This is a genomic window from Streptomyces sediminimaris (genome assembly GCF_047049295.1).
GTDB lineage: Bacteria > Actinomycetota > Actinomycetes > Streptomycetales > Streptomycetaceae > Streptomyces > Streptomyces sediminimaris.
In genome coordinates this window covers 448528-503915 of the sequence record NZ_JBJWOT010000001.1, presented here as the reverse complement: position 1 = coordinate 503915, position 55388 = coordinate 448528, and the positions used below count along the sequence as shown (strand labels likewise).

At 74.5% G+C, this 55388-nt stretch carries 53 protein-coding genes, 1 tRNA gene and 1 pseudogene; 30 read left to right on the top strand and 25 right to left on the bottom strand.

Annotation, left to right across the window (positions count from 1 at the left end; all coding sequences use genetic code 11):
• Window positions 1–10: 10 nt before the first annotated feature.
• Complete coding sequence (locus tag ACJ9NR_RS02330) at window positions 11–1978, bottom strand: alpha-1,4-glucan--maltose-1-phosphate maltosyltransferase family protein (protein ID WP_412490060.1); 1968 nt, start codon at window positions 1976–1978, stop codon at window positions 11–13.
• A 152-nt stretch (window positions 1979–2130) separates the two neighbouring features.
• Window positions 2131–2430 (bottom strand): DUF5133 domain-containing protein, encoded by a 300-nt coding sequence (locus tag ACJ9NR_RS02325; RefSeq protein ID WP_412490061.1) that lies wholly within the window; start codon window positions 2428–2430, stop codon window positions 2131–2133.
• Window positions 2431–2746: 316 nt separating this feature from the next.
• On the opposite strand from ACJ9NR_RS02325, the gene ACJ9NR_RS02320 reads away from it, so the two are divergent.
• The gene (locus tag ACJ9NR_RS02320; protein WP_412490062.1) at window positions 2747–3259 is read left to right on the top strand and encodes a pep a2; all 513 of its coding nucleotides are present in this window, start codon (window positions 2747–2749) and stop codon (window positions 3257–3259) included.
• On the top strand, window positions 3256–5397 hold the full coding sequence (gene glgX / locus ACJ9NR_RS02315; RefSeq protein ID WP_412490063.1) for a glycogen debranching protein GlgX: 2142 nt from the start codon (window positions 3256–3258) through the stop codon (window positions 5395–5397). Before ACJ9NR_RS02320 ends, glgX begins: the two co-directional genes overlap by 4 nt.
• A gap of 31 nt (window positions 5398–5428) precedes the next feature.
• Here glgX and ACJ9NR_RS02310 read toward each other — a convergent pair whose 3' ends face one another.
• Window positions 5429–6232: a VOC family protein gene (locus tag ACJ9NR_RS02310; protein ID WP_412490532.1), complete on the bottom strand. Its 804-nt coding sequence runs from the start codon at window positions 6230–6232 to the stop codon at window positions 5429–5431.
• 167 nt (window positions 6233–6399) lie between these two features.
• On the opposite strand from ACJ9NR_RS02310, the gene ACJ9NR_RS02305 reads away from it, so the two are divergent.
• The gene (locus tag ACJ9NR_RS02305) at window positions 6400–6735 is read left to right on the top strand and encodes an ANTAR domain-containing protein (RefSeq protein ID WP_412490064.1); all 336 of its coding nucleotides are present in this window, start codon (window positions 6400–6402) and stop codon (window positions 6733–6735) included.
• A gap of 40 nt (window positions 6736–6775) precedes the next feature.
• On the opposite strand, the gene ACJ9NR_RS02300 is transcribed toward ACJ9NR_RS02305, so the two are convergent.
• The gene (locus tag ACJ9NR_RS02300; RefSeq protein ID WP_412490065.1) at window positions 6776–7570 is read right to left on the bottom strand and encodes a SigB/SigF/SigG family RNA polymerase sigma factor; all 795 of its coding nucleotides are present in this window, start codon (window positions 7568–7570) and stop codon (window positions 6776–6778) included.
• 242 nt (window positions 7571–7812) lie between these two features.
• Between ACJ9NR_RS02300 and ACJ9NR_RS02295 the strand changes: the two genes are divergently transcribed.
• The 4 genes from ACJ9NR_RS02295 (at window position 7813) to ACJ9NR_RS02280 (ending at window position 10664) form a co-directional block, all read left to right on the top strand.
• On the top strand, window positions 7813–8265 hold the full coding sequence (locus ACJ9NR_RS02295; RefSeq protein WP_412490066.1) for a MarR family winged helix-turn-helix transcriptional regulator: 453 nt from the start codon (window positions 7813–7815) through the stop codon (window positions 8263–8265).
• Window positions 8262–9137, top strand: coding sequence for an ABC transporter ATP-binding protein (locus ACJ9NR_RS02290; RefSeq protein WP_412490067.1), 876 nt, complete (start codon window positions 8262–8264; stop codon window positions 9135–9137). Before ACJ9NR_RS02295 ends, ACJ9NR_RS02290 begins: the two co-directional genes overlap by 4 nt.
• Complete coding sequence (locus ACJ9NR_RS02285) at window positions 9097–9951, top strand: ABC transporter permease (RefSeq protein ID WP_412490068.1); 855 nt, start codon at window positions 9097–9099, stop codon at window positions 9949–9951. The genes ACJ9NR_RS02290 and ACJ9NR_RS02285 overlap by 41 nt, the downstream gene beginning before the upstream one ends.
• A gap of 191 nt (window positions 9952–10142) precedes the next feature.
• Window positions 10143–10664 (top strand): hypothetical protein, encoded by a 522-nt coding sequence (locus ACJ9NR_RS02280; protein WP_412490069.1) that lies wholly within the window; start codon window positions 10143–10145, stop codon window positions 10662–10664.
• A 31-nt stretch (window positions 10665–10695) separates the two neighbouring features.
• Here ACJ9NR_RS02280 and hemC read toward each other — a convergent pair whose 3' ends face one another.
• Together hemC and ACJ9NR_RS02270 are read right to left on the bottom strand one after the other, a co-directional pair.
• Window positions 10696–11631: a hydroxymethylbilane synthase gene (gene hemC, locus ACJ9NR_RS02275; protein WP_412490070.1), complete on the bottom strand. Its 936-nt coding sequence runs from the start codon at window positions 11629–11631 to the stop codon at window positions 10696–10698.
• 135 nt (window positions 11632–11766) lie between these two features.
• Window positions 11767–12951, bottom strand: a complete 1185-nt coding sequence (locus ACJ9NR_RS02270) for an MFS transporter (RefSeq protein WP_412490071.1) — start codon at window positions 12949–12951, stop codon at window positions 11767–11769.
• 159 nt (window positions 12952–13110) lie between these two features.
• On the opposite strand from ACJ9NR_RS02270, the gene ACJ9NR_RS02265 reads away from it, so the two are divergent.
• The 3 genes from ACJ9NR_RS02265 (at window position 13111) to ACJ9NR_RS02255 (ending at window position 14900) form a co-directional block, all read left to right on the top strand.
• Window positions 13111–14100, top strand: coding sequence for an ArsR/SmtB family transcription factor (locus ACJ9NR_RS02265; RefSeq protein WP_412490072.1), 990 nt, complete (start codon window positions 13111–13113; stop codon window positions 14098–14100).
• Between the two features lie 140 nt (window positions 14101–14240).
• Entirely contained in the window at window positions 14241–14384 is a 144-nt protein-coding gene (locus ACJ9NR_RS02260; RefSeq protein WP_412490073.1) for a hypothetical protein, read from the top strand.
• Between the two features lie 117 nt (window positions 14385–14501).
• Window positions 14502–14900, top strand: coding sequence for an SseB family protein (locus ACJ9NR_RS02255; RefSeq protein ID WP_412490074.1), 399 nt, complete (start codon window positions 14502–14504; stop codon window positions 14898–14900).
• A 27-nt stretch (window positions 14901–14927) separates the two neighbouring features.
• On the opposite strand, the gene ACJ9NR_RS02250 is transcribed toward ACJ9NR_RS02255, so the two are convergent.
• Window positions 14928–15230, bottom strand: a complete 303-nt coding sequence (locus tag ACJ9NR_RS02250; RefSeq protein ID WP_412490075.1) for a thiamine pyrophosphate-binding protein — start codon at window positions 15228–15230, stop codon at window positions 14928–14930.
• Window positions 15231–15558: 328 nt separating this feature from the next.
• Between ACJ9NR_RS02250 and ACJ9NR_RS02245 the strand changes: the two genes are divergently transcribed.
• Window positions 15559–16620 (top strand): 4Fe-4S dicluster domain-containing protein, encoded by a 1062-nt coding sequence (locus ACJ9NR_RS02245; RefSeq protein WP_412490076.1) that lies wholly within the window; start codon window positions 15559–15561, stop codon window positions 16618–16620.
• Window positions 16617–17678: an NrfD/PsrC family molybdoenzyme membrane anchor subunit gene (nrfD, locus tag ACJ9NR_RS02240; protein WP_412490077.1), complete on the top strand. Its 1062-nt coding sequence runs from the start codon at window positions 16617–16619 to the stop codon at window positions 17676–17678. Before ACJ9NR_RS02245 ends, nrfD begins: the two co-directional genes overlap by 4 nt.
• On the opposite strand, the gene ACJ9NR_RS02235 is transcribed toward nrfD, so the two are convergent.
• The gene (locus tag ACJ9NR_RS02235) at window positions 17644–18312 is read right to left on the bottom strand and encodes a haloacid dehalogenase type II (protein WP_412512675.1); all 669 of its coding nucleotides are present in this window, start codon (window positions 18310–18312) and stop codon (window positions 17644–17646) included. The genes nrfD and ACJ9NR_RS02235 overlap by 35 nt on opposite strands.
• A gap of 193 nt (window positions 18313–18505) precedes the next feature.
• Between ACJ9NR_RS02235 and ACJ9NR_RS02230 the strand changes: the two genes are divergently transcribed.
• Window positions 18506–18889 carry a hypothetical protein gene (locus ACJ9NR_RS02230; protein WP_412490078.1) on the top strand — a complete coding sequence of 128 codons (384 nt, stop codon included), beginning with the start codon at window positions 18506–18508 and terminating at the stop codon, window positions 18887–18889.
• Between the two features lie 3 nt (window positions 18890–18892).
• The gene (gene fdh, locus ACJ9NR_RS02225) at window positions 18893–22153 is read left to right on the top strand and encodes a formate dehydrogenase (protein ID WP_412490079.1); all 3261 of its coding nucleotides are present in this window, start codon (window positions 18893–18895) and stop codon (window positions 22151–22153) included.
• 31 nt (window positions 22154–22184) lie between these two features.
• Here the strand turns inward: fdh and selD are convergent, their stop codons facing one another.
• Window positions 22185–23204 (bottom strand): selenide, water dikinase SelD, encoded by a 1020-nt coding sequence (gene selD / locus ACJ9NR_RS02220; RefSeq protein WP_412490080.1) that lies wholly within the window; start codon window positions 23202–23204, stop codon window positions 22185–22187.
• Window positions 23205–23238: 34 nt separating this feature from the next.
• Here selD and ACJ9NR_RS02215 point away from each other — a divergent pair.
• Window positions 23239–23331, top strand: a tRNA-Sec gene (locus ACJ9NR_RS02215).
• A 35-nt stretch (window positions 23332–23366) separates the two neighbouring features.
• On the opposite strand, the pseudogene ACJ9NR_RS02210 reads toward ACJ9NR_RS02215, so the two are convergent.
• Both ACJ9NR_RS02210 and selA read right to left on the bottom strand, forming a co-directional pair.
• Window positions 23367–25109, bottom strand: a pseudogene (locus ACJ9NR_RS02210) (SelB domain-containing protein); the annotation flags it as partial.
• Between the two features lie 12 nt (window positions 25110–25121).
• Window positions 25122–26498 carry an L-seryl-tRNA(Sec) selenium transferase gene (gene selA, locus ACJ9NR_RS02205; protein WP_412490081.1) on the bottom strand — a complete coding sequence of 459 codons (1377 nt, stop codon included), beginning with the start codon at window positions 26496–26498 and terminating at the stop codon, window positions 25122–25124.
• A 255-nt stretch (window positions 26499–26753) separates the two neighbouring features.
• Here selA and ACJ9NR_RS02200 point away from each other — a divergent pair, with 255 nt between their 5' ends.
• Both ACJ9NR_RS02200 and ACJ9NR_RS02195 read left to right on the top strand, forming a co-directional pair.
• Window positions 26754–27119 (top strand): hypothetical protein, encoded by a 366-nt coding sequence (locus ACJ9NR_RS02200; protein ID WP_412490082.1) that lies wholly within the window; start codon window positions 26754–26756, stop codon window positions 27117–27119.
• 49 nt (window positions 27120–27168) lie between these two features.
• Window positions 27169–27690 (top strand): MarR family winged helix-turn-helix transcriptional regulator, encoded by a 522-nt coding sequence (locus ACJ9NR_RS02195; protein ID WP_412490083.1) that lies wholly within the window; start codon window positions 27169–27171, stop codon window positions 27688–27690.
• A 33-nt stretch (window positions 27691–27723) separates the two neighbouring features.
• Here ACJ9NR_RS02195 and ACJ9NR_RS02190 read toward each other — a convergent pair whose 3' ends face one another.
• The 6 genes from ACJ9NR_RS02190 to ACJ9NR_RS02165 form a co-directional block, all read right to left on the bottom strand.
• Window positions 27724–28116 carry a hypothetical protein gene (locus tag ACJ9NR_RS02190; RefSeq protein WP_412490084.1) on the bottom strand — a complete coding sequence of 131 codons (393 nt, stop codon included), beginning with the start codon at window positions 28114–28116 and terminating at the stop codon, window positions 27724–27726.
• A gap of 76 nt (window positions 28117–28192) precedes the next feature.
• The gene (locus tag ACJ9NR_RS02185) at window positions 28193–28906 is read right to left on the bottom strand and encodes a sigma-70 family RNA polymerase sigma factor (RefSeq protein WP_412490085.1); all 714 of its coding nucleotides are present in this window, start codon (window positions 28904–28906) and stop codon (window positions 28193–28195) included.
• 260 nt (window positions 28907–29166) lie between these two features.
• Window positions 29167–30948: a glycoside hydrolase family 15 protein gene (locus ACJ9NR_RS02180; protein WP_412490086.1), complete on the bottom strand. Its 1782-nt coding sequence runs from the start codon at window positions 30946–30948 to the stop codon at window positions 29167–29169.
• Window positions 30949–31339: 391 nt separating this feature from the next.
• Entirely contained in the window at window positions 31340–32104 is a 765-nt protein-coding gene (locus ACJ9NR_RS02175) for a polysaccharide deacetylase family protein (protein ID WP_412490087.1), read from the bottom strand.
• 40 nt (window positions 32105–32144) lie between these two features.
• On the bottom strand, window positions 32145–33056 hold the full coding sequence (locus ACJ9NR_RS02170; protein WP_412490088.1) for a DMT family transporter: 912 nt from the start codon (window positions 33054–33056) through the stop codon (window positions 32145–32147).
• 6 nt (window positions 33057–33062) lie between these two features.
• Window positions 33063–33911: an SDR family NAD(P)-dependent oxidoreductase gene (locus ACJ9NR_RS02165; RefSeq protein ID WP_412490089.1), complete on the bottom strand. Its 849-nt coding sequence runs from the start codon at window positions 33909–33911 to the stop codon at window positions 33063–33065.
• A gap of 156 nt (window positions 33912–34067) precedes the next feature.
• Between ACJ9NR_RS02165 and ACJ9NR_RS02160 the strand changes: the two genes are divergently transcribed.
• Window positions 34068–35243 carry an MGDG synthase family glycosyltransferase gene (locus ACJ9NR_RS02160; RefSeq protein WP_412490090.1) on the top strand — a complete coding sequence of 392 codons (1176 nt, stop codon included), beginning with the start codon at window positions 34068–34070 and terminating at the stop codon, window positions 35241–35243.
• A 123-nt stretch (window positions 35244–35366) separates the two neighbouring features.
• Here ACJ9NR_RS02160 and ACJ9NR_RS02155 read toward each other — a convergent pair whose 3' ends face one another.
• The 8 genes from ACJ9NR_RS02155 to ACJ9NR_RS02120 form a co-directional block, all read right to left on the bottom strand.
• Window positions 35367–36854: an MFS transporter gene (locus tag ACJ9NR_RS02155; RefSeq protein ID WP_412490091.1), complete on the bottom strand. Its 1488-nt coding sequence runs from the start codon at window positions 36852–36854 to the stop codon at window positions 35367–35369.
• 54 nt (window positions 36855–36908) lie between these two features.
• Window positions 36909–38387 carry a hopanoid C-3 methylase HpnR gene (gene hpnR, locus ACJ9NR_RS02150; RefSeq protein ID WP_412490092.1) on the bottom strand — a complete coding sequence of 493 codons (1479 nt, stop codon included), beginning with the start codon at window positions 38385–38387 and terminating at the stop codon, window positions 36909–36911.
• 97 nt (window positions 38388–38484) lie between these two features.
• Window positions 38485–38856 (bottom strand): sensory rhodopsin transducer, encoded by a 372-nt coding sequence (locus ACJ9NR_RS02145; protein WP_412490093.1) that lies wholly within the window; start codon window positions 38854–38856, stop codon window positions 38485–38487.
• Entirely contained in the window at window positions 38741–39958 is a 1218-nt protein-coding gene (locus ACJ9NR_RS02140) for a sigma-70 family RNA polymerase sigma factor (protein ID WP_412490094.1), read from the bottom strand. The genes ACJ9NR_RS02145 and ACJ9NR_RS02140 overlap by 116 nt, the downstream gene beginning before the upstream one ends.
• A gap of 167 nt (window positions 39959–40125) precedes the next feature.
• Window positions 40126–40608, bottom strand: a complete 483-nt coding sequence (locus tag ACJ9NR_RS02135) for a DUF1264 domain-containing protein (RefSeq protein ID WP_412490095.1) — start codon at window positions 40606–40608, stop codon at window positions 40126–40128.
• A 16-nt stretch (window positions 40609–40624) separates the two neighbouring features.
• On the bottom strand, window positions 40625–41356 hold the full coding sequence (locus tag ACJ9NR_RS02130) for a GAF and ANTAR domain-containing protein (protein ID WP_412490096.1): 732 nt from the start codon (window positions 41354–41356) through the stop codon (window positions 40625–40627).
• Complete coding sequence (locus ACJ9NR_RS02125; RefSeq protein WP_412490097.1) at window positions 41356–42195, bottom strand: GAF and ANTAR domain-containing protein; 840 nt, start codon at window positions 42193–42195, stop codon at window positions 41356–41358. Before ACJ9NR_RS02125 ends, ACJ9NR_RS02130 begins: the two co-directional genes overlap by 1 nt.
• 256 nt (window positions 42196–42451) lie before the next feature.
• The gene (locus ACJ9NR_RS02120) at window positions 42452–42628 is read right to left on the bottom strand and encodes a hypothetical protein (protein WP_412490098.1); all 177 of its coding nucleotides are present in this window, start codon (window positions 42626–42628) and stop codon (window positions 42452–42454) included.
• Between the two features lie 436 nt (window positions 42629–43064).
• Here ACJ9NR_RS02120 and ACJ9NR_RS02115 point away from each other — a divergent pair, with 436 nt between their 5' ends.
• Genes ACJ9NR_RS02115 through ACJ9NR_RS02060 form a run of 12 tightly spaced genes read left to right on the top strand, consistent with a single transcriptional unit; the run spans window position 43065 to window position 55380 of the window.
• Window positions 43065–44060: an NAD-dependent epimerase/dehydratase family protein gene (locus ACJ9NR_RS02115; RefSeq protein WP_412490099.1), complete on the top strand. Its 996-nt coding sequence runs from the start codon at window positions 43065–43067 to the stop codon at window positions 44058–44060.
• Between the two features lie 24 nt (window positions 44061–44084).
• Window positions 44085–45719 carry a carbamoyltransferase family protein gene (locus ACJ9NR_RS02110; protein WP_412490100.1) on the top strand — a complete coding sequence of 545 codons (1635 nt, stop codon included), beginning with the start codon at window positions 44085–44087 and terminating at the stop codon, window positions 45717–45719.
• Complete coding sequence (locus ACJ9NR_RS02105) at window positions 45716–46714, top strand: glycosyltransferase family 2 protein (protein WP_412490101.1); 999 nt, start codon at window positions 45716–45718, stop codon at window positions 46712–46714. Before ACJ9NR_RS02110 ends, ACJ9NR_RS02105 begins: the two co-directional genes overlap by 4 nt.
• Window positions 46711–47262, top strand: a complete 552-nt coding sequence (locus ACJ9NR_RS02100; RefSeq protein ID WP_412490102.1) for a D-glycero-alpha-D-manno-heptose-1,7-bisphosphate 7-phosphatase — start codon at window positions 46711–46713, stop codon at window positions 47260–47262. The genes ACJ9NR_RS02105 and ACJ9NR_RS02100 overlap by 4 nt, the downstream gene beginning before the upstream one ends.
• Entirely contained in the window at window positions 47259–48254 is a 996-nt protein-coding gene (locus tag ACJ9NR_RS02095) for a glycosyltransferase family 9 protein (protein WP_412490103.1), read from the top strand. Before ACJ9NR_RS02100 ends, ACJ9NR_RS02095 begins: the two co-directional genes overlap by 4 nt.
• Before the next feature lie 27 nt (window positions 48255–48281).
• Window positions 48282–49244, top strand: coding sequence for a glycosyltransferase (locus ACJ9NR_RS02090; protein WP_412490104.1), 963 nt, complete (start codon window positions 48282–48284; stop codon window positions 49242–49244).
• On the top strand, window positions 49241–50482 hold the full coding sequence (locus tag ACJ9NR_RS02085; RefSeq protein ID WP_412490105.1) for a glycosyltransferase: 1242 nt from the start codon (window positions 49241–49243) through the stop codon (window positions 50480–50482). Before ACJ9NR_RS02090 ends, ACJ9NR_RS02085 begins: the two co-directional genes overlap by 4 nt.
• The gene (locus ACJ9NR_RS02080) at window positions 50479–51114 is read left to right on the top strand and encodes a D-sedoheptulose-7-phosphate isomerase (protein ID WP_412490106.1); all 636 of its coding nucleotides are present in this window, start codon (window positions 50479–50481) and stop codon (window positions 51112–51114) included. Before ACJ9NR_RS02085 ends, ACJ9NR_RS02080 begins: the two co-directional genes overlap by 4 nt.
• Entirely contained in the window at window positions 51111–52541 is a 1431-nt protein-coding gene (locus ACJ9NR_RS02075; protein ID WP_412490107.1) for a PfkB family carbohydrate kinase, read from the top strand. Before ACJ9NR_RS02080 ends, ACJ9NR_RS02075 begins: the two co-directional genes overlap by 4 nt.
• Window positions 52538–53542, top strand: coding sequence for a glycosyltransferase family 9 protein (locus ACJ9NR_RS02070; RefSeq protein ID WP_412490108.1), 1005 nt, complete (start codon window positions 52538–52540; stop codon window positions 53540–53542). Before ACJ9NR_RS02075 ends, ACJ9NR_RS02070 begins: the two co-directional genes overlap by 4 nt.
• On the top strand, window positions 53514–54476 hold the full coding sequence (locus ACJ9NR_RS02065; protein ID WP_412490109.1) for a glycosyltransferase family 2 protein: 963 nt from the start codon (window positions 53514–53516) through the stop codon (window positions 54474–54476). Before ACJ9NR_RS02070 ends, ACJ9NR_RS02065 begins: the two co-directional genes overlap by 29 nt.
• A complete protein-coding gene (locus ACJ9NR_RS02060; protein ID WP_412490110.1) occupies window positions 54466–55380 on the top strand; it encodes a glycosyltransferase family 2 protein in 915 nt (304 codons plus the stop codon). Before ACJ9NR_RS02065 ends, ACJ9NR_RS02060 begins: the two co-directional genes overlap by 11 nt.
• Window positions 55381–55388 lie beyond the last annotated feature (8 nt).

Here is a 55388-nt window from a genome sequence, read left to right as displayed (position 1 = left end):
CTGTCGGTGGCTACGCGGACGACTGCTGGATGTGGAGCACGTGTGCCGGGGTCCGGCCTGGATCCAGGCGTACGTAGTTGGCCCTGCCCCAGTGATAGGTCTCACCCGTCAGTTCGTCGTGTGCGGACATGGATGCGTGCCACTCCAGGCCGAGTTGCGGCATGTCCAACGAGACCGTCGCCTCCTGGGTGTGGTGCGGGTCGAGATTGACGACGACGAGGACCGTGTCCCGGCCCGTGGTCTTGCTGTAGGCGATGACCATGTCGTTGTCGGTGCCGTGGAAGCGGAGGTTGCGCAGCCGCTGGAGCGCCGGATGGCGCCGCCGGATGGTGTTGAGCTGTGTGATCAGGGGGGTGAGGGTGCGGCCCTCGCGTTCGGCGGTGTCCCAGTCGCGCCGGCGCAGCTGGTACTTCTCGGAGTCGAGGTATTCCTCGCTGCCCTCGCGCAGGGGGGTGTTCTCGCACAGTTCGTAGCCGGAGTACACGCCCCAGGTGGGGGAGAGGGTGGCGGCCAGGACGGCGCGGACGGCGAAGGCGGGGCGGCCGCCGTGCTGGAGGTAGGCGTGGAGGATGTCGGGGGTGTTGACGAAGAAGTTGGGCCGCATGTAGGCGGCCGCCTCGCCGGCCAGTTCGGTGCAGTACTCGGTCAGCTCCTGCTTGGTGGTGCGCCAGGTGAAGTAGGTGTAGGACTGCTGGAAGCCGATCTGGGCCAGGGTGTGCATCATGGCCGGGCGGGTGAAGGCCTCGGCGAGGAAGATGACGTCGGGGTCGGTGGCGTTGATGTCGGCGATCACCCGCTGCCAGAACGCGACCGGTTTGGTGTGCGGGTTGTCCACGCGGAAGATCCGCACCCCGTGGTCCATCCACAGCCGCAGCACCCGCAGGGTCTCGGTGAGCAGGCCCTCGCCGTCGGCGTCGAAGGCGAGGGGGTAGATGTCCTGGTACTTCTTGGGCGGGTTCTCGGCGTAGGCGATGGTGCCGTCGGGGCGGTGGTGGAACCAGTCGGGGTGTTTGTGCACCCAGGGGTGGTCGGGGGAGCACTGCAGGGCGAAGTCGAGGGCGATCTCCAGGCCCAGGGCGCGGGCCCGGCGCACGAACCAGGCGAAGTCCTCCGGGGTGCCCAGCCGGGGGTGGACGGCGTCGTGGCCGCCCTCGGGGGAGCCGATCGCCCAGGGCACGCCGACGTCGTCGGGGCCGGCGGAGAGGGTGTTGTTGCGGCCCTTGCGGTAGGTGGTGCCGATGGGGTGGATGGGGGGCAGGTAGACGACGTCGAAGCCCATCGCGGCGATCGCGGGCAGCCGGCGCGCGGCGGTGCGGAAGGTGCCGTGCGGCTGCTCGGCGGTGCCCTCGGAGCGGGGGAAGAACTCGTACCAGGAGCCGTACAGCGCCCGCTCGCGTTCCACCAGCAGCTCCAGCGTCGGCGAGGCGGTGGTGAACTCCCGCAGCGGATGCCGCGCCAGCACCGCGTCCACCTCCGGCGTCAACGCCGCCGCCAGACGCGTGGCCACCGGCAGCGAGTCGTCGCGCAGCGTCCGGACCGCGTCCAGCACCGCGTTGCGCCAGGGGCCCGCGGGGACCCCGGCGGCCAGCCGCTCGTGCAGGTCGCCGCCCTCCTCCAGCACCAGCCCGGTGTCGATGCCGGCCGGGATCTTGATGCGGGCGTGCTGCCGCCAGGTGGCTACCGGGTCGCTCCAGGCCTCGACCCGGAAGGTCCAGCGGCCCTCGGAGGTGGGCGTGACCTCGGCGCCCCAGCGGTCGGAGCCGGGGGCGAGTTCCCGCATCGGGGTCCACGGGCCGTGCCGGCCCTCGGGATCGGTCAGGACCACGTTGGCCGCGACCGCGTCGTGGCCTTCTCGGAACACGGTCGCGGTGACCTGGAACGTCTCGCCCTCGACGGCCTTGGCCGGGTACCTGCCGCACTCCACCGCCGGGCGGACTTCGCGTACCGGGATGCGGCCGATGGCCGGAATGGAACTCATGGGTCTCACCTCCACCGTGCTGGAAGACCGGGCCGTCGGCCCGGCCGGGGATACACATGGGGCCGGAGAAATCATCTCTTCCGGCCTGCGCCGAAAGGATCTCCCCGGCCTGCGCCGAACGGGTCACCTCTGCCCGGGCTGTGCCGGACGGGTCACCTGTCCCCGGCGAGACGCCGATGCGCACGCGGTGGGCCGCGCCGGGCCGAGCCGTCCGTCCGGGGCCTGTCGTCCTGCTCCAGGAGATAGGCGCCGAGGGTCGAGCGCAGATAGCGCTCGGCGGCGTCCGCGGCCTCGCGGGCGCAGCGCTTGCCCATCAGCACGCACAGGGTGTAGCCCGAGTCCTCGAAAGTGGCCCGCACCGTGCGGTCGGCGGGGGACGCGAGCATGACGCGTTCCCACGCCCGGTACCGCCGCAGTTGCCGGGCCACCTCGGCTTTTGCCGGTAGCAGCATGACGCCCTTCACTTTCCGGGGCTCGATCGCACGTCTCCCGACGGTCGGGCGGCGGCCGCGCGTGGGCACGCACGGTCCGTTACGGGCATCGAGGTCTTCACACATGGTGCACGGACGACGACTCAGCGTCTTGTTGGAGCTTCAACTACCCCTGACGGCTCGTCGATCACCGGTTGTGCGCTCGTGTTGCACGAATGGCGTAGTGCTCCCACGCTTGAGGTGACTCAGAAGCGATCACCGCTCACGCTGTGCGTACGGGGCTCGTCCCACCGGGGCGAGGACAGGCGGGAGCTTCGCCGGTGAGGAGCCAACGACGATGAAGACCGCAGCACCCTGCTACTACCACCTCGACGTGGAGGTCGGTCCCGAACGGGTCGGACAGGTCCGGCGCATCCTGGCCGCACACCTCCGGCTCTGGTACCTCGAAACGCTGGTCGAGCCCGTCTGCAGCGCCGCCGAGCTGCTGCTGAGGGCCATCGACGAGCACGCGACGGACAAGCACACCTCGATCGAGATGTGGTGGAACGGACAGCATCTGATCACCGCGGTGGGGGAGAACGACTGTGAGCTGCGCCCCGACCAGGACCTGCGCGCCTGCCTGGAGCGGATCGCCGCCATGAGCGACGGCTGGGGCTGCTGCGCCACGGACACCGGCAGCAAGGTCATCTGGTTCTCCCAGCGGGCCCGGGCCGGCGAACGCGTGCCCCTGGTGCCCACGGCACCCTGGCCGCGCCTGAGCGAGGTGCTCCAGGTGCCGCGCGAGGCGCGGGCCGCGGTGCTGGCGGGCGACGCGGGCGAGTCCGGCGGCCTGCTGGAGGACGCCCGGTGACGGCGAAGCGACGCCGTACGGCAGGGGTGCCCGTCTGGAGCGGGCACCCCTACCCGTTGGGAGCCGCCTTCGACGGCAAGGGCACCAACTTCGCGCTCTTCAGCGAGGTCGCCGAACGCGTCGACCTCGTCCTCGTCGACGACGACGGCCGCCGGCGCACCGTTCCGGTGACCGAGGTCGACGGCTTCGTCTGGCACTGCTACCTGCCGGACGTCGGGCCCGGACAGCGCTACGGCTACCGGGTGCACGGGCCCTGGGACCCGGACCTGGGCCACCGCTGCAATCCGAAGAAGCTCCTGCTCGATCCCTACACCCGGGCGGTCGACGGCCAGGTGGACAACCACGCCTCCCTCTTCGAGCGCTCGGCCGCGGGCCCGTCCCGGTCCGACAGCGCCGGGCACACCATGCTCGGGGTGGTCACCGACCCCGCCTTCGACTGGGGCGACGACAGCCCGCCGCGGCAGGCCTACTCGGACAGCGTCATCTACGAGGCGCACGTACGCGGCCTGACCCGCACCCACCCCGCCGTCCCGCCCCGGCTGCGCGGCACCTACGCCGGCCTGGCGCACCCGGCCGTCGTCGAGCACCTGACCGGCCTCGGCGTGACGGCGGTGGAGCTGATGCCGGTGCACCAGTACGTGCAGGACGGCGTGCTGCAGGGCCGCGGCCTGTCCAACTACTGGGGCTACAACACCATCGGCTTCTTCGCCCCGCACAACGCCTACGCCGCCCGCGGCACCCGCGGCCGGCAGGTGACCGAGTTCAAGTCGATGGTGAAGGCCCTGCACGCGGCGGGGCTCGAGGTGATCCTGGACGTCGTCTACAACCACACGGCCGAGGGCAACGAGAAGGGCCCCACGCTGTCCTTCCGCGGCATCGACAACGCCTCGTACTACCGCCTGGTGGACGGCGACTGGAGCCACTACTACGACACCACCGGCACCGGCAACAGCCTGCTGATGCGGCATCCCTACGTCCTGCAGCTGATCATGGACTCGCTGCGCTACTGGGTCACCGAGATGCACGTCGACGGCTTCCGCTTCGACCTCGCCGCCACGCTGGCCCGGCAGTTCCACGAGGTGGACCGGCTCTCGGCGTTCTTCGACCTGATCCAGCAGGACCCGGTGATCAGCAGGGTGAAACTGATCGCGGAGCCCTGGGACGTGGGGGAGGGCGGCTACCAGGTGGGCAACTTCCCGCCGCTGTGGTCGGAGTGGAACGGCAAGTACCGCGACGCCGTGCGGGACTTCTGGCGGGGCGGCGAGCACGCGCTGGGCGAGTTCGCCTCCCGGCTGACCGGTTCCGCCGACCTGTACCAGCACAGCCGGCGGCGCCCGCGCGCCAGCGTCAACTTCGTCACCGCGCACGACGGTTTCACGCTGCGCGACCTGGTGTCGTACAACGACAAGCACAACGAGGCCAACGGCGAGGGCAACCGGGACGGCGAGAGCTTCAACCGGTCCTGGAACTGCGGCGCCGAGGGGGAGAGCGACGATCCGGCGGTGCTCGAACTGCGCGCCCGCCAGCAGCGCAACTTCCTGGCCACGCTGCTGCTGTCGCAGGGCATCCCGATGCTCAGCCACGGCGACGAACTGGGCCGCACCCAGCGCGGCAACAACAACGCCTACTGCCAGGACGGCGAGGTCTCCTGGATCGACTGGCGGCTGACCGACGAGCAGCGTGACCTCGCGGACTTCGTGCGCTACGTCATCGCCCTGCGCGCCGCCCACCCCGTGCTGCGCCGCCGCCGGTTCTTCCGCGGCGAGACCGCAACCCACCCGGGCCAGCCGCTGCCCGACCTGGTGTGGCTGGCGCCGGACGCCCGGGAGATGACGGAGGAGAAATGGCACCGCGGGCACTCCGTCGCCGCCTTCCTCAACGGCGACGCGATCGCCGAACCGGACCCCTGCGGCCGCCCCGTGGTGGACGACTCGTTCCTGCTGCTGCTCAACAGCTACTGGGAGCCGGTGGAGTTCCGGCTGCCGGACGTCACCTACGGCGAGCGCTGGACGACCCTGATCGACACCGCCGTCCCGCAGGGCGGGCCCGACGAGACGGAGCACAAGGCGGGCAGCGCGATGACCGTCGAGGCGCGCAGCCTGGTCCTGCTCACCCGCCCCGCGCGCACGGCCGGCTGAGCCCGCCGGGAACGGCCGGCCGCGGGCGGGCTCAGCGCTCGCGGACCGAGGTCACCGTGAACTGCGCGCCGTCGGCGTCGCGCAGCACGGCCTCGTCGCTGCCCTTGGACAGGACGCTGCCGCCGTGCAGTTCGGCCGCCCGGACACAGCCCGCCACGTCCTCCACCGCGAAGTGGACCTGCCAGTGGGGCCGGATGGTGGGGTCGGGTGCCGCTCCCAGGGCACCGGACTCGATACGGGCCACGACGTCGCCCTGGCTGCGCAGCACCACCTCGCCCCCCTCGTAGTGGACCTCGCAGCAGCCGGGCCGCTCGGACGCCCAGTCGAGCACCTCGCCGTAGAAGATCGCCGCGTCGAAGGCGTCGCGCGTGTGCAGGCGGATGAAGGTCGGTGCCGCCCGGCGCCACTTCTCCCAGTCGGCGATGAGCGCGCCCTCCCAGACTCCGAAGGTCGCCCCGTCGCGGTCGGCCAGCAGCGCCGCGCGCCCGGGCGGGAAGGAGATCGGCCCGACCGCGGCCGTGCCGCCGCGTTCCTGCGCCCGCGACGCGGCCTCGTCCGCACTGGGCACGGCGAAGTACGGAGTCCACGCCACCGCCATCTGCCACATGGCGGCGACGGCCGCGATGCCCGCGACGGGCACCCCGTCCGCCAGTGCCATCCGGAAGCGGTCGCCCAGCTTGGCCGGGCGCCACTCCCAGCCCAGCACGGCGGCGTAGAACTCCTCCGTGGCGTCGGCGTCGCGGCTGGTCAGGCTCACCCAGCAGGGCGCGCCGAAGACGGAGTGCGAGGAGACGACGCGGGTCGTCGCGCGCGGGCGTGAGGGGTCGTGGTTCATGGCAGTCACGTCCTGGTCCGTTCCGCCGGTGGCCACCGGTCTCCTCCCAGTGTCCGACCGGACCCGCTCCGGGTGCCTGCCGAGTACCCCGGCGATACGGCCGAAACGGGTGCCCGGCTGCCCGCCGCCCGGTGGCAGGAGGCGGGGCGGGTGCCAGTATGGAGGGCGTGGCACAGGTACCTCAGGAACCCGCGGACGAGACCGATCGCGTCTTCGCGCTGCAGGAAGAGGTCGACCAGCTGAAGGAGGCCGTCACCTCGCACGCCGTCGTGGACCAGGCGATCGGGATGGTCGTCGCGCTGGGCCGGGTGACGCCGGACGAGGGGTGGGCGGTGCTGAAGGAGGTCTCCCAGCACACGAACATCAGGCTGCGCAATGTCGCGGAACTCGTCCTCATCTGGGGGCGCTCGGGGCAGATGCCCGAGGAGATAGGCGCACAGCTGGAGGACGCCCTGGACCGCCACGGCCCCACGCAGCTGCCCGGCACCCCACCGCAGGGGTGAGGCGACGGGTGGTGCGCGCGGGGCCGTTCGGCGCGGCGGTTCAGCCTGTTTCCGCGAGCAGCTCCTCACGGAGGTGGGCGAAGCAGCCGCTGAGCAGCCGGGAGACATGCATCTGCGAGATGCCGAGCTGCTGCGCTATCCGGCTCTGCGTCATGCCCCGGAAGAAGCGCAGGTAGAGGATGGTGCGCTCACGCTCCGGAAGCGCCGCGATGCTGGGACCGACCGCGACGCGGTCGACGACCACGTCGTAGGCCGTGTCCCACGCGCCGATCGCGTCCGTCAGGGCGTACCCGTCGGAGCCGGGCAGTTCGGCGTCGAGGGACAGGGCCGAGAAGCACTCCAGCGCCTCCATGCCCGTGCGCACCTCGCTCTCGCTCAGCTGCGCGTGCCGGGCGATCTCGGGGACGGTGGGTCCGCGCCCCGGGGTCGTCTGGGACAGCTCCTTGGCGGACTGCCGCACGCGGTTGCGCAGGTCCTGGACCCGGCGCGGCACGTGCAGGGTCCACATGTGATCGCGGAAGTGCCGCTTGATCTCGCCGGTGACGGTCGGCACCGCGTACGCCTCGAAGGCGTGGCCGCGGGCCGGGTCGTAGTGGTCGACGGCCTTGACCAGGCCCAGCGCCGCGACCTGGTAGAGGTCCTCGAGGGATTCCCCGCGTCCCTTGAAGCGGACGGCGATCCGCTCGGCCATGGGCAGCCAGGCCCTGACCAGTTCGTCGCGGAGCTCTTTGCGCCGCGGCCCGTCGTCCAGCCGCGCCAGCCGCTGGAAGGCCTCGGCGGTGTCGGGGGCGTCATCGTGCGGATGGGATGTGGTCCTGCCGCTGGTGACACGCATGGTGCGCACCTCCCTGGGGCGGTGCCGAGGGGACAGTCACCATGGGGGAGGCGGACCCGGACCAGTGCAGGAGACATCCGGGAGCCGGCCGGCCCCCACAGACGTGCCTCCTGTTCCGAAGCACTCCGTTGGTGTGCCCGGAGTCGGTCTTTTCCAAACAAAACAGACATAAGGGTGACTCTCTTGGTGGGTTTGACCCTCCCTTGGGTTCCTTACCTCTGCTACAGAGGTAATCTCCGGGTGTGGAGCCGGAAACCTTCCCCGACGAGCTGACCGACGCCCTCGTGGCCGTCCACCGGCGTCTCAGGCGCCGCCTGCGCCCCCAGGTCACCCCGCGGCTGCGGGGTGCCGAGGTCGAACTGCTGCGCCTGGTCGTCGGCCGCCCCGGCATCGGCGTCTCCGAGGCCGCCAAGGAGCTGCACCTCGCGGGGAACTCGGTCTCGACCCTGGTCAACCAGTTGTCCCGGCAGGGCTACCTGGTCCGCGAGAGCGACCCCGCCGACCGGCGGGCCGCCCGGCTGACCCCGACCCCCGCCGCCGGGGACAGGCTCGAGGAGTGGCGCAAGCGGCGCTCCGAGCTCATGCGGAGCGCACTGTCCCGGCTCGACGAGGCGGACCGGGAGGCGCTGGGCGCGGCGCTGCCGGTCCTGCGCAAGCTGGCCGACCACCTGCACGAGGAAGCCGGGGAACCATGACGCGCGACGCCGACACCGAACGGGCCGGCACCGAGGGGGCCGAGGCCGTCACCTGCACCGGGCTGGCCTACGCCTTCGGCGGTACCAGAGCCGTCGACGGACTCGACCTGTCGGTCGGGCAGGGCGAGGTCTTCGGGCTGCTCGGCCCGAACGGCGCCGGGAAGACGACCGCCATCCGCTGCGTCACCACGCTGCTGCCCATCCCGGCCGGCATGGTCCGGGTCCTCGGCCGTGACGCGGCCGAGGACCCGATGGCCGTACGGCGCCTGCTGGGCTACGTGCCGCAGCAGCTGTCCGCCGACGCCGGCCTGACCGGCCGTGAGAACGTCGCCCTGTTCGCCCGCGTCTTCGACGTCCCCCGCGGCGAACGAGCCGAACGGGTGAACCAGGCCCTGGCCGCCGTCGACCTCGCCGACGCCGCCGACCGGCTCGCCAAGACCTACTCCGGTGGCATGATCCGCCGCCTGGAGCTCGCCCAGGCCCTGGTCAGCGCGCCCCGGCTGCTGATTCTCGACGAGCCGACCATCGGCCTGGACCCCATCGCCCGCACCGGCGTGTGGGAGCAGATCAACGCCGTACGGGCGGCCACCGGCATGACCGTGCTGGTCACCACCCACTACATGGAGGAGGCCGACCAGTACTGCGACCGGGTGGGCCTGATGCACCGCGGCCGCGTCCGGGCGCTCGGCACCCCCGCCGAACTCAGGCAGGGGCTGGGCGAGCGCCGGCGCGCCGAGGGCGCGGCGGACACCGCACCGCTGCCCACGCTGGAGGACGTGTTCCGCGACGTCGCCGGCAGCGGTCTCGACGACACGGCAGGAGATTTCCGTGATGTCCGAAGCACCCGCCGCACCGCCCACCGCGTCGGCTGAGCCCGTGACCGGCATCGACCTGCTGCTGCGGCCGCCCTCGCCCCGCGCCGGCTGGCGGCTGCTGCCCGCGCGCGTCGCGGCCATGTGCGCCGTCGAACTGCAGAAGCTGCGGCACGACCGCACCGAGCTCTACACCCGCGCGATCCAGCCCGCCCTGTGGCTGCTGATCTTCGGTCAGACCTTCACCAGGATCCGGTCGATCCCCACCGGCGGCATCCCCTACATCGACTACATGGCGCCCGGCATCATCGCCCAGTCCGCCATGTTCATCGCCATCTTCTACGGCATCCAGATCATCTGGGAACGCGACGCGGGCATCCTCAACAAGCTGCTGGTCACCCCGACTCCCCGCTCGGCCCTGATCACCGGCAAGGCCTTCGCGGCCGGGGTGAAGTCGCTGATCCAGGCCCTCGTCGTCGTCGTCATCGCCGCGCTGCTCGGCGTCGCGCTGACCTGGAACCCGCTGAAACTGCTCGGCGTCGGGGCCATCGTGGTCCTCGGCTCCGCGTTCTTCTCCTGCCTGTCGATGACCATCGCCGGCATCGTCATCAGCCGCGACCGCCTCATGGGCATCGGACAGGCCATCACCATGCCGCTGTTCTTCGGCTCCAACGCCCTGTACCCGCTCTCGGTCATGCCCGGCTGGCTCCAGGCGGTCAGCAGGGTCAACCCCCTCAGCTACGAGGTGGACGCCCTGCGCGGCCTGCTGATCGGCGCGCACGCGCACCTGGCGCTCGACTTCGGGGTGTTGCTGGTGGCGGCCGCGCTCGGCATCACGGCCGCCTCCTCGCTCCTCGGCCGGCTGGCCCGCTGATCACCCCCCGGAACGTGACGTGCCACACGCCGCGGCACACCCCCGTGCGGCCTGTTCGGACCGTTGTTCCTGGGCACGGCTTGATCAGTGATCAAAGCGCGCGAATGCGCTGGCCACAGCGCATTCAGCGCATTTGACAGTGCGCTGAACGCCCAGATAGGCAGGAGCCTGCGAGGTCGGAGAGGTGGACTGTGTACGAGCCGAACGTGGTCGGGGACTGGCAGGAATACGACGAGCATGCCGGTCTGCGTGTCCGCGTCCACCGTCTGGAAGCCGCCGAGCCGCCGCGCGGACGGGACGACGCCGCCGAGGGCCTCACGTACTTCAGCGTCCGCGTGACCGTCGAGAACCGGGGCGGCCGGCACTCCACCATCCACCTCGAGGACGGCCAGATCGACGTGCGGATCGGTCCCGACGGCGAGGCGGCGTTCATCGACTGGCGCAACTCGCAGTTCATCGAGGGCTTCGACGTCTACCCGCTGCGCCGGGTCACGGCCGTGCTCTACGCGGCCGGCCCGGAAGCCTCCCTCAGCCAGGTCGACGTCCAGGTCCAGCTGCGCGCCGACGACGAGTGGGCGGAGCGCCGGCTGTGGGCGGGCGGCATCGGCCTGCACGAGGAGGCCGTCGGCGCCCACCCGTGCGGTGTGAGCGACCGACTGGCCCACCAGGTGAGCAAGTTCCTGCGCGACCAGGCGGAGGAGGGCACCGCCTGATCCGCGTCCGCGTCGGTGCGCCGCGGCGTCCTCAGTGCGGGATGCCGTCGATGATCTCGCGTGCGCCCTGACGCAGCAGCGCCACGGCGACCGACGTGCCCAGGGTGGCCGGGTCGAGCCGGCCCGCCCACTCGTGGGCGTTGAGGCGGGTCTTGCCGTCGGGGGTGAACACGCAGGCCCGCAGCGACAGTTCGCCGCCGTGGTCCACGCGGGCGTACCCGGCGATCGGGCTGTTGCAGTGCCCCTGCAGCACATGCAGGAACATGCGCTCGGCGGTGGCCTCCCGATGGGTGTCCGGGTCGCCGAGAGCGCTGACCGCGTCGATGAGCCCGGTGTCGCCCTCCCGGCACTGCAGGGCGAGGATGCCCGCCCCGATGGGCGGCATCATCGTCTCGGGGGAGAGGATCTCGGTGATCACGTCCTCGCGTCCGATGCGCTCAAGGCCCGCGACCGCGAGCAGCAGCGCGTCCGCCTCGCCCGCCTGGAGCTTCGCCAGCCGCCGGTTGGCGTTGCCCCGGAACGGCACGCACTCCAGGTGCGGATGGGTGGCCGCGAGCTGGGCCACGCGCCGTACCGAGGAGGTGCCGATCCGGGTGCCGTCCGGGAGCTCGTCCAGCGTGCGGCCGCCCGGATGGATCAGGGCGTCCCGGACGTCGTCCCGCTTCAGGAAAGCGGCGAACGTCGTGCCCGCGGGCAGCGGCCGGTCGGCGGGCACGTCCTTCACGCAGTGCACCGCGAGGTCGGCCTCGCCCGCCAGCAGCGCGGCGTCCACCTCCTTGGTGAACGCCCCCTTGCCCTCGACCTTGGACAGATCGCCCATCCACTTGTCACCGGTGGTCCTCACCGGCACCACCTCGGTGCGCACACCGGGCTGCAGGGCCGCCAACTCGACGCGGACACGCTCCACTTGGGCGAGCGCCATGGGCGAGTCGCGGGAGACGATACGGATCAGTTCCGGGACGGGCATGCGGACACGATAGTCCTTGGCGAGGGGGCGTCCGTGCCGTACCGCCCCATCGGGACCCGAATCACGTCCGGCCGGCACCCGGGTGTGCGGCGCGGGCCCGGGCCTCCCGCGCCGGGCGGGGCCGCGGGCCCGCGATCAGCGCGGCTCCGGGACCGCGCGGGACAGCCGGGCCTCCGGCCCGGTCAGCACCGCGAGCGCGCCCAGGGTGAGCAGTCCGCCGGCCAGGAAGGTGCCGCGCACGCCGACGACCGGCAGCAGGCAGCCTCCGAGCAGGGCGCCGGCGGCGACGCCCACGTTGAAGGCCGCCCCATTGGCCGCCAGCGCCGACTCCGTACGGCCGGGCGCGACCCGGAGCACCTGGCTCTGCGTCGCCATGAAGACCGGAGCGACCGAGGCGCCGAGCAGCATGAGCAGCGCCACGGCGGCCACGCGGCTGCTCGCGGCCGCGTACAGGCCGAGCAGGGCAGCGGCCTGCGTGAGCACGGGCACCGTGAGCGTGGCGCGCGGGAAGCGGTCGAGGAGCGGGCCGGTGACCGCGATGCCGGCCAGGGCGGCCACTCCGAACGCGAACAGCACACCGCTCACCGCGTCCTCGCCGAATCCGCCGACGTCCTCGAGCAGCGCGGCGACGTACGTGTACCCGGTGAAGACCCCCGTCACCGACAGCGCGGTGGTCGCGACGACGATCAGGAACCGGCGGCGGTCCGGTTCGGCACCGTAGGCCGCGTGGCTCTCCTGGGGACGGGAGGTCGGCAGCACGGCGGCGATGACGACGAGGGAGACGAGCGCGAGCGCGCCGAGGACCGCGAAGGGCGCCTGCCAGCCGCCGCGGCCGCCCAGCCAGGTCCCGGCCGGAACACCCAGCACCGTGGCGAGCGAACCGCCCACGGACAGCAACCCCATGACGCGGCCGCGCCGTTCGGGCGGGAACAGCCCCACCGCGACCGGCCCCATCAGCACCCAGAACGACGCCTGCGCCAGCGCGGTGACCAGCCGTGCCGCCAGCAGCCCCCCGTACGGCAGGCCGTGCAGCGCCGACACCCAGCTGGCCGCGGCCAGCAGCCCCAGCAGCACGGTGAGCAGATACCGGCGCGGCACCGAGCCGGTGAGACGGGCGGCCGGCAGCGACACCACGGCCACCGTCAGGCCGTACCCGGTGACCAGCGCGCCCACGGCGCCGAGCGGCACCCGCAGGTCGGCCGCCATGAGCGACAGCAGGCCCACCGGCAGGTTCTCCGCGGTGTTGAAGGTGAACGCCGCCAGCATCAGCGCCGCGACGACGGCGCCCCTGCGCCACGCGGCCGGACGTACGCTGCCCATCCAGAAGTCCTCCGGGATTGTCGGGGTCGGAAACGGCCGGGCAGGCCGGGGCCAGCGTGCTGGGACCGGACCGGGACTTCCACTGTTTCGATCCAGGCCGAATCGGATCCGTCCCGTCCGGCCCGACCCGGATGTGCCGCACGCACCCAGGAGGCCGCCTTGCCGCTGACCCTGCACCTCGGCGCGGACGACCTCACGCGCTGCCGGTTCGCGATCTCGCCGCTGTGCCAGACCCACGAGGCGCTGCGCATGCTGCGCCGCCCCGCCCGGCACGGCTACCACCGGGCCTGGCTGAGCCGTCTGCGCCGTACGCTCGCCGGGCTCGACCTCTCACCCCTGTGGCTGTTCGTCCCGCGCGTCGGCGGCTACACCCCGGACTTCCTCGGCCCGCCGCCCGACGGGCCCTGCCCCCGCATCGACGACGAACTGGCCCGGATGCGCGCCACCGACCCGGACCTGGCGCGCGGGGAGATGGCCCGCTCGCTCGCCTGCACACCGGGCCTCGCGGCGTCACCGCCCGGCCGCGCCGCGCTCGACGACCCCGCCGGGACGGTCCGCCGCCTCGCCGACCTCACCGAACTGGCCTGGCACGCCCTGCTCGCCCCGGACTGGCCCCGCCATCGCGCCGTCCTGGCGGCCGACATCGCCCACCGCTCGCGGCTGGCGGCCGACGGCGGGCTCGACGCGCTCCTGACCGGACTGCACCCCGGCATCGACTGGACCGGGCACCGGCTCACCCTGCGCACGTACGGCGACCAGGCGGACGCGCAGCGCCCGGACGGGCGCGGCATCCTGCTCATGCCCAGCGTGTTCGTGTGGCCGGACGTCGTCAGCGGCTTCGCCCGGCCCTGGCAGCCGACGGTCATCTACCCCGCCCGCGGCATGGGCCGTCTGCACACCCGCCCCGCACCGGAGCCGCCCGAGGCCCTCGCCCGCCTCCTGGGGCACCAGCGCGCCGCCGTGCTGGCCGGCCTGACGGTCCCCGCCTCCACGACGGAACTCGCCGCCCGGCACGGCCTGGCCCCGTCCACGGTGTCCTCCCACCTCACGGCCCTGCGCGCGGCGGGGCTGCTCGACGCGCGCCGCCAGGGCTACTTCGTGCTGTACGAGCGGACGGCACTGGGGGACGGGCTGGTGGCCGGCGGATAGCCCGCGCGGCCGTCCGCCGGCCCGGGCCACGCACGCCCCGGGCCATGGCGCGGCGCAGCGGCAGGCATGGCGGGCGCCGGCCTGGGAACCCGCCCGGCCGTTCGTTGAGATCAGAGCGGAACCAGGGTGGGGAGTGGCACATGCGTGAGGAAGAGACCGGACCCGGCGCGTCCGCACTGCGGCGGTATGCGACGCCGTGGCTGGCGGTGGCGCGGTCCGTGATGCTGGGCGCGGCCGCCGTGGTCGTCGTGGCCGCCCTGTGGGCGACGGCCGTGGCCCGCTGAGGGCTCGGCACACGCGGGCGGCACATGAACGGGTGCGGCTCCGGGTACCCGGGCCGCAGCCCGCCCGGGGACGGCACACGTCCCCGGGCATGTCCCACCCACGGAACGGACCGACCCGTGACTGAGTACTTCCCCAACGGTGCCGCCTCCGCCGTCCAGCTGGCCCTGCGGGCGGTGGTCGCGGGCGAAGCGGACCAGACGGAACTCGACACCCTCGCCGGCAGCGAGGTCCTGATCCCGACCGGCGGCCCCGCCGGTGACCAGCCTCCCGGCACGGTGACCCTGCCCGTCTACGAGCAGCAGGACGGCACCGAGCTGGTGCCGGTGTTCACCTCGCAGGCCCGCATGCAGCAGGCGTTCCCGCGCATCACGGAGCATCGCCAGATCCAGCTCGGCGCGCTCGCCCACCGCTGGCCGTCCGAGCAGCTGGCACTCGTCATCGACGCCGGCACGCCCGAGGAGCTGGCACTGACCGCCCGGGGCGTCAAGGACCTGCTGGACCGCGCGGACGACTGACGGTGACGGCGGCCGGGGGAGCGCCGGTCACCGCCCGGCCGGCGGCCGCCCGGCGAGGGCCACCGCCGGCTGCCGGTCCAGTACGGGGTCGTGCAGGACACCGAGCAGTCGCAGCGCGCCGGCGCCCGGCGGGGCGAGGCGGCAGCCCGCGTCGCCGGTTCGCTGGGCGTGCGCGCAGGCCATCGGCGCGGCCGACTCCTCGTTGCGCGTCTGCACGAAACCCGGGTCCCCGCCGAGCGCGTCGATCAAGGCGTCCACGTCCCGTCCCGGCGTCCCGAACACCGGCTCCACGCCCCAGGCCCGCAGCCGGCCCGCCACCCTCTCGGACACGCTCGCCACAAGGACCTCCCAGGCAGCCGACGGCCGGTGACGCCACGATCCCGGCGGTTCCGGGTGGCCCCTGGGCCCGGCCGCCGAACAGCGGGGCCGCCGTCGCCCCGCACCGCCGCCGCCCCCGGACCCGCACCCGGGCCGCCGCGCCCCGACCGGCCGTTTCAGCCGCGCGGGCCGAGGGCACCCGTGCCAGGCTCGGAGGGCGGAGCACCGGAGGCGGAGTCCCGGCGCGGCGGGTGCGCGGGGCGGGCGCGGGCCGGTGCGCGCCGGTCCGGGCGAGTCCGACGGCGACGACAACCGACCTGGTGGACAAGGAGGTCGAGCCATGACCGACAGCGGCTCCGGCGAAGCGCTCCGCGCGCGGCCGCCGGACGCGGAGGGCGAGGGCCTGCTGTACGGGCCGCAGCCCGATGTGGCGGGCGTGGCCGGCCATCCGGACGCCCCGTCCCGCATGGGCTTCTTCACCGACACCTCCGTGTGCATCGGCTGCAAGGCCTGCGAGGTGGCCTGCAAGGAGTGGAACGCCATCCCCGAGGACGGCCTGCAGCTGACCGGCATGTCCTACGACAACACCGGGGGACTCGGCGCGGACACCTGGCGGCACGTGGCCTTCATCGAGCAGCGCAAACCGCTGGGCGGCCAGGAACCGGGTGTCTCCCACGAGGGCGTCGACGTCTTCGACGCGGCCCGGCAGCTGGGCACCGGCCCCTCCTCGCCCGGCCCCGGGGCCACGGCACCGGCACCGGACACCGCAACGGCGGGTGCGCCCACCGGGCAGATCTCCCCGGTCGCCGCCGACGGCCGCACCGAGCTGCGCTGGCTGATGTCCTCCGACGTCTGCAAGCACTGCACGCACGCGGCCTGTCTCGACGTGTGCCCCACCGGATCGCTCTTCCGCACCGAGTTCGGCACGGTCGTCGTCCAGGAGGACATCTGCAACGGCTGCGGCTACTGCGTGCCCGCCTGCCCCTACGGCGTCATCGACCAGCGCAAGGAGGACGGCCGGGTCTGGAAGTGCACGCTGTGCTACGACCGGCTGGGCGTCGGCATGGAACCGGCCTGCGCCAAGGCGTGTCCCACCGAGTCCATCCAGTTCGGTCCCCTGGACGAGCTGCGGGAGCGGGCATCGGCCCGCGTGGCCCAGCTGCACGCGACCGGCGTCACCGACGCGCGGCTGTACGGCGAGGACCCCGGCGACGGGGTCGGCGGCGACGGCGCGTTCTTCCTGCTGCTGGACGAACCGGAGGTCTACGGCCTGCCGCCGGACCCGGTCGTCACCACCCGGGACCTGCCGGACATGTGGCGGCACGCGGCACTGGCCGCCGCCTCGCTCGCCGCCCTGGCCGTCACCAGCTTCGTCAGGGGTTCCGTCAGGAGGCCGCGATGACCGGATCGGACGTGACACGCCAGGGCGTCGAGGGCGCGCGGCCCGGACGGGACGCGCTGACCGGGGCCGGGGCGGGACGCCGCCGGCGCCGCCGGGGGCGCGGCGAGCGGTCCATGGTGCCGGACGCGGAGTTCTCCTCGTACTACGGCACACCGGTGCTGAACAAGCCGACCTGGCAGCCCCTCGACATCGCGGGCTACCTCTACCTGGGCGGGCTCGCGGGCGGCTCCTCCCTGCTGGCGGCCGGGGCGCAGCTCACCGGGCGCCCGGGGATGGCCCGGGCGGCGAAACTGGGGGCGGCGGGCGGCGTCTCGCTGTCGCTGGCCGCGCTCGTGCACGACCTCGGCCGGCCGAGCCGCTTCCTGAACATGCTGCGCGTGTTCAAGCCGACCTCGCCGATGAGCGTCGGCTCCTGGCTGCTGGCGGCCTACGCCCCGGTGACCATGGCCGCCGCGGCGAGCGACGTGGCCGGCCGGTACCGCCTCGTCGGCTCGGCCGCGACCGTGGCGGCCGCCGCTCTCGGCCCCGCGGTCGTGACGTACACGGCCGTCCTGATCTCGGACACGGCGGTGCCCTCCTGGCACGAGGGGTACCGGGAGATGCCGTTCGTGTTCGCCGGCTCGGGCGCCACGGCGGCGGCGGGGCTGGCGCTCGCGGCGGCGCCCGTGGAGGAGACGGGGCCGGCCCGGCGGGCGGCGGTCCTGGGCGCGGTCCTGGAACTGGGCGCGTTCCAGGCGATGAAGCGGCGGATGGGCCTGTCGGCCGAGCCGCTGGAGCAGGGCCGGCCGCAGCTGCTGCTGCGCGCCGCGGACGTCCTCACCGCGGGCGGCGCGGCGCTCGCCGCGCTCGCGGGCCGGCGGCGCGACCGGGCCCTCGCGGCGGTGGCCGGAGCGGCGCTGCTGACCGGTTCGGCGGCACTGCGGTTCGGCCTCTTCCAGGCCGGGGTCGCCTCCGCCGAGGACCCGAAGTACACGGTCGTGCCGCAGCGGGAGCGGCTCGCGGAGTCCCGGGGCGAGCGGCAGGTCAGCGAGCGAGGTCGTCCACACCGGCCGCGGTGACGTCCGCCGGGCGCATCGTGGACGGATACGGCCCGGGCTCCCGCCGCACCCAGGCGGTGGCGAGACCGGCCCGGGCGGCGCCGTCGACGTCCCAGGGATGGACCGCGACCAGCATGGCCTCCGCGGCGGACACGCCCGCCGTCCGCACCGCGTGGGCGTAGGCGGCGGGCGAGGGCTTCCAGGCGCCCGCCTCCTGCACGTCCAGGTGCGCCTCGAAGCAGTCCGCGAGACCCGCCTGTCCGAGCACCGCGCGCGTGGTGCCCGCCGAACCGTTGGTCAGGGTGAGCAGGCGGTGCCCGGCCGTGTGCAGCGCCCGGACACCTTCGGGGACGTCCGGATGCACGGGCAGCCGGGGGAGTCCGTCCAGGACGTGCGCCACGGCCTCCCGCGGATCGGCCGCGGGCGCCTGCCGCGCCAGCAGCGTCCGCAGCACGTCGCCCGCGATGTCCGCGAACGTCGCCCGGCCGCCGGCCAGCGTCAGCGCCACACCGTCGCGCAGCACGCCCGCGAACCAGGCGGGCAGCACATGCCCCGGCAGCCCGATGTCCGTCAGCCGGGCGGCGAGCGGAGCCATGTCGGTCAGGGTCTCGTTGACGTCGAAGACCAGCACGCGGGGGAGAGGGGCACGGGGCAAGGGGATCACCTGTCTCACGGCGACGGTTGTGCACACCGCCCTTCAAGGTCCCCGCTGTCCGCCTCGTCGACACCTTCCCCCGGAGGAGGCCGGTTCGTTTCGGTCCGGACGGGGCGGGTACTCCGCGCTCCGGAACATCACACGCACGGAGAACACGTACGGAGAACACGTACGGAGAAGGAGGGCGGCGCCCATGCCGAGCCGGAGCCGGCTGCTGAGCCCGTCCGCGGACGGCCCGGACCTCGAAGCGGCCCCGCGCGAGGCACCCCCCGGTACCGGGACGTTCGTCGACCTCGTCGAGGAACTCGTCTCGCAGGCACGGCGGCACGTGCCGCCCGAGGATGCCGTCCTCGCCGGCCTCAGGGAGAATCTCGTGCAGGAGCAGCGGGAACGGCTGGGTGAGCGCACCGTCCGGGCGTGGTGGGCCGCGCCGGCCCGCCCGCGCCCCCGCGTTCCGCGGCAGCCGCCACCGTCGGCGGTGGCCACCGCCGGGACCGCGGCGGCGCTCTACGACCACGTGATGGACATGCTCGGCGGGCGCCCCGCCGGCCGTACGGGAACCGAACCGGAGGACTGAACCATGGGAGTCCGTACCTGGATCGACTCCTGGCCGGTCTACCGCCAGCTCACGGGCACCGACCCGCTCGGCCGCGGCGCCGCCGCGAAGAGCGGGCGCAGCGAGCGGCTGACACCCCGGGTGGCGAGCGCGGACCGCGTCGTGAAGTCGGTCTGCCCCTACTGCGCGGTGGGCTGCGGGCAGAACGTCTACGTCGAGAACGGCGAGGTCACCCAGATCGAGGGCGACCCCGACTCCCCGGTCTCCCGCGGCCGCCTGTGCCCCAAGGGTTCCGCCAGCCTTCAGCTGACCACCGGCGGTGCCCGCGAGCACCAGGTCCTCTACCGGCGCCCGCACGGCACCGAGTGGGAGCACCTGGACCTCGACACCGCGATGGACATGATCGCCGACCGGGTCATCGAGTCCCGGCGCGCCGGCTGGCAGTGGGAGGTCGACGGCACCCGCACCCGGCGCACCCTCGGCATCGCGAGCCTGGGCGGCGCCACGCTCGACAACGAGGAGAACTACCTGATCAAGAAGTTGTTCACCGCGCTCGGAGCGATCCAGATCGAGAACCAGGCGCGCGTTTGACACTCCTCCACCGTTCCCAGTCTGGGAACCTCGTTCGGACGCGGTGGCGCGACCACCTTCCAGCAGGACCTGCAGAACTCCGACTGCATCGTCATCCAGGGCTCGAACATGGCCGAGTGCCATCCGGTCGGGTTCCAGTGGGTGATGGAGGCCAAGGCCCGCGGCGCGAAGGTGATCCACGTCGACCCGCGCTTCACCCGCACCAGCGCCCTGGCCGACGTGCACGTGCCGCTGCGCGCGGGCTCGGACATCGCCTTCCTCGGCGGGATCATCAACCACGTCCTGCAGAACGACAAGTACTTCCGGGACTACGTGGTGGCCTACACCAACGCCCCCGTGATCCTGCGTGAGGACTTCCGTGACACCGAGGACCTGGAGGGCGTCTTCTCCGGCCTCGACCCCGACAGCCGCAGCTACGACAACAGCAGCTGGCAGTACGAGGGCATGGAGGTGCAGGCCGCGTCCGGCCAGCGCGACCAGGAGTACGAGGAGCGCACCGGCGGCGGCAGCTCGGTGACCGAGGCCGCGCCCGGCGAGAGCCACGGCTCCGGCGGCGCGGACATCGGCGAGGGCGAGCCCGAACGCGACGAGACGCTCACTCACCCGCGCTGCGTCTTCCAGGTCCTCAAGCGGCACTACGCCCGCTACACGCCCGAGATGGTCGAGGAGATCTGCGGTGTGCCACAGGACCTGTTCCGCCAGGTGTGCGAGCTGGTGGCGGACAACTCCGGCCGGGACCGCACGACGGCCTTCGCCTACGCGGTCGGCTGGACCCAGCACACGGTCGGCGTGCAGTACATCCGCGCCGCCGCCGTGCTGCAGGGCCTGCTGGGCAACATCGGCCGGCCGGGCGGCGGCATCCTCGCGCTGCGCGGCCACGCCTCCATCCAGGGCTCCACGGACATCCCCACCCTGTTCAACCTGCTGCCCGGCTACATCCCCATGCCGCACGCCCACAAGAACGAGGACCTGGACGCCTTCGTCGCGGGGGAGTCGGCGCGCAAGGGCTACTGGGGCAACATGCGCTCCTACCTGGTCAGTCTGCTCAAGGCGTACTGGGGAGAGGCCGCCACGGCCGACAACGACTTCTGCTTCGACTACCTGCCGCGGCTGACCGGCTCGCACTCCGCCTACGAGACGGCGATGGCCCAGATGGAGGGCGTCTGCAAGGGCTACTTCCTGTACGGCGAGAACCCGGCGGTCGGCAACGCCAACGCCAGGCTGATGCGCCGGGGGATGGCCAACCTGGACTGGCTCGTCGTACGGGACTTCTCCCTGATCGAGTCGGCCACGTGGTGGAAGGACGGCCCGGAGATCGAGACCGGCGAGATGCGCACCGAGGACATCGGCACCGAGGTGTTCTTCCTGCCGGCCGCGGCGCACACCGAGAAGGACGGGAGTTTCACCAACACCCAGCGGATGCTGCAGTGGCACCACCAGGCCGTGCAGCCGCCGGGGGAGTCCCGCAGCGATCTGTGGTTCACGTACCACCTCGGACGGATCATCCGTGAGAAGCTGGCCGCCTCCACCGACGCCATGGACGCGCCGGTGCTCGACCTGACCTGGGACTACCCGGTCGAGGGGGAACTGGCCGAACCGGACGCCGAGGCCGTGCTCGCCGAGATCAACGGCCACGACGCCGAGGGCGACCCGTTGTCCTCCTACGAGCAGCTCGAGCCCGACGGCTCCACCTCCTGCGGCTGCTGGATCTACTGCGGGGTCTACGCCGACGGCGTCAACCAGGCGGCCCGCCGCAAGCCGGGCAGGGAGCAGAACTGGGTGGCGAAGGAGTGGGCCTGGGCCTGGCCGGCCAACCGGCGCATCCTGTACAACCGCGCCTCCGCCGATCCCGACGGCAAGCCGTGGAGCGAGCGCAAGGCCCTGGTGTGGTGGGACGAGGAAGAGCAGAAGTGGGTCGGGCACGACGTCCCCGACTTCGTGCCCACCAAGTCCCCCCACTACCAGCCCCCGCCGGACGCGACGGCCGCGGACGCCCTGTCCGGCAAGGACCCGTTCATCATGCAGGCCGACGGAAAGGCATGGCTGTACACGCCCTCCGGGATCGCCGACGGCCCGCTGCCCTCGCACTACGAGCCGCAGGACTCGCCGTTCCCGAACCTGCTCTACCGCCAGCAGCGCAACCCGGTACGGCAGTTGATGCCGCCGCATCCCGGCAACCGCTACCAGCCCAGCGGCACCGAACCCGGCTCGGAGGTGTACCCGTACGTGGCCACCACCTACCGGCTCACCGAGCACCACACGGCGGGCGGCATGTCCCGCTGGCTGCCCTACCTCGCGGAGCTGCAGCCGGAGTTCTTCTGCGAGGTCTCGCCGGAGCTCGCCGCCGAGCGCGGTCTGGAGCACGCCGGCTGGGCGACGATCGTCAGCGCGCGGGGCGTCGTGGAGGCACGGGTGCTGGTCACCGACCGGATGGCCCCGCTGAGGGTGCAGGGGCGCAGGCTGCACCAGGTCGGGCTGCCCTACCACTGGGGCCCGAACGGCTACAGCACGGGCGACGCGGCCAACGAACTGCTGCACCTGTCCCTCGACCCCAACACCCACATCCAGGAGAGCAAGGCCTTCGCCGTCGACATCCGGTCCGGCCGGCGCCCGCGCGGCGAGGCCTCGCGCCAGCTGGTGCGGGCCTACCGGGTGCGGGCGGGCATCGACGAGCACACGGGCACGCAGCCCTGATGCCGCGTCAGGGGCCGGGCGGGCCCCGCGATCACTTCAGCACGATCGAGTGGGGCCCGCCCGGCAGGAGCTCGCCGATCACCGGCGCCCCCGGCACCTCCCCGGCCACCAGCAGACCGCCGGAGGTCTGCGCGTCGGCCAGCAGCAGCCGGGTGTCGGCGTCCGTGCCCCCGAAGTCGGTGTACGGCGCCACCCACTCCAGGTTGCGCCGCGTGCCGCCGCTGACGTAGCCGTCGCGGACCGCCTCCCGGGCGCCCTCCACGTACGGCACGGCGGTCGTGTCGATGACCGCCGTCACGCCGGAGGCGCGGGCCAGCTTGTGCAGATGGCCGAGCAGGCCGAAGCCGGTGACGTCGGTGGCGCACGTCACCCCGGCGGCCAGTGCCGCGGCGGAGGCCTCCCGGTTCAGCGCCGTCATCGTGGCGATCGCCTGCTCGAACCGCTCGCCGGTGGCCTTGTGCCGGTTGTTGAGCACGCCCAGGCCCAGCGGCTTGGTCAGGGACAGCGGCAGACCGGCGCGCCCGGTGTCGTTGCGCAGCAGCCGCGCCGGGTCGGCCACGCCGGTGACGGCCATGCCGTACTTGGGCTCGGGGTCGTCGACGCTGTGTCCGCCGCCGACGTGGCAGCCCGCCTCGGCGGCCACGTCGAGGCCGCCGCGCAGCACCTCACGGGCCAGGGCGAACGGCAGCCGGTCGCGGGGCCAGGCCAGCAGGTTGACGGCGACGACCGGCCGCCCGCCCATCGCGTACACGTCGGACAGGGCGTTGGCGGCGGCGATGCGGCCCCAGTCGTAGGGGTCGTCGACGACGGGGGTGAAGAAGTCCGCGGTGGACACCACGGCCGTGCCCTCCTGCCCGGGCAGCGTGACGACGGCCGCGTCGTCGCCGGTGTCGAGGCCGACCAGCAGCGGGCTGTCGGCCCCGGCCGGCGGGGCAGCCGTCAGGCCGCTGACGACCTCCTCGAGCTCTCCCGGCGGGATCTTGCACGCGCACCCGCCGCCGTGGGCGAACTGGGTCAGTCGTACGTCTTCCTGGCGAGTCGTCGGTGTCACATCGGTCTCCTGGGGAACTAGCCTTGCGGTCGGTGGAGGCGTGTGGGTGCCTGGTGGCCCTCCCGGTCTTCAAAACCGAGGTGCCCGAGGATCTCGGGCAGGCGGGTTCGATTCCCGTCCGCCTCCGCTCCCCGACCCCTGACTGCAGCGGCGCCGCTGGTCGTCCACGCGCTCGGTGTACCCCCGGGCGTCCAGGTGCTCCAGCAGCGGTACGGCGACGCGCCGGGTGGTGTCCAGCGCCTTGCGGGCCTCGCTCAGCGTGAACGGCTGCGGCAGCCGGGCCAGGACCGCGGCGGCCCGCGCGTCGGCGCCCGGCAGCAGCACGATCCCGTCGGCGACCCGCAGCAGCGCTCCGGCGCTCTCCGCGGCGGCCACCGCCTTGCGGTCGAGCCCCAGCCCGGCGAGCCGGCCGGCGTCGGGAGCGCGGAAGGGGGTGCCCGCCAGATCGCCGCGGACGGCTTCCACGGCCGCCTCGACGGCGGGCGGCAGGGCGGGACGCGCGCTGTCGGCGCCGTACAACCGGCCCTGCCGGAGGGACAGTTCGGGAGCGGAGGCGGCGAGCGCGTCGATGAGCGACCGGTCGGGCAGGCCCAGCAGGCGGCGGGCGGCCTCCGTCGGCAGGCCGGGATCCAGCGCGTGCTCCTTGGCGTGCCGCTCCACCTCGTCGACCAGACGCTCTCCCAGCCGCGCCCAGTGGGCGGGGTCGGCCAGCCAGTCCCCGGCGACCGGTGCGGCTGGCGCCGGGACGCCCATGGCCAGCAGCCGCGGGCGCCGGATCAGTCCGCGCCGCCGCAGCTCCGCCGCGGCGTCCGGGGCGCCGGTCATGGCCGTGAGCTCCGCCGCTCGGGCGCGGCCCGCGCCGCGCCGGGCCAGCCGGGGCGGACGGACGTCGAGCATGGTCGCCGCACAGGGCACCCGGCCGCCTCCCGGTTCGCGCAGCACCGCGCGGTCGCCGATGCGCAGCGGCAGTTCCCGGCTCAGGGTCAGCCGGGCCGTGTCCTCGCCCAGCGGGCGGACGGTGACCGGGACGGCGGCGGTGCCGATGTGCAGGGTGACGGTGCGCGGCAGGTCGGCGGCGGGTTCCCCGACGACCCGGACGTCGACGAGGGCGGTGCGCAGCCAGCGCTCCGGCGTCAGCAGGACGTCTCCCCGCCGCAGCGTGTCCGCGCCGGGCCCGTGCACGTTGACGGCCACCCGTGCCACGCCGCTGACGCGGTCGCGGTCCTGGTGCAGGGACTGCAGTCCGCGTATCCGCAGCACGCTCGCCCCGTCGCCGGTCACCAGCCGGTCCCCGACGCGCAGGGTGCCGGATCCGAGGGTGCCGGTGACCACGGTGCCGTGGCCGCGCACCGTGAAGGCCCGGTCCAGCCACAGCCGCACCTCGGCGTCGGCGGGCGGGGCGGGCAGCGAGGACGTCAGCAGGGCCAGCTCCGTGCGCAGCCGGTCGAGGCCCGCACCGGTCACCGAGCTGACCGCGAGGGCGGGCACGGCACCGAGCGAGGTGGCGGCCATCCGCTCGGCCGCGTCGGCCAGGACCGGCCGGGGGTCCGCCAGGTCGCTGCGGGTGACCGCGAGGACGGCGTGCCGCACGCCGAGCGCGTCGAGGATCGCCAGGTGCTCCTCGGACTGGGGCTGCCAGCCCTGGTCGGCGGCGACGACGAAGAGCACCGCGGGCACGGGTCCGACCCCGGCGAGCATGGTCGCCACGAACCGCTCGTGGCCGGGCACGTCCACGAACGCGAGCTCCTCGCCGTCCGGGCCGAGCCGGGTCCACACGAAGCCCAGGTCGAGGGTGAGCCCCCTGCGCCGCTCCTCCTCGAAGCGGTCCGGTTCCATGCCGGTCAGCGCCCGGACCAGGGCCGACTTGCCGTGGTCGACGTGACCGGCGGTGGCCACCACCCGCATCGTGTCCGCCTCCTAGCTCTGCGCGGCCGCGCGCACCGCGCGGCCCAGCCGTTCGTCGTCCTCGGGCGGCACCGCCCGCAGGTCCAGCAGGCAGCGGCCCGCCTCCAGCCGCCCGACGACCGGGTCCCGTCCGGCGCGCAGGGAGGCGGCGAACGGCTCCGGCAGGGACAGCGCGGCGCTGGGCAGCGTCACCCCGGGCGCGCCGCCGCCGCCGACGGTCGCGGCGCTCTCGACGACCCGTACGTCGGTGCCGTCCGCCCTCAGGGAGGCGGCGAGCCGGTCGGCCCGGGCGCGCAGGGCGGCGGGGTCGGCCGTCAGGCCCGCGGCGGTCGGCGTGGGCGGACCGGTGAGGGTGGCCTCCAGGGCGGCCAGCGTCAGCTTGTCCACGCGCAGGGCGCGCGCGAGGGGGTGCCGGGACAGGGCACGCACCAGGTCCGCGTCGCCCAGCAGCAGTCCGCACTGCGGTCCGCCGAGCAGCTTGTCACCGCTCGCCGTGACGAGCCGGGCGCCGGCGCGCAGCTGGGTCTCGGCGTCCGGCTCGGCCGGGAGCAGGGAATGGGGGGCGAGCAGCCCGGAGCCGATGTCGACGACGACCGGGACGTCCAGGGCGGCCAGCTCGGCGATGTCCGCCGCCCGGGTGAAGCCGGTCATGAGGAAGTTGGACGGGTGCACCTTCAGCACGAAACCCGTGTCCGGCCCGATGGCGGCGGCGTAGTCGTCGGCGGTCGTGCGGTTGGTGGTGCCGACCTCGCGCAGTCGCGCGCCGGTGGACACCAGCAGGTCCGGCAGCCGGAAGCCGTCCCCGATCTCCACCATCTCACCGCGGCTGACGACGATCTCCTTGCCTGCCGCGAGCGCGGTGGCCGCGAGGACCAGTGCGGCGGCGCCGTTGTTGACCACGTGCACGGCGGCCGCGGCCGGCACCCGGTCGTGCAGGGCCCGTAGCGCCGTACGCCCGCGACGGGCCCGTACGCCGGTGTCCAGGTCGAGTTCGACGTCGGTCGGGCCCGCGGCCCCGGCCACCGCGCGCCGGGCCGCCTTTGACAGCGGGGCCCGGCCGAGATTGGTGTGCAGCAGCACTCCGGTGGCGTTGATCACCGCGCGCAGCCCGCACGCGGTGTCCGGCAGCAGCGCGACCGCCTCCTCGGCCACGTCCCGGGGCGCGAGCCGGCCGGCCCGCGCCCGCCGCTGCGCCTCCCGGATCGCCTCCTTGACGACGGGCGCTCCGAGCCGGTCCGCGGCCTCGGCCAGCCGCGGGTCGCGGAGCAGGGCGTCGGTGCGCGGGATCAGCCGTCGCGCGTCGGCGGCCGGGCGGGGGGACGGCGACGTGAGCGCGGCACCCTCTCCGTGCCGCGCACCACCTGTCGTCGGCCTGCTGCGTGGCTCCATCCGGCTCCCGTCTCCGCCATCCGCCTCCGGCTGCCTGAGGACGTTCATCGTCTCCCAGTGCCCCGAACCGGCCGGCCGACACGCTGGAGCGGACGGGTACCGTGCCCGCCCGCCCGTCCGCGCGTGAAGCGGGGAAGGGCGGGAGATTCACCGGCGGCCGGGCGGGTACCCCCCGAACCCGGTATTCGGCCACTGCCCGAGAAGCCGGCGCCGCCGTGGCGCCGGCGCGGGGTACTCGCGCGGAAGGCACAGTTCATGGAAGCGGACACGACGGTCTCTCACAGGTTCGAGCAGGGTGTGCTCGTCATCGACGTACACCGCGATCCAGGTGCCGCGGGGCAGGCCGCCCTCGCGGCGGAGATAGGCCATCTGGTCCGTGCGCACGAGCCGGTGCCCGCCGTCGTCGTCCTGGACGAGCAGGCCGCGAGCCGCGCGGCGGTCCGCGCGGTGCTGAGCGCCCACCGTATGTGCAACCGCCTCGGCGTTCTGATGTCCGTGGCAACCCACAGCGCCCCCGCGCGGCGGCAGTTGGAGGCGAACGCCGACACCGGCGGCACCCGGCTGGTCGTCCACGCGCGCGCCGACATCGCCGTGGCGGTGGCGTTCACCGCGGCCGCGTGATCGCCGCTCGGTACGGCGCGCGGCGGACCCGGCACGGTAGAAAGGAAACATGGGGCAGAGTGACAACCGCGTCGGCGCGATGGACGACGTCGACGAGGTCACCCGGGCGGTCGTGACCGCCTCCCGTCTGCTGATGGCGGTCTCCGCCCGCTCGCTCGCCGAGGTGGAGGAGCGGGTGACGCTGCCTCAGTTCCGGATGCTGGTGGTCCTGCACGTGCGGGGCGCCACGAAGCTGGTGGCGCTGGCCGATCTGCTGGAGGTGGCCCCCTCCACCGCGACGCGCATGGTCGACCGGCTCATCGCGGCCGGACTCGCCCACCGCCAGACCAACCCCGGCAACCGCCGGGAGACCCTGCTGGGGCTCACCGGCGAGGGACGGCGCACCGTCCAGGACGTCACCAGCCGGCGCCGCGCCGAGATCGCCGGGATCGTGGCGGGGCTGGAGTCGTTGCAGCGGCGGACGCTCGTCGAGGCGCTCGAGGCGTTCAACGCCGCGGGAGGAGAGCTTCCGGTGCCCGACGAGGACCCCGGAGCGCACCCGGGCGGCTGGACCGCCGAGGGTGCGGTCTGAGCGGTCCGGGCCCAGACGACCGCGCTGCCGCGCTCAGGGCTCCGGCGGCCGGCGCCTGTGGTCGTTGTGCCAGGCGACCGCGCGCCGGATCTCCGGTTCGTGCAGCCCCGTGCGGCAGGCCAGCTGTTCCAGGGTGAGGACGCAGGGGCCGGTGGTCAGCACACGGTTGATCTTCGCCGCCCAGAGTTCCTCCTCGACGTAGGGGCGCCTCAGGTAGCGCTCCCGGACCACCTCGAGGTGGGCCTCGCTGCAGGCGGTCAGCCGCCGCAGTCCGTCGAACCAGTCGTTGCCCGGGTCGGCGGCGGAGGAGTCGGGGACGTGGCAGCTCACCGCCTCCTGTTCGGGGAAGACCTGACCGCACAGGTCGCAGAGTTCCAGGGAGAGGGCGGGCCCGGGCTTCGCGGTCTTCTTCTTGCGCTTCCACATACCGACTCCCGTCGATGATCGCAGGAAAGCGGTGCAGACGCCGTGCGGGGCGCCGACCGGTCGGCGCCCCTCCGCGTCAGCCGGCCATGAGGCTGCGCCGCAGGAACGCGCAGGACCGGTGCAGCAGCCGCGAGACGTGCATCTGGGAGATCCCCACGGCGTCCGCCACCTGGCGCTGCGTCAGGCTGTTGAAGTAGTACAGCTTCAGCACGGCGCGCTCGCGCTCCGGCAGCTTCGGCAGGACCGAGGCGAGCGCCACCACGTCGGTGACCTTCTGCAGTCCCGGGTCCTCCGCGCCGAGCGTGGCGGCGAGGGAGATGTTCCCCTCGGGGCCGCGCTGTTCGTCCATGGACACCGGGTTGCGCGCGCGGTCGGCCTGGAGCGCGAGCCTGACGCCCTCCTCGTCCAGCCCCGTGAGATCCTTCAGATCACTGACGCTGCCGCCTCGGGCATCTCCCGACCTGCGCATCTCCTCCTGCGCCAGCCGGACCCTGCGGTGCCGTTCCTGTATCCGGCGCGGCACGTGCACGTCCCAGGTGTGGTCGCGCAGGTGGCGTTTGACCTCGCCGTCGATGGTGGGCACGGCGTACGACAGGAAGGCGTGGCCGAGACGGGGGTCGTAGCGGTCGACCGCCTTGACCAGGCCGAGGCAGGCCACCTGGTAGAGATCCTCGCGGTTCTCGGCCGGGCAGCCGTAGCGGCGGGAGATCCTGCGGGCCACGGGCAGGTAGGCCCGTATGGCCTGCTCCCGCAGGGCGTCACGTTCCGGCCCCGGCGGGCAGGCGGCCATGCGGCGGACCAGTTGTTCTTCGGGTGAGGGGGGTTGGGGATGCTGCTCGCCGGGGCGTGCAGCGGGTGTGGATGAGGGGGCTGTCATAGACATGCTCGCTCTCGGAATGTACTGCGTGAGCTGCTATTTCCTCCAGGGGGCCATGGGCTCAAGCCGCCGGGTGAGGAGCGAGTGCCCCTCCTTTTTTGCTCTATGCAAATGTCTGTCCCGGAGTTTCCGGCCGGGCCGTTCGGTGCCTGGCCGAAGTCCTCTCGGCACGCTCAGTACGGCGCCGCCGAGCTTCCCCCCAGACGGGCCGCGCACTCCAGCAGCAGGGCGTGGACGAAGGCCTGGGGCGCGTTGCCGCGCAGCTGGCGCTGACGTACGTCGTACTCCTCCGCGAACAGCCCGGACGGACCGCACGCCGCCCGGGTCCGCTCGAACCAGCGGAAGGCACCGACATGGTCCCCGAGCCGGTGCGTGGCCAGCGCCATGGCGAACCCGCACAGCAGGAAGGCGCCCTCGGCCTCACCCAGGGGCGCCTCGGGGTGGTCGAAGCGGTAGAGGTAGCCGTCCCGGGCCAGCCTCTCCTCGATGAAGGTCCGGGTGACGGGGCTGCTGGGATCGTCGGCCGCGGGCCAGCCGCGGGCCATGGTCACCAGCAGCGCCGCCTCGGGACCGTCGTCGTCGGCGGCCCGGCGCCAGTGCCCGTCGGGGTGCAGGCACCGGCGGCGGGTCTCGGCGTGGATCGTCTCGGCGAGCTCGGCGCAGCGGCGGCCGTGCGCGCCGGGGAACACCGCGCCCATCCGGCGCAGGCCGCCCACCACGCACAGCCGTGAATGCGTCCACCAGCGGTCCTCCAGCTCCCACAGCCCCGCGTCGTCGCGGCGCCAGTTGCGCTCCACCGCGTCCACGGCGACCACGGCCGCGCGCTCCGCGTCCTTGGTGAGGCAGTCGTGGTGGGCCGCGGCGGCGAAGAGCTGCAGCGCCTCGCCGAAGGTGTCGAGCTGGAACTGGCGCCCCGCGTGGTTGCCGATCCGGTCGCTGCCGCCGGGGTAGCCGGGCAGGTCGAGCGTGTGTTCCGCGGGTACGGGGTCTCCGGAGACGGTGTAGGCGGGCCGGGTCCTCTCGCCGTCGGCGAGGATCCGCTCGGCGGTGAACCGGACGGCGCTGTCGAGGAGTTGGTGCGGCCCGTGCGCGGCGACCGCCAGCCCCGCATAGCACTGGTCGCGCAGCCAGGCGAAGCGGTAGTCGTAGTTGCGCCCGGCGTTCGCCCGCTCGGGCAGGGAGGTGGTGGCGGCGGCGACCATTCCGCCCGCGGAACTGGTCAGCCCGCGCAGCACGGCGTACGCGTGGCGGGCGTCGCGGGGTGCGACGAGCCCGGAGCAGTCCGGCACGGCGTCGTCCCACGTCCGCTCGGTCGCCCGCCACAACTCCCCGGCGTCGAGCCGGGGGTTGCCCCGCGCCGTCGCGAACTCCAGCACCAGATCCCGCTGCTCGCCCTCCCGCAGCCGGAACTCGCCGCGCAGCCCCTCTTCGGGCTCCCACGACGCCCCGGGCGCGCCGGCGAGGCGCAGGTACAGCCCCTCGGCCTCGGCGGTCCACACCCCGTCCTCCAGACGGGGGCGGCGCATGCGGTGCGCGCCGAAGCCGGGCCGCGCGTCCAGCCGCATCCGCAGCCGCGCCTCGCCCTTGCGCACCCGCATCCGGCGCAGCAGCACCAGCCGGTCCGGCGAGGCGGGCATGGCGAGCGCGTCCCGGCACTCGACCACGCAGTCCGCGGTCACCCACCGGCTGACCCGGATGAGGGTGCCGTCCTCGTAGGCGCCGCCCCACACGTGCCAGCGGTCCGCGGGTTCCACCGCGAAGTACCCCCCGCCGCCGATCAGCGCGGAGAACACCGCGTCGCTGTGCCAGCGGGGCGCGCACAGCCAGACGATCCTGCCTTCGGGGTCCACCAGCGCGCCCCGTTCGCCGTCGGCGAGTACGGCGTAGTCGCGCAGCGCCCAGGGCGGGCAGAGCCCGTTCGATGCCTTCGGCGTCCTTTCGGTTCTGTGTTCCATGTGCGTCGGACTTCCCACGATCAACCGGTGGAAACTGCGGGAAGCGGGTGGCGGGCGGCCGGTGGGGCGCGGGCGACGTCCCGCGGGTGTGCCGCCGGCCGGTTTCGGGGTGGCGGGCCGCGGCTCCGCCCCGGCCCCCGCCCCGCCCGGAGGGAGCATCCGAGGCCCTTCACCGCCGTGCCGTACGTCTGCCGGCCGCCGGTGACCTGGACGGTCGCCCCGGCCGCCGTGCGGTTCGCCGGCCGCCGGGCCGGCCGGTGCGCCGGGTTCGTCCGCCGCGCGCCCGGCCGCCGCCGGGTCGCGGTGGCCGTGGTGCTGCGCCGGGCGCGGCCCCGGGGAAACGGGCACGGGTGGGGCGTGGACGCAGCCGTCGTCCGGCCGGTGCGACCGGTCACCGCCGCCGGGCGCCCGGCAGCGGTGTCCCGTGCTCGCGCAGCGGGCCCACCCGGAGCCCGGCCTCCCGGCACCCCGCCACGATGTCCGGCAGCGCGCCGAGCGTGGCCCGCCAGCAGCCGGGGGCCGAGGCGTGGTCCGTGTCGTGCAGGAGCACGGTTCCCCCGCCGCGCAGATCCGCCGCGACCGCCTCGCGCACGGACGCGGGCGTGGCGTCGGCCGTCCAGTCCGTGGCCCACGCCGTCCACAGCACCGGCCGCAGACCCGCCCGGCGGGCCGCCGCCCAGCGTCCGGCGGTGAGGATGCCGTACGGCGGCCGGTACCACCGGGGCCGCTCACCGGTGAGTTCCCACAGCACGCCGGCCGCGCGGGCCACTTCCGCGGCGTCGCGCAGCGGGCCGGGCAGCCACGGACGGTCGTGCCGCCAGCCGTGGACGCCCAGTTCGTGCCCGCGCCCGGCCGCCTCCCGGATCAGCTCCGGATGTCGTGCTGCGCTCTCGCCCAGCACGAAGAACGTGGCCCGCACGTCCAGCCGGTCCAGCGCGTCGAGGAAGGCGGGCGTGGAGCCGGGGTCGGGGCCGTCGTCGAAGGTGAGGGCGACATGGTCGGGACGCCCCGCCCCGGCCAGGGCGGGGAAGCAGGGATTGCGCAGCGTGCGCAGCCAGGTCGCGGCCGGACCGATGTGCACGGCGGCGACGGCGGCGAGCGGTGCCAGCAGGGTCACCACGGTCCGGGGGCGGATACGGCCGGGCGGGACGTTCATCGGGCGGGTGCCTCCTCGCCGACGGCGATCGGGGTACGGGTCAGGGCTGCCGGGACGCCGGTCGGGGCCCGGTGCCGGTGGCGGGCGCGGCGTCCCACTCGCCGTTGACGGCGGGCGAACCGGCCAGACCGAGGCTGCCCGCTCCGACGAGGGCGACACCGAGGAGTTCGGGCAGGACGCGCAGTCCCAGGGCGATGTGTTCGTCGAACAGCGCCCAGCCCAGAGCGACGCTCGCCAGGGCGTCACCGAGGGTGAGCGTGGGCTGGGACGCCGCCAGGCTCCCGGCCCGGAACGCGCTCTGCAGCAGCAGGAAGCCGATGACTCCGGTGACGACGGTGACGTAGGGCGGCCACTGCGTCAGCAGGGTGCCCACCCCGTTCGAGAGCCGTCCCGTGACCTCCTTGATCAGGGCGGCCGTCGCCGCGAAGGCGAGGGCCGACGCCAGACCGAGCAGGGCGGCCCGCGGTGCCCCTCTGACCGGACGGGACGCGATGAGCAGGACGACCAGGGTGCCCAGCAGGATTCCGCCCACGGACAGCCAGTGGCCCGGCCGGGCGGTGTCGCGGCCCGGGGTGGGGGCGGCGGCGGTCAGAAAGAGCGCGAGGCCCACGGCCAGCGCCCCGAACGCCGCCCACGTCCGCCGGTCCGGGCCGCGGTGGAAGACGACGCTGCCCACCACGAGGGTGAACAGCAGTTCACTGGCGAGCAGCGGTTGCACGAGCGACAGACTGCCCACCGCCAGCGCGCACGCCTGCAGGATGGAGGACAGCCCCAGCAGGCCGGTGCCCGCCAGCCAGTGCGGGCGCCGCACCTGGTGGGCCAGCCAGCGCACGGCGTGGCGCGGCCCCGTGCCGCTCTCGGGTTCGTCGGTGGCGGCCCGGCGCTGCAGGACGGAGGCGGAGGCGTTGGACAGGGCTGTCAGCAGGGCGAGCACGACGGTGAGTGGGTTCACCGCGGCTCATCCGAAACGGGCGGCGAGGCGCCGGTACAGGGTCGGAGCGGCCCCGCGGATCCGGACGGGCAGCCGCAGCCAGCCGGGGACGTAGATCTCGTCCCGGCCCTCGAAGACCGCGGAGCACACGGCGTCCGCCACGCGTTCGGCCGACACCGGCTTGGGCCGGGAGCGCCGGTAGGGGGCGCCGCGGCGTTCGAAGAACGGAGTGTCCACGACACCGGGCACGACCAGGGTGACGCCCACGCCGGTGCCGAGCAACTCGTAGCGCAGGGCGTCGGCGAACGCTCCGAGCGCCGCCTTGGCGGCGGAGTAGACGGCCTCGTGGCGGACGCCGACGCTGCCCGCCAGCGAGCCGATGAGTACCACACGCCCGGAGCCCGCCTCGACCATCCGCGGCAGCAGCTGCCGTACCAGACGGATCGTGGCGAGCACGTCGACCTGGATGACCTCCTCGATGGCGGGACGCGGCATGGTGGTGAACTCGCCCGCCCACCCGATGCCGGCGCCCGCCACCAGGAGGTCGACGCGCCCGGCCTGCTCGTAGGCGAATTCGGCCAGTCGCCGGTCGGCACCCGAACGGGTGAGGTCGGCGGGGAAGACGGACGCGTCCGTCCTCCCGGCGGCCCGGTCGAGCCGGTCCGGGTCACGCCCGCTGAGCACGAGGTGCCAGCCGCCCTCGTCGGCCAGGCGGCGGGTCACCGCCGCGCCGATGCCGGAGGACGCCCCGGTCACCAGGGCCGTGCGGCGGCCGGGACGGTCGTGCGCGGGCCTGAGTGCGCCCGCCGGCACCGGCGGCGCTGTGGTCGCGGGCGGTGCGACGGCGGATCGGGCACGTGAGGGCGCGTGGAACATCACTGACCTCGGCTGGGAAGGGGGACGCCGGAGACGGCCGGGAGGGAACGCGTTCCCGGTTCCGACGAAAGGGGCGCGCACCTGAGTATCCCGTTCACGACCTCCCAAAACGCCCACCGACTGTTTCGGAAGGCGCCGCCGGGAGAGTCGGTGACCGTGCCAGAATTCTCTTCCGCCCCCGGCCAGACGACGACGCCCGTCCCCGCGGGCCCCGCCCCGTGCGGGGACCCCGAGAGCGCCCTGCGGCTGCTGATCGTCAGCGCGAGCATGGGTGCCGGACATGACACGGTGGCCGCCGAGCTGGCGCGCCGCGCCCACGCGCTGGGGCACCAGGCCCATGTCGTCGATGTCCTGCGGCTGCTGCCCTACGGCCTGGGCAGCGGGCTGCGCGGCTTCTACAAGTCGTCGGTGTGCCACTTCCCCTGGGCGTACGCGGGTCTGTACCGGGCCTTTCTGCGTCCCGGGACCGGACGGCGCCCCAGCGGTGTGCCCCTGGCCCGGCTCGCCGGCGACCGGCTCACCGAACTCGTGCGCCGTACGGGCACCGATGTGGTGGTGCCGGTCTTCCACCTGGCCGCACAGCTGACCGGTCACCTCAGGTCGCGGGGCCTGCTGCGGGTGCCGAGCGCGGTCTACCTGATCGACTTCGCCGTCCACCGGCAGTGGCTCCACCCCGGCAACGACCGCTACCTCTGCCTGACCGAGGAGTGCGCGCGGGAGGTGCGGCGCGAGATCGCCGTTCCCGCGCGGACCACGGGCCCCGTGGCCCCTCCCGCCTTCCACGCGCCGGCGCCCGGGACAGCGCACTGGCAGCGCCTGTTCGCCGGGCCGGCCCGTGGACGCCCCGCCGTCCTGCTCTCCGCGGGCGCCTGGGGAGCGGCGTCGCACCTGGCCGAGACGGCCCGTCTGCTGGCGGGCAACGGCTTTCTGCCGGTGGTGCTGTGCGGGCACAACGAGCGTCTTCGCGGCCGTCTGGCGGGTGTCCCCGGCGTGCTGCCCCTGGGCTGGACCGCCGACATGCCGGGCCTGATGGGGGCGGCCCACGCCCTCGTCGACAACGCCGCCGGCCAGACCGCGGTGCAGGCCCTGGCGGCGGGCCTGCCGGTGGTGGGGTACCGCCCGCTGCCGGGCCACGGGGAGGACGGCGTCCGGCGGATGGGCGATCTGGGGGTCGTGGAGGTCGCCGAGGACGAGTCCGCCCTGCTCACGGCGCTCACCGGGCTCACCGCGCACCCCGGCGGCCGGGTGTCCCGGCTCGAACAGCGACGGGCCCTGTTCCGCGAGGACCCCATGGTGCCGCTGACGGAACTGGCCGGGGCCGGGGTCGGCTGACCGTTTCTCCACGGTCGAGGACCTTCCGAGTTCTCGAGTTCTCCGCGGCCGAGGACCTGCCGAGCACGCCGTCCCCGCTGGGCCGCCGCGCGGGCACCGGACCTCCTCCTTCGCCTCGGACTCCTACTCGGGCTCCTTCGCCCCGGACTCCTGCCCCTCGTGCTTCTCGCCCTCGGCAGCCGGCCGCCGTGCCGACTCCAGCGCCGTCGCCACGTCCCGCGGATACGTGCGCAGGGCCACCAGGCTCAGCAGGCCCGCCGCGAGCAGCGGGACGAGGCAGACCAGGAAGGCGGCCTCCAGGCCGCCGATGCGCCCGTAGGAGCCGAACACGTGGGACGCCAGATACCCGAACAGCAGGGGCGCGCACGACTCGGCGGCGGAGCGCACCAGCGTGCGCGCCGCTTCCGACCTGCCCCACAGGCCCGGCGGGACGATGTCGAGACGGGCCGCGTCGAGCGGGGGATTGGCGGACGCGAGCACGCCGGCCCCCAGGGTGAGTACCGGGACCGCGGCCAGGGGTGAGGTCAGGACGAGGCCGACGGCGAGGATCGGGCCCACGGCGAGCAGTGCGACGGCCGGGACGAGAACACGCCCGCTCGCATGGCCCCGGCGCAGCGCGACGTCCGGGAGGCGGGCGCCCGCCATGAGCCCGGCCAGGATGCCGACGCCGACGACCAGCGTCAGACCGCTCGCCGTCGACTTGCTCACGCCGTAGTGACCGGTGACGTACAGCACGCCGAAGGAGCGCACGCCGGCGAAGAAGAAGTACGCCAGGGCCGAGGCGGCGATCATCAGCAGGATGGTGGGGATGCGCAGCACATAGCGGAAGGCACGCGGGGCCGACATCTCCCGCGGGTCCTCGCGCAGGACCCGCTCGGGGCGCGGCTCGCTCCGCGCGGTGCGCACCACGTGCCGCGCCGACGGGTTCGCCTCCTCCGCCGGTTCCTCCTCGCCGTCCCCCTGGCCGCCGCGGCGCGGCTCGGGCAGCCGCGCGAACCACCGGGCCAGGAAGAGCCCCGGCACGGCCAGCCAGGCGAAGGAGACGCGCCAGGACAGCAGTTCGGCGAGGTTGGAGGAGACCACGTAGCCGGCGCCCGTGCCGACCAGTTCGCCGGCCAGGATGTAGCCGTAGAACCGTGCCCGCTCACTCGCCGGGAAGAAGTCGCCCACCAGCGAGGCCAGCGTGGGGCCGGCGGTCGCCGTGACGGCGCCGAGGGCGACCCGGGCCACCAGCAGGAACGGGTACGACATCGCGAGCGACGCGGCGATCATCGCCAGCGACCACAGCACGATGCTCACGCTCAGCAGCCGGGTCCGGTTGACCCGGTCGGTGAGGATGCCGACGGGCAGCGTGGCGAGGGCGCCGGCGAGGGAGGTCGCCGACACCAGCAGGCCGATGCCCGTGTGCCCGATGCCGAACACCTGCTCCAGCGCGCCCGCGTTCACCGAGACCGTCGCCTTGTCCGCCCCGTCCAGGGCGATCACCAGGGCGAGGAGGAGGACCACCCGCAGTCGCCCCCGCCCGCCCACGGCACGGTCGGCGCGGCGCAGCAGGGGGTCCGAGACCCGGTGCACCGCCCGCCGGGCAGCGTGCTGCTTCCTGTCCGGCATGCCGAACCTCCCGTTCCTGTCCGGCATGCCGAACCTCCCGCCGTCGCCGCCCGCTCAGCCGCGTGAGCGGGCCGGCCTGGAGTGGACGTAGAGCTGCCGGCGGTCGCCGACGTCGACGTGCCGGGGCAGGGGCAGTTCGTGGCGCACCGGGCGCCGGTGGTCGGCGAGTTGGCGTTCGGGGTTGTAGACGCCGTTGAACTTCCACAGCATGCGGGCGAAGTTGGTCTGGCCGTGCAGCAGGTTGCGGCCCAGGATCCGGCCCGCGCCGAGCGCGGTGCGCAGCCCCAGGTGCTTGCGGTTGATCACCGCCTGGGTGCGCACGAGTTCCCGGTAGAACTCCGCCAGCGGCAGCCGGGTGGGCACCACGGCGTGCTGGATGTCGAAGAGGCGGTAGTCGCGGGTGGTCAGGCGGCGGGACTCGGTGTGCCAGATCTCGGTGCCCGGGTACGGCGTCATCACCGTCAGGTGCACGATCTCCGGCACGGACAGGGCGAACTCCCGGATGACGCGGAAGCGTTCGGCGTCCCAGTCCGGATCGACGATGAGGTTGATCGCGACGCTGATGCCGAGCGCCCGCGCCGCCTCCAGGGCGCGGAAGTTCTCGTCCGGGCTGGTCCGCTTGCGGTACCGGTCGAGTCCCTCGGCGTCGAGCGCCTCCATGCCGAGGAACATGTAGGCCAGGCCCAGCCGCCGCCAGCGCTCGAAGACCTCGGTGTGGCGGAGCAGGACGTCGCCGCGTGTCTCCAGGTAGTACTGCTTGCGGATACGGCGGCGCTCCAGTTCCGCGGCGATCGCGTCGCCGTGCTCGGGCCGGATGAAGGCGACGTCGTCGACGATGAACACGTTGGGTTCGCGGATGCCCGCCAGTTCGGCGGCGGCGGCCTCGGGGGAGGCCTTGCGGTAGCTGCGGCCGTAGAAGGTCCAGGCGGAGCAGAAGGAGCAGTCCCAGGGGCAGCCGCGGGTGAACTCGATGGAGGCGCACGGGTCCAGCTCGCCGATGAAGTACTTGTCACGGCGACGCATGAGCTCGCGCGCAGGCCGCGGGCTGTCGATGCCGGGCAGCAGCCGCGGCGCGGGCCCGCGCCCCGCGGCCGTGACGACCCCGGGCACGCCCTCCACGCCGCCGTCGCGCACCGCTTCCATGAGCGGGGCGACGGCGGGCTCGCCCTCGCCCCGCACGACGGCGTCGACCGCTCCCTCCGCCTGCTCGAGCACCTCCTCGGCGACGAAGGACACGCTGTGGCCGCCGAAGAAGACGAAGCAGCCGGGCGCCGCCGCCTTCGCCCGGTGGGCGAGCTCGATCGCCTCGGGAATGTTGGCGAGGTAGTTGAGCGAGACGCCCAGCGCCTCGGGACGGAAGGCGCGCAGTTCCCGGTCCAGATCGGCGTGCGTGAGGACCTGCAGATCCACGACGCGGACCCGGTGCCCCGCCTCGCGGGCGGCGCCGGCGACCCGTTCGAGGCCGAGCGGCTCCAGCCGGAGGAAGATCTCCGAGTACATCAGGGCGCTGGGGTGGATGAGCAACAGACGCATGGGGGGCACCTCACAGTGGGGCTGGTGCGGCCAGGGGGAGGTCCGGCGCCGTCCATCCGACTGCCGGCCGCCGTGACGGCTCGGTCTCCGCCGGCCGTCAGCGCACGCCGTACGCGATCGTCGACAGCAGGGCGTTCGCCGCCTGCCGGCTGTCGAGACGGGTGTGCTGCACGACCACCGGCACGTCGCTCACCAGGACCGACGCGTAGTCCGCGGCGGCCGGTGGCACGTCGTCCGCCGTGAGCTCGCTGAACCGCTGGTGGCGGGTGCGCCGGGCGGGCACCGTGATGCCGAACGGACCGGCGGGCTCGCGGTCTGGGAAGAAGAGGGTGATCTCGACGTGGGCGTCGGAGTCACCGGTGTTGAGGATGCACGCGGTCTCGTGGCTGGTCATCGACTCGGGACCGGTGCTCGAACCGGGGACGAATCCCTCCGGGATCGCCCAGACGTGCTTGCCGAGGTGCTCCACTGCTGACTCCTTGAGAGGGGGAACGGCACGGTCGTCGCGGCGACGGCCGGCAGGGTGGCGGACGAGCCCGGTCGGCCGGGGGCGCGGGCGCCCGCAGCGCGGGGCCCGGCGCGCCGGGGCGGACGACGGGGGAACGGGACGCGGCCCGTCCGCGTCGGCGCCCGGGGACGCCGGCGACGGCCGCGGGAACGACGACGCGGGGACGGGACGCGGTCCGCGCGGACACCCCGTCCGGTGCACGCGCCCCGCGGGAGGGAGCGCCCCGTTCGCCGCACGGCGGCTCGCGGGCGGGCGGGTCCGTCACCACCAGCCCCTCGCGGAGCCGCGCGAGGCAGCGCCGCAGGATGCGGCAGACCTGCATCTGTGAGACGCCGATGGCCTCGGCGATCTCATGCTGCGTCTGTTCCCGGTAGAAGCGCAGGTACAGCACGTACCGGTCCCGGTCCGAGAGCAGCCGCAGCTGCGCGGAGAGCGCCATCGTGTCGACGACGAGATCCAGTGCCGCGTCCTCGCCGCCGAGCAGGGACAGCAGGCAGGAGCCGTCGTCGGCGCTCACCGGCGCGTCCAGGGAGCGCGGACGGCAGTCCCGCCCCGCCCGCAGGGCGGCCAGGACGCGGTGCGGCTGCAGGCCGGTGTGCCGGGCGATCTGCTCGGGCGTCGGCGACCGCCCGCCGAGGCGCTGCTCGAGTTCCTCGGCGGCCTGGAAGATCTGCCCCTGCACCTCCTGCAGGGGCCGGGGCAGCCGTACGGCGGTGGTGCGGTCGCGCAGGTGCCGCCGTATCTCCCCCCTGATGGTCGGCAGCGCGTACGCCAGGAAGGCGTGTCCGAGGGTGTGGTCGTAGCCGTCGACGGCCTTGACGACGCCCAGCGCGGCGACCTGGACCAGGTCGTCGTAGTCCTCGCCGCGTCCGGTGAACCGGCGTGCCACCCGGCGCGCCAGCGGAAGCAGTGCCTGGATGGCCCGCTCCCGCAGGACCATGCGCCGCGGTCCCGGCGGCAGGGCAGCGAGGTCCCGCATCAGGGTGTCCAGCCGGTCGGAGGAGAGCTGTTCGTCGGCGTCGGTGTCGGCCGGCTTCCGGGTGTGGGGGGCGGAGGTGAACATGGGCCTCAACGGGGTCGGGCGGTTCGGGGGACGGGCTCCGCGGAGGCGGTGCCCGTCGGTCGTCCTGTCGAGTCACCCGGTGCGCCCGCGATGAAACGAACCCTCCGCCCGCGCCACCTTCGGCCGGGTTTCTTCCCGTCAGGGCGGTTTTGTCAGCCCCGGCCCGCTCAGTCCGCCGTTGCGTCGACGTCGCGGACCCCGGGGACGCCGACCGCTCCGGGGAAGTCGTCCCGCATGGCGTCGACGCCGTGCTGGGGGCGGGCGAGCGGGAGGAAGGAGGCTCGGGCGGAGTGCCGGGCGGAGGTGTCCAGGTCCATCGCCCGGTCCCGGTCGCGGCGCAGTTCCTCGTCGCACTCGCCGTCGCGGTCGAAGGACCACATGGGCTTCGGGCCGCCGAGGGGCAGCTCCGTGCCGGAGACGTCACCCCGGGTGTGGGTGTGCCAGGTGTGCCAGGTCTTGCCGTAGGAGTTGAGCAGGTGCTTCATGAGCGCCGTCTCGGCGGCCTCCGGCAGACCGGGAGCCGCGAGCCGGCCCGACAGCACCTCGTAGTTGTGCGGGTGCCAGGAGGGCTTCTCCGCGTCGGGTGCGCCTCCGTCTCGGGAGGGGGCTGCGGGGTCGCCGCGCCGCGTACCCCGCCCGCCGCGCTTCACCGCGCCATGCGCCGGTTCAGGGCGCCCCGGTGAGGACCTCCGCCATCGACAGCGCCCGCTGTACGAGCCCGTGGGCCACGTCCGTCAGCCGGCGGCCGCTCCGCGCCGACCAGGCGAGCAGGGCGGAGCGGGCCTCGGCAGGGGAGAGGTCGCCCTGTTCGACGAGCATGCCGATGGCGATGTCGACCGTCGCCTTGGCGGCGACCGCCCGCTGGACGCTGCTGCTGACGTCGCTGGGGCGCAGAGGGTGCGGGCTCCAGTTGACCAGGGCGACCGCGGTCACGTCGGCCAGTGCCTGGGCCAGGCCGAGATCGTGCGAGGACAGTCCGCCGGGCCTGCTGAGCAGCAGGTTGACCGCGCCGACCGTCTGGTGGTGCACCCGCAGGGGCAGGGCGTGCGCGGCCTGGAAGCCGTGCTCGACGGCGAAGGGGGCGACCTGGGGCCAGCGCCGGGCGCCGTCACGGAGGTCCGGCGCGTCGACACGCTCGCCCTTGCGGTAGCAGTCCACGCAGGGGCCTTCGTCGGTCTGGAGCTGGAAGAACTCCAGGAGGGCGGCGCGGCTGTCGGTGACGGCCATGAGACGCAGTCGTCCGCGCGGGTTGGCGACCATCACACCGACCGCGTCGGCCCCTGAGAGGTCCGCGCAACCGAGCACGAGGCGATCGAGGAGGACGACGGGGTCGATGTCGTCGGCGAGGGAGTCGGCCAGCCCGACGAGCGCCTCGGCGAGCTGCTGTTCCCGGTTCATCACCGATTGCCCTCTCGTCCGTCGTCGCCGGCGTCCCGCCGGCTCGGGTCCTCGTCGCCGTCCCCTTCGGACGCGAACCGGAGCCTGCGGGTGAGCACGTCCCGGGCCACCTCGCTGACCGTCCGGCCCTGGGAGAAGGCCCGTGCCCGCAGCCGGTCCAGGGCCTGTTCGGGGGACAGCCGCAGCTGCACCATCACCATGCCGACCGCTTGGTAGACCTCACCGTGGTCGGCCTCGGAAGCCTCCATCCACGACGCCACCCCTTCCTCTCCCGCCCGTTCGGCGGCGTCGGACCCCGCGTGCAGGCTCATCAGGGCGAAGGTGACCGCGTCCCGGGTCCACAGCGCGATCCGCAGATCACGCTCCGACAGTTCACCGGGCGTGTGCCGGTACAGGTCGAGGGTACCGATCGGTGCCCCGCCCACCCCGAGCGGCAGCGAGAACACCGCCCGCACGCCCAGCCCGATCGCCTCGTGGGCGAAGACGGGCCAGCGGCCGGAGTCCGGTGCCGTCGTGAGATCCGCGGCCAGCACGGCCGCCGCCTGGTCCAGCGCGGACTGGCAGGGGCCGTCGCCGAGCGTGTACTGGGCCTCCGCCAGGCGGGCGGCGGTCGCGTCGCTGGCGCACCAGGTGGCCCGCACGGTCGCGCCGCCGGAGATCGACACGGAGGCGCCGGTGACCGGCAGCAGGGACACACAGGCGCGGCACAGCGCCGTGGGTACGTCGCCGGGATCAAGGCCCTTGGCCGCGTCCGCCAAGGCCCGGGAGACCCGCAGCCGCTCCTCCGGCCCGGACGGGTCGCCGCCTCCGGACGGCTGCCCGGGGACCTCAGGTCGCACCGTCGATCGCCCCGCCTCCACCGGCATCAGCTGACATGATCCACCAGTATCCCCAACCGGTGGCACGGGCGGCTCCGGTGGGGTACGGGTGTCGCGACGCGGGCCGTTGCGACGGTGTCGCGCGATTCTCTCGGGCGCCTGGCACGGAAAGCTCCTCACGTGCGCCGATGACCGGATACGTGTCGTGGGGACGTGATCCGGCCGACGCCCGGTGCATGGTCCCGCGGGGGACGCGCCATCGCGTGGCACGGGCCGGTCAGTCCTCGCCCCTGACGATGTTCCACTCGGCGCTCGTGTGCGCCGCGGGCGAGGCACTGCGGTCCTCGACGGGGGCGACACACGTGCGGATGCCCTTCTTGTGGAGATGGCGGGACTTCGCCCAGCCGGTCTCGGTGACGCGCAGGGCCTGCTTCTTCGTGGTGCGCGGGGTCATGGCGCTTCAACTTCTCTCTGCCTGCCGAGCACTCGGCCGCGCCGGGCCGAGGAGCGCCGCGCCGAACGGCGCCAGGGTCTCGTTGTCGTGCCGACCGGGTTCCCGGGCGCCGTCGCCCGAAACGACGCCGCCGACCTGCGGCGGTCCTGATCGTCGCGAGGAGACGGCATGCCGCCGATGCCGCATAAGTCTGCTTTTTCGGCACAGCAAGAATCAACGTGTGAAAGCTACTGGCCCGGGAACCCCGTGCAAGTGCCGTCGAGAACACGGCGGTCACTCGGAGGAGGCTCTGCCACTCCACCCCCCGTCCCTGCGAACCACCTCTCCTGACGCACATTCCCCGTCCTTCGGCGCACGCCCCGCGAACTGCGCCGGACGGTGTTCCGCCCGGGTACCGGACCCCCGTGCGCCCTGACGCGAACGAAGGACTCCCCCCATGACTGATGACACCCCACGCATTCCCTGGCGGCGTGCCGCGGTGACCGGCGGCGCCGGATTCCTCGGCAGCCATCTCTGCGAACGCCTGCTGGATGCAGAGGTCGAAGTCGACTGCGTCGACAACCTGCTGTCCGGATCGCGCGAGAACGTCGCGCACCTCGAAGGCCGTCCCGGATTCCGGTACGTCGAGCAGGACGTCAGCGCCCCCGGCGCCCGCGACGTACTGGCCGGCCCCTACGACCTGGTCCTGCACTTCGCCTGTCCGGCCTCGCCCGTCGACTACCTGCGGCATCCGCTGGAGACACTCGACGCCGGAAGCCTCGGCACCCGCAACATGCTGGCCGTCGCCGAACGCGACGGCGCCAGGTTCCTGCTGGCCTCGACGTCCGAGGTGTACGGCGACCCCCTCGTGCACCCGCAGCGCGAGGACTACTGGGGCAACGTCAACCCGGTCGGTCCGCGCAGCGTGTACGACGAGTCCAAGCGGTTCGCCGAGGCACTGGTCACGGCGCACGTGAGCACCCGCGACGCCGACGCCGGCATCGTCCGGCTGTTCAACACCTACGGGCCGCGCATGCGCGCCATGGACGGCCGCGCCGTGCCCACCTTCGTCTGCCAGGCCCTGGCCGGCGAGCCGCTCACGGTGGCCGGTGACGGCAGCCAGACCCGGTCGCTGTGCTACGTCGACGACACCGTCGACGGGATCCTGCGGGTGGCCGCCAGCCGCTCGGTGCGGCCCGTCAACATCGGCGGCACCGACGAGGTCACCGTCGAAGAGATCGCCCGCCGCATCGTCGGCCTGACCGGATCCGCCTCCCGCATCGAGTTCGTCGAGCGCCCCGCCGACGACCCGCAGCGACGCCGGCCCGACACGACGCTGGCCCGGGAACTGCTGGGCTGGACGCCCCATGTGCCCTGGGAGGAAGGCGTCAAGCAGACCATCGCCTACTTCGCCGCGGCCCGGCCCGCCCTCGAGCGGGCGCCGCGCACCTGACACGCCCCCACACGGAGGAACCGCATGCGCGTCCTGGGAATCAACGCCCTCTTCCACGATCCGGCCGCCGCCCTCGTCGCCGACGGCCGTATCGTGGCGGCGGCCGAGGAGGAGCGCTTCAGCCGGCGCAAGCACGGCAAGCGGCCGGTCCCCTTCTCCGCCTGGGAACTGCCGGAGCTGTCCGCCCGGTGGTGCCTGGAGCAGGCCGGGCTGGCCCCGTCCGACCTCGACGCCGTCGCCTACTCCTACGACCCCGAACTGGCCCTGCCCGCGGACCAGCTGGGCCTGCACGACCCCTGGGACCACCTGCGCCAGCAGTACGCCCGCGAAGCCCCCGGCTTCCTGGCCGAGGCACTGCCCGGACTCGACCCGGACAAGGTCCGCTTCGTCGCCCACCACGTCGCCCACGCCGCCTCCGCAGGCCAGGCCTCCCCGTACCCCGACTGCGCGGTCCTGGTGCTGGACGGCCGCGGCGAATGCGGCTCCCACCTGGCCGGCCGCTACCTCAACCGGGAACTCGAGGTGTTCGCCGCGCAGTCCCTGCCCGACTCGCTGGGCCTGTTCTACGAGGACCTCACCCAGCACCTCGGATTCCTGCGCAGCAGCGACGAGTTCAAGGTGATGGCGCTCGCCTCGTACGGCACGCCCCGGTACCTCGACGCGCTGCGCGAGTACGTCGGCCCGGACGGCCCGGGGCGCTTCCGGGCCCGTCCCGTCCCCTGGGCGTCGCTGGTCCCGCCCCGCCCCGCGGACGCCGGCTGGACGCAGGACCACGCCGACCTCGCCGCCAGCGCGCAGGCCTGCCTGGAGGAGGTCCTGCTCGCCCTGGCGGGCCGGCTGCACGAGAACACCGGCGAGGACGTGCTGACCCTGGCCGGCGGGGTGGCCCTGAACTGCGTCGCCAACTCCCGGCTGCAGCGCGAGAGCCCGTTCCGCACCGTCTGGGTGCAGCCCGCTGCGGGAGACGCCGGCACCGCCCTGGGCGCCGCCCTGCACGTGGCCCACCAGAAGGAGACGGTGGAGGCGATGCCGACCGCCGCCCTGGGACGCGGCTGGAGCGACGCCGAGCTGCGCGCCTGGCTGGAACGGGCGCGCATCCCCTACGAGGAGCCCGAGGACATCGCCGAGACCGTCGCCGCCGAACTGGCCCGCGACGGCGTCGTCGCCTGGTTCCAGGGACGCAGCGAGTACGGCCCCCGGGCGCTCGGCCACCGCTCCCTGCTGGCCCACCCCGGCCGCGCCGCCAACCTCGAGCGGCTGAACGCCGTGAAGGGGCGCGAGGAGTTCCGGCCGGTCGCCCCCATGGTCCTCGCCGAACGCGCCGCGGAGCTCTTCGACGGGCCGCTGCCCAGCCCCTACATGCTCTTCGTCCACGACGTCGCCGAGGCCTGGCGCGCCCGCATCCCGGCGGTCGTCCACGTCGACGGCACCGCGCGCATCCAGACCGTCGAGCGCGCCGAGGAGCCCCTGGTGGCCCGGATGATCGACGCCTTCGAGCGCCGCACCGGCCTGCCCGTGGTGGTCAACACCAGCCTCAACACCGCGGGGCGCCCCATGGTCGACGATCCGCGCGACGCCCTGGAGTGCTTCGGCTCCGCCCCCGTCGACCTGCTCGCCCTCGGCCCGTTCGCCGTACGGCGCGGAAAGGTCTTCGCATGACCCCCACCGCCCCCGCCTACAGCGTCGTCGTCCCGACGATCGGCCGGGCCTGTCTCGCCGAGTGCCTGCGCGCCCTCGCCGCGTCCGACGGGCACCCGCCCGAGGAGGTCGTCGTCGTCGACGACCGTCCGGAGCCGACCGAACCGCTGCCGCTGACCGCCGCCGGCGTCCTGCGCGAGCGCGTGCGCACACTGCGCACGCACGGCCGCGGCCCCGCCGCCGCGCGCAACGCCGGCTGGCGAACGGTCGGCACGCCCTGGACCGTCTTCCTCGACGACGACGTCCGGGTGCTGCCCGGCTGGTCCCGCCTCCTCGCGGAGGACCTCGCCCGGGCGTCGGCCGACACCGGCGGGATCCAGGGCCGCCTGATCGTGCCGCTCCCGGCCGACCGCAGGCCCACCGACTTCGAGCGCGGCACCGCCGGCCTGACCCAGGCGGCCTGGGCCACCGCCGACATGGCCTACCGGACGGCGGCGCTGGCCGACGTCGGCGGCTTCGACGAGCGCTTCCGCCGGGCCTTCCGCGAGGACGCCGACCTGGCGCTGCGGGTCCTGGCGGCGGGCTGGGCGCTGCACCGCGGGCGCCGCACCACCAGCCACCCGGTGCGCGCGGCCGACCGCTGGGTGTCGGTGCGCGCCCAGCGCGGCAACGCCGACGACGTGCTGATGAACCGTCTGCACGGCCGCGACTGGTGGCACCGCGCCCAGGCCCCCCGCGGACGGCTGCCCCGGCACGCCCTCGTGACCGCCGCCGCCCTCGCCGCGCCCCTGTTCGCCCTGGCCGGCCGGCGCCGCGCCGCCCGCGCGGCCTGCGCCCTGTGGGCGGCCGGCACCACCGAGTTCGCCCTCGCCCGCATCGTGCCCGGCCCCTGCACCGCGCGGGAGACCGCGACCATGACCGCCACCAGCGTCCTCATCCCGCCCCTCGCCGTCGGCCACTGGCTGACCGGACAGATCCGGTACCGCCGGGCCGCACCCCTGCGGAGCACGCCGTGACCGCCCCGGCCCCCGCACCCGTCACCGCCGTCCTCTTCGACCGCGACGGCACCCTCGTCGAGGACGTCCCCTACAACGGCGACCCCGACCGGGTCCGGCTGCTGCCCGGAGCCCGTGACGCCGTGCGGCTGCTGCGCGCCGCGGGCGTCGCGACCGGCGTGGTCAGCAACCAGTCGGGCGTCGGCCGCGGCCTGATCACCCATGGCGACGTGCGGCGCGTCAACGCCCGGGTGGACGAACTGCTCGGCGGGCTCGGCACCTGGGCCTACTGCCCGCACCTGCCCGAGGCCGGCTGCGACTGCCGCAAACCGCGCCCGGGACTGGTGCTGCGGGCCGCCCGCGATCTCGGACGGCTGCCGCGGGAATGCGCGGTCGTCGGCGACATCGGCGCCGACGTCCAGGCCGCACGGGCCGCCGGCGCCCGCGGCGTGCTGGTCCCCACGGCGGTCACCCGGCCCGAGGAGATCGCCGGGGCCGCCGACACCGCGACGGACCTGCTGTCGGCCGTCCGGCTGCTGCTCACCGGCTCGGGGGGTGAGCGGTCATGAAGGCCCTGGTGGTACGCCTCGACAGTTTCGGCGACGTCCTGCTGGCCGGGCCCGCCGTCCGCGCGGTCGCCGCGCACGCCTCGCACGTCACCTTGGTCTGCGGGCCGCGCGGGGCGCCCGCCGCGCGGCTGCTGCCCGGCGTCGACGACGTGCTGGTGTGGCGGGCGCCGTGGGAGGGCTTCGACGCGCCCGCCGTGGACGAGGCGGACGTCGACGGACTGATCCGGTCCCTGCGGGCCGGGTCGTTCGACACCGCGCTCGTCCTGACCTCCTTCCACCAGAGCCCGCTGCCCACCGCGCTGCTGCTGCGGATGGCCGGTGTCCGGCGGATCGGCGCCGAGAGCGCCGACCACCCGGGCCGGCTGCTGGACGTACGGCACCGCCGGCTCCCCGGCCGCCACGAGGCCGAGGCCGCGCTCGACACCGCGGCAGCCATGGGATTCGCGCTGCCCCCCGCGGACGAGGGGCGGCTGCGGGTGCTGCCGCCGCCCGACACCACGGCCATGACCGGCAACGGTCCCTACGTCGTCGTCCACCCGGGAGCCAGCGCGCCGGCCCGGGCCTGGCCCCCCGCCCGCTGCGCGGAGGCCGTCGCGCAACTGGCCGCCGCCGGGCACCGGGTCGTGGTCACCGGCGGCCCCGACGAGAGGGCACTCACCCGTCAGGCGAGCGGCGACGCGGCCGTCGACCTCGGCGGCCGCACCGACCCGCGCACACTGGCGGGCGTCCTGCACATGGCCGACGTGGTGGTGTGCGGCAACACCGGTCCCGCCCATCTCGCGGCCGCCGTCGGCACTCCGGTCGTCTCGCTCTTCGCGCCGGTGGTCCCGGCGGAGCGGTGGGCCCCCTACGGCGTGCCGTGCGTGCTGCTCGGCGACCAGGACGCGCCCTGTGCGGACAGCAGGGCCCGGCACTGCCCGGTGCCCGGGCACCCGTGCCTGAACGAGGTGACGGCCGAGGAGGTGGTCACCGCGGTGCACAAGCTCCTGTGAACGGCGCCCGACGAGAAAGAACCCCCCATGAACATCCTGATATGGCACGTGCACGGTTCCTGGCTGACGTCGTTCGTGCAAGGCCCGCACACCTGCCTCGTGCCGGTGACACCGGACCGCGGTCCCGACGGGCTCGGCCGGGCGCGCACCTGGCGATGGCCGGAGAACGTACGGGAACTGACGCCCGATCAGCTGCGAGAGGCCGACATCGACCTGATGGTGCTCCAGCGGCCGCACGAACTCGAACTCGCCCGGCGCTGGACGGGCCGCCGGCCCGGCGTCGACGTGCCGGCCGTGTACGTCGAGCACAACAGCCCGCACGACTCGCCCGTGGACGACCGCCACCCGCTCGCCGACCGGTCGGACATCACGCTCGTCCACGTCACCCACTTCAACCACCTGATGTGGGACAACGGCCGGGCACCGACCGAGGTGATCGAGCACGGCATCATCGACCCGGGCCATCTGTGGACGGGCGAGGAGCCGCGCGCCGCGGTCGTCGTGAACGAGCCGGTGCGGCGCGGGCGTACGACGGGCACGGACCTGCTGCCCCGCTTCGCCGAGTGGGCGCCGCTGGACGTCTTCGGCATGGGCACCCGCGGCCTCGCCGGCCGTCTCGGCCTGCCGCCCGAACGCTGCCGCAGCCGCGACCTGGCCCAGAGCGAACTGCACCCGGCGATGGCCCGCCGCCGCCTGTACCTGCACCCCGTGCGCTGGACCTCGCTGGGACTGTCCCTGCTGGAGGCCATGTTCCTCGGCATGCCGGTGGTCGCGCTGGCCACCACCGAGGTCCGCGAGGCCGTGCCCGAGGGGGCCGGAGTCGTCTCCAACCGCATGGACGTCCTCCGGTGCGCCGTACGCGGACTGCTCGCGGATCCCGCCCACGCGCGCCGGACAGGGGAGGCCGCCCGGGCCGCGGCTCAGGCCCGATACGGAGAACGGCGCTTCCTGGACGACTGGGAACGCCTGATCAAGGAGGTCACCCGATGAGCCACAGCTACCCTTCGGCCGGCCGCGTCGCCATGGTCTCCGAGCACGCCAGCCCGCTGGCCGAGCTCGGCGGACCCGACGCCGGCGGACAGAACGTGTACGTGGCCCAGCTCGCCGGACTGCTCGCCCGCCGCGGACACGAGGTCACCGTCTACACACGCCGCGACGAGCGCCGGTTGCCGGACCGGGTCACCACACCCGACGGCGTACAGGTCGTGCACGTCCCCGCGGGGCCGGCCGCCCCCATACCCAAGGACGAACTCCCGCCCTACATGGCGCAGTTCGGAGCCTGGCTGGCCCGGGAGTGGGCGGCGCAGCCACCGGACGTCGTGCACGCCCACTTCTGGATGTCCGGGACGGCCGCCCTGACCGGGGCGCGTGACCTCGGCCTGCCCGTGGTGCAGACGTACCACGCGCTGGGCACGGTCAAGAAGCGCTACCAGGGCACGGCCGACACCAGCCCGCCCGAGCGCATCGAGACCGAGAAGGCCGTGGGCCGCGGGAGCAGCGCGATCATCGCCACCTGCGAGGACGAGGTGGCCGAACTCGTGGCCATGGGACTGCCCCGGCGGACCATCACCGTCGTGCCCTGCGGAGTGGACGCCGAGCAGTTCGCCCCCGGCCCGGCGGACCGGCGCGCCCGGTCCGGGCCGCGACGGCTGCTGACCGTCGGCCGGTTCGTGCCCCGCAAGGGCTTCGACCGGGCCATCCGCGCCCTGGCCCACGTGCCCGGCGCCGAACTCGTCGTCGCCGGCGGGCCGGAATCCGCCCTGCTCTACGCCGAACCCGAGGCCGAACGGCTCCTGGCCATCGCCGACGCGTGCGGGGTGGGCGACCGCGTGACGTTCCTCGGCGGCGTCGGCCGCAGCCGGATGCCGCAGCTGATGTCCGAGGCCGACCTGGTGCTCTCCCTGCCGCGCTACGAGCCCTTCGGCATCGTCCCCGTCGAGGCCATGGCCTGCGGCACACCCGTCGTCGCCACCGCCGTCGGCGGCCAGCTCGACACCGTCGAGGACGGCCGCACCGGCGTCCTGGTCCCGCCCGGGGAGGGCGACGAGCAGCGCGTCGGTGCCACCATCCGCCGCCTGCTCGACGACCCGGACCTGCTGGAACGCTACGGCGCCCAGGGGCGGCAGCGGGTCCTGGAGCGCTACACCTGGGACCGCGTGGCCGACGGAGTCACCCGTGTCTACAGCGCCGTCTCGTCCCTGCCCTCGCTCTCGGGAGTCGTCCGATGAAACTCGTCACCGACACCGCGCACTGCGACGACCTGATGGAGGCGCTCGCCCGGTTCCGCCACGACGTCTCCCGCATCGAGCGGTGGGGCGCCGCCCTGGCCGGCCGGCTCGCCGGCGGCGCGCGGCTCCTCGTGGCGGGCAACGGCGGCAGCGCCGCCCAGGCCCAGCACCTGACCGCCGAACTGGTGGGCCGCTACCGCGACGACCGCCCGCCCTTCTCCGCGCTGGCCCTGCACGCCGACACCTCCTCCACCACCGCCATCGCCAACGACTACGGCGTGCAGGAGATCTTCGCCCGCCAGGTCGCCGCGCACGGCCGCGCCGGGGACGTCCTGATGCTGCTGTCCACCAGCGGCGCCAGCGCCAACCTGCTCTCCGCCGCCACCGAGGCCCACCGCCTGGGCCTGAGCGTCTGGGCCGTCACCGGCCCCGCGCCCAACCCGCTGCAGGCCACCGCAGACGACGCCCTGTGCGTGGACGCGGCCACCTCCGCCACCGTGCAGGAACTGCACCTGGTGGCCGTGCACATGCTCTGCGAGTCCTTCGACCGCGCGGTCGGCCACCAGCGGCACCCTCGGCACGGGCGGGAGTCCGGCCCGCGCTGGGCGGTGGCGGGAAAGGAGCACCCATGAGCACGCCGGCCCCGCTGCTCGTCGTGGGCGACGCCCTGCTCGACCAGGACGTGACCGGGCGCGTCGAACGGCTCGCGCCCGACGCGCCCGTGCCCGTCGTCAGCGACGCCCGGCACGCGAGCCGGCCCGGGGGAGCGGCCCTGGCTGCCTGCCTCGCCGCGGCCGACGGCCGGGAGGTCACCCTGATCACCGCACTCGGCGACGACCCGGCCAGCGCGTCCGTACGGGAGATGCTGCACGGCCGCGTCCGGCTGGTGGCGCTGCCCCTGACCGGGACCCTGTCCAGCAAGACCCGCGTCCTCGCCGAGGGCCGCCCGCTGCTGCGCCTGGACGACGGCGAGGGCCGGGCCCGGGAATCGACCCGCGAGGCGCGCCGGGTGATCGCCGGGGCGGCCGCCGTCCTGGTGTCCGACTACGGCCGCGGCAGCGCCGAGACCCTGCGCGAGGCACTGGCCGAAGCGGCGGGGCGGGCGCCCGTCGTCTGGGATCCGCACCCCCGGGGGCAGCCGCCGGTGCCGGGCGTCCGCGTCGCCACCCCCTCCGTGGCCGAGGCCCGCGCCTTCGCCCGCCGGGTGGACAAGGACCGGCAGCCGGGCCCCGCGGGCGAGTTGCGCGTCGCGGCGCGGGACGCCGCCACGCTGGTCCAGGCGTGGCGCACCGCGTCCGTGGCCGTGACGCTGGGCGGGCGCGGCGCGCTGCTGTCGCACGGCGGGACGCCGCTGATGGTGCCCTCGCCGGAGCGCGCGCAGGGCGACCCCTGCGGCGCCGGCGACCGGTTCGCGGCCACCACGGCCAGGCTCCTGGCGGACGGCGAGCTCACCGAGGACGCCGTGCGCGGCGCCGTGCACGCCGCCACCCGCTACGTCGCCGAGGGCGGCGTACGCTCACTCGCCGCCGAGCCCGCGCCCCCGGCCACGGGCGACCCCACCGACGAGGCGCTGGGCGCGGCCGCCCGGGTCCGCGCGGCCGGCGGCACCGTCGTCGCGGCCGGCGGCTGCTTCGACCTGCTGCACGCCGGTCACGTGGGCCTGCTGCAGGCGGCCCGGCGCAGCGGCGACTGCCTGGTGGTGTGCGTCAACTCGGACGCGTCCGTACGCCGGCGCAAGGGCGACGGCCGGCCGCTGGTGCCGCTCGCGGACCGGATCAGGGTGCTGCGCGCCCTGGAGTGCGTGGACGCGGTCGCCGTGTTCGACGAGGACACGCCCGAGCGGCTGCTGGGCGAACTGCGCCCGCACATCTGGGCCAAGGGCGGCGACTACGCGCGCACCCCGATGCCGGAGGCCGCGCTCGTGGCGAGCTGGGGCGGACAGGTCGTCCTCTTCCCCTACCTGGACGGCCGTTCCACCACCGGTATCGCCGAACGCGCCGCCCTCACCCCGTCCGCGGCCGGCCTGACCCCCGCGGGCCCGCGCGGAGGGCGGCGGTGACGCCGGCGGCGCGGCGGCCCACCCTGCTGGTGCTGCGCGCGCTGGGACTGGGCGACCTGCTCGCCGGAGTGCCCGCACTGCGCGGCCTCAGGCGCGCCTTCCCCGGCCACCGCGTGGTGCTGGCCCTGCCCGCCGCCCTCACCGAGGCCGCGCTCGCCACGGCAGCCGTCGACGAGGTGTTTCCGGCCGAGGCGCCCGGACGGGGCGTGCCGTCGCTGACGCACTGGCCCGGACCGCCCCCGGACCTCGCCGTCGACCTGCACGGCAACGGACCCGAGAGCCGCGACGTCCTGGCCGCCCTCCACCCCCGGCGGCTGCTCGCCCACGCCGGCCACCGGCCGTCCCTGTGGCGGGCGGACGAACACGAGCGCGAACGCTGGTGCCGCTTCCTGCGGGCGCACGGCATCGCCGCCGAACCGGACGACGTACGGCTGCCGCCCCCGCCCGTCCCCTCCCCGGCGCCGGGAGCCGTCGTCGTCCACCCCGGCGCGGACGCGCCGGCCCGCCGCTGGCCGGCCGAGCGCTACGGCGGCCTGGCCAGGCGCCTGCGCGCCGCCGGCCACCGCGTGGTCGTCAGCGGCGGCCCCGGCGAGGACGCGCTCGTGCGGGCCGTCGCCGAGCGCGCCGGACTCGCGCCCCGGGACCTGCTGCCCGGCGGTCTCGCCTTCGGCGAGCTGTCCGCGCTGGTCGCCCGCGCCGCGCTCGTCGTCAGCGGCGACACCGGCCTCGCCCACCTCGCCGTCGCCCACGCCACCCCGTCCGTCACGCTCTTCGGACCCGTGTCGCCCCGGCTGTGGGGCCCGCCCCGCGACGTCCGGCACACGGCCCTGTGGGAACCGGGCCCGCCAGGGGACCCGCACGGCGCCGTCCCCGATCCCCGCCTGCTGCGGATCGGCGTCGGAGAGGCCACCGCCGCGGCGCTGGAACAGCTGCGCCACCACTCGGCAACCAGCCCGCAACGGAAGGGAATTGATGCTCGTGCCGCCGCCCGTCCACGGTGACCGGCCGCCCGGAGACGCCGACGCCCCGGACGACCGGGTCACGGTCGCGGTGATCACCCGCGACCGCCGCGACAGCCTCCTGCACACCCTCGACGAACTCGGCACCCTGCCCGAGCGGCCCCCGGTCATCGTCGTCGACAACGGCTCCGACGACACCACCGCGCGGGCCCTGCGCCACCACCCGTCCGGCGCCCGTGTCCTGCGACCCGGCGAGAACACCGGCGCGCTGGGCCGCAACCTCGCCGTGCGCCGGGCGGCCACGCCCTACGTCGCCTTCAGCGACGACGACTCCTGGTGGTCGCCCGGGGCGCTGCGGCGCGCCGCCGACCTGCTCGACGCGCATCCCCGGCTGGGCCTGCTGGCGGCGCGCACCCTGCTCAGCCCCGGCGGCGCCGAGGACCCCCTGAACGCCGTACTCGCCGAATCCCCCCTGCCCGCGGAGGCGGACCTGCCGGGACGGCCGGTGCTCGGCTTCCTGGCCTGCGCCTGCGTGGTGCGCCGGGAGGCCTTCCTCGCCGCTGGCGGCTTCCATCCGGTGCTGTTCTTCGGCGCGGAGGAGACGCTGCTCGCCTACGACCTCACGGCCGGCGGCTGGGGCGTCGCCTACGAGCCCTCGCTGACGGCCTGGCACGCTCCCGCCCCCGGCGGCCGCCACGGCCGCAGCCCGGTGATCCGCCGCAACGAGGTGCTGACCCTGTGGCTGCGCCGGCCGGTGGGCCTCGCCCTGCGGGCCAGCGCCCGCCTCGCCGCCGCCGCCGTCGCCGACCGCCCCGGCGCCCGCCGCGCCCTGCGCGAGCTCCTGGAACGGCTGCCCGCGGCCCTCGCCCGGCGCCGACGGCTTCCCGCGCGGGTCGAGCGGGCGGCCGGACTGCTGGAGACCGGGGCGGAGCACCCGCCGCCAGGACCCGAGGAGGCCGAGCGCCATGGCCGTTGACGCCACCGCACCCGACGGACGGGTGACCGTCGTGGTCATCACGCACAACCGCCGCGACGAACTGCTGCGCACCCTCGGTGAGCTGGACGGGCTGCCGGAGCGGCCGGAAGTGATCGTCACCGACAACGCTTCCTGCGACGGCACCGCGGAAGCCGTCCGGCGGGACTTCCCCCGCGTCCGCCTGCTGCGGCCGGAGCGCAACCTGGGCGCCGTGGGCCGCAACCTCGCCGTGCGCCGGGTGCGCACGCCGTACGTCGCCTTCTGCGACGACGACAGCTGGTGGGAGCCGGGCAGCCTGAGCCGCGCGGCCGACGTGCTCGACGCGCGGCCGGGGCTCGCCGCCGTCACCGCCCGCATCGTCGTGGAGCCGTCCGGGGCCGAGGATCCCGTCGTACCGGAACTGCGCGACTCACCGCTGACCGGCCCCGACTGGCTGCCCGGTCCGGCGCTCGGCTCCTTCCTCGCCGCCGCCACCGTCCTGCGCACCGAGGCGTTCCGCGGCGCGGGCGGCTTCCATCCGGGTCTGTGGCTCGGCGGCGAGGAGGAACTGCTGGCCACCGATCTGCTGCGGCAGGGCTGGTGGCTGGCCTACCTCGACGACCTGCTGGTCCACCACGCGGCGTCGGAGCGGCGGGACAGCACCCGGCGCCGGATCCTCGGGCTGCGCAACACGCTGTGGTTCACCTGGCTGCGCCGCCCGGTGCTGCCCGCGCTGCGCCGCACGGCCGCGCTGCTGGCCGGCGTGCCGCGGGACGCCGCCTCCGTCCGCGCCGTGGCCCACGCGCTGGCCGGCCTGCCCTGGGTGCTGCGGCAGCGCGACCCCGTGGGCCCGGAGGTCGAGGGCGTGCTGGCGACCCTGCAGCGGGCGCGGCGCGGGTCGGCGGCCCGCAAGTACGTGGGCTGACCGCCGGC

Bases quoted from the DNA above. Each gene is read 5' to 3' on its own strand.
- ACJ9NR_RS02330 (WP_412490060.1), bottom strand. From the start codon at position 1,978: ATGAGTTCCATTCCGGCCATCGGCCGCATCCCGGTACGCGAAGTCCGC.
- ACJ9NR_RS02325 (WP_412490061.1), bottom strand. From the start codon at position 2,430: ATGCTGCTACCGGCAAAAGCCGAGGTGGCCCGGCAACTGCGGCGGTAC.
- ACJ9NR_RS02320 (WP_412490062.1), top strand. From the start codon at position 2,747: ATGAAGACCGCAGCACCCTGCTACTACCACCTCGACGTGGAGGTCGGT.
- ACJ9NR_RS02310 (WP_412490532.1), bottom strand. From the start codon at position 6,232: ATGAACCACGACCCCTCACGCCCGCGCGCGACGACCCGCGTCGTCTCC.
- ACJ9NR_RS02300 (WP_412490065.1), bottom strand. From the start codon at position 7,570: ATGCGTGTCACCAGCGGCAGGACCACATCCCATCCGCACGATGACGCC.
- ACJ9NR_RS02290 (WP_412490067.1), top strand. From the start codon at position 8,262: ATGACGCGCGACGCCGACACCGAACGGGCCGGCACCGAGGGGGCCGAG.
- ACJ9NR_RS02285 (WP_412490068.1), top strand. From the start codon at position 9,097: ATGTCCGAAGCACCCGCCGCACCGCCCACCGCGTCGGCTGAGCCCGTG.
- hemC (WP_412490070.1), bottom strand. From the start codon at position 11,631: ATGCCCGTCCCGGAACTGATCCGTATCGTCTCCCGCGACTCGCCCATG.
- ACJ9NR_RS02270 (WP_412490071.1), bottom strand. From the start codon at position 12,951: ATGGGCAGCGTACGTCCGGCCGCGTGGCGCAGGGGCGCCGTCGTCGCG.
- ACJ9NR_RS02260 (WP_412490073.1), top strand. From the start codon at position 14,241: ATGCGTGAGGAAGAGACCGGACCCGGCGCGTCCGCACTGCGGCGGTAT.
- ACJ9NR_RS02245 (WP_412490076.1), top strand. From the start codon at position 15,559: ATGACCGACAGCGGCTCCGGCGAAGCGCTCCGCGCGCGGCCGCCGGAC.
- nrfD (WP_412490077.1), top strand. From the start codon at position 16,617: ATGACCGGATCGGACGTGACACGCCAGGGCGTCGAGGGCGCGCGGCCC.
- ACJ9NR_RS02230 (WP_412490078.1), top strand. From the start codon at position 18,506: ATGCCGAGCCGGAGCCGGCTGCTGAGCCCGTCCGCGGACGGCCCGGAC.
- selA (WP_412490081.1), bottom strand. From the start codon at position 26,498: ATGGAGCCACGCAGCAGGCCGACGACAGGTGGTGCGCGGCACGGAGAG.
- ACJ9NR_RS02200 (WP_412490082.1), top strand. From the start codon at position 26,754: ATGGAAGCGGACACGACGGTCTCTCACAGGTTCGAGCAGGGTGTGCTC.
- ACJ9NR_RS02195 (WP_412490083.1), top strand. From the start codon at position 27,169: ATGGGGCAGAGTGACAACCGCGTCGGCGCGATGGACGACGTCGACGAG.
- ACJ9NR_RS02190 (WP_412490084.1), bottom strand. From the start codon at position 28,116: ATGTGGAAGCGCAAGAAGAAGACCGCGAAGCCCGGGCCCGCCCTCTCC.
- ACJ9NR_RS02185 (WP_412490085.1), bottom strand. From the start codon at position 28,906: ATGGCCGCCTGCCCGCCGGGGCCGGAACGTGACGCCCTGCGGGAGCAG.
- ACJ9NR_RS02180 (WP_412490086.1), bottom strand. From the start codon at position 30,948: ATGGAACACAGAACCGAAAGGACGCCGAAGGCATCGAACGGGCTCTGC.
- ACJ9NR_RS02175 (WP_412490087.1), bottom strand. From the start codon at position 32,104: ATGAACGTCCCGCCCGGCCGTATCCGCCCCCGGACCGTGGTGACCCTG.
- ACJ9NR_RS02165 (WP_412490089.1), bottom strand. From the start codon at position 33,911: ATGTTCCACGCGCCCTCACGTGCCCGATCCGCCGTCGCACCGCCCGCG.
- ACJ9NR_RS02155 (WP_412490091.1), bottom strand. From the start codon at position 36,854: ATGCCGGACAGGAAGCAGCACGCTGCCCGGCGGGCGGTGCACCGGGTC.
- hpnR (WP_412490092.1), bottom strand. From the start codon at position 38,387: ATGCGTCTGTTGCTCATCCACCCCAGCGCCCTGATGTACTCGGAGATC.
- ACJ9NR_RS02140 (WP_412490094.1), bottom strand. From the start codon at position 39,958: ATGTTCACCTCCGCCCCCCACACCCGGAAGCCGGCCGACACCGACGCC.
- ACJ9NR_RS02130 (WP_412490096.1), bottom strand. From the start codon at position 41,356: ATGAACCGGGAACAGCAGCTCGCCGAGGCGCTCGTCGGGCTGGCCGAC.
- ACJ9NR_RS02120 (WP_412490098.1), bottom strand. From the start codon at position 42,628: ATGACCCCGCGCACCACGAAGAAGCAGGCCCTGCGCGTCACCGAGACC.
- ACJ9NR_RS02115 (WP_412490099.1), top strand. From the start codon at position 43,065: ATGACTGATGACACCCCACGCATTCCCTGGCGGCGTGCCGCGGTGACC.
- ACJ9NR_RS02110 (WP_412490100.1), top strand. From the start codon at position 44,085: ATGCGCGTCCTGGGAATCAACGCCCTCTTCCACGATCCGGCCGCCGCC.
- ACJ9NR_RS02105 (WP_412490101.1), top strand. From the start codon at position 45,716: ATGACCCCCACCGCCCCCGCCTACAGCGTCGTCGTCCCGACGATCGGC.
- ACJ9NR_RS02095 (WP_412490103.1), top strand. From the start codon at position 47,259: ATGAAGGCCCTGGTGGTACGCCTCGACAGTTTCGGCGACGTCCTGCTG.
- ACJ9NR_RS02090 (WP_412490104.1), top strand. From the start codon at position 48,282: ATGAACATCCTGATATGGCACGTGCACGGTTCCTGGCTGACGTCGTTC.
- ACJ9NR_RS02085 (WP_412490105.1), top strand. From the start codon at position 49,241: ATGAGCCACAGCTACCCTTCGGCCGGCCGCGTCGCCATGGTCTCCGAG.
- ACJ9NR_RS02080 (WP_412490106.1), top strand. From the start codon at position 50,479: ATGAAACTCGTCACCGACACCGCGCACTGCGACGACCTGATGGAGGCG.
- ACJ9NR_RS02075 (WP_412490107.1), top strand. From the start codon at position 51,111: ATGAGCACGCCGGCCCCGCTGCTCGTCGTGGGCGACGCCCTGCTCGAC.
- ACJ9NR_RS02065 (WP_412490109.1), top strand. From the start codon at position 53,514: ATGCTCGTGCCGCCGCCCGTCCACGGTGACCGGCCGCCCGGAGACGCC.
- ACJ9NR_RS02060 (WP_412490110.1), top strand. From the start codon at position 54,466: ATGGCCGTTGACGCCACCGCACCCGACGGACGGGTGACCGTCGTGGTC.